This is a genomic window from Vibrio sp. 2433-A1 (assembly GCF_056726085.1).
Genome location: NZ_JBRESC010000021.1, coordinates 1 through 57,671, shown reverse-complemented (window position 1 = coordinate 57,671; position 57,671 = coordinate 1). Strand labels below are relative to the sequence as shown.

Here is a 57,671-nt window from a genome sequence, read left to right as displayed (position 1 = left end):
CGTGCTACAAATTACTACAAAAAAGATAAGACAATGACCGTCAGCCTAACATTATCCGATCGTGAAACACTTTTAAATGACACTGAGCAACTGGTGTCGACCACTGATTTAAGGGGGGTTATCACTTATTGCAACCCCGCCTTTTGTAAAATCGCTGAGTATTCAGAAAATGAATTGCTTGGACAAAACCACAATATCGTTCGTCACCCAGATATGCCTAAGGCCGCTTTTGCAGACATGTGGAGCAAGCTGAATCAAGGTCAAGCGTGGCGAGGAGTTGTTAAGAATCGTACAAAATCTGGTGGCTATTACTGGGTTGATGCGTATGTGACACCGATTTTTGAGCATAACCAAATGGTCGGCTACCAGTCCGTGCGAGTGAAACCTAAGCGTGAATTGGTTGATAGAGCAGATAAAGCGTATCAAAGATTTCTAAAAACAGAAAAATCAGGAACGACTTGGTCAATGAATGTTCCGGACTTTGCTCGTTATGTGGGCTTACTTGGCGCTCTTTCTTCCCCAATTATAGCCGTAATGTTGGGTTTGCAAGGCGCGGTTGCTATTGGCATAAGTTCATTGCCGTTACTAGTGTTAGCGTTATTCTTCCGTCAAGAATTACTTGTTACACCGAGTAAGTTGAAGAAGCTTCAAACGAAGTATGACAGTGTGAGTCGTTTGATTTTTTCTGGTAGTGATCAATTCTCGGTAGCAGATTTCCATTTGCAGCTATTATCGGCGCGAATTAGAACCGTTCTTGGTCGAATGACGGACTCTGCGGAGCCAATACACGATTTAGCGGACAACTTGAGTGCGACCTCTTACCAAGTTAGTGAAGCGTTGGACCAACAGACCAAAGACATCTTTCAGGTTCGAGAAGCGACCGAGCAAGTGGAGATAACCGCAAACGAAGTCTCTTCAAGTGCTCATGACGCGAACCAAATCGTAGACTTAACCCTAAACACATGTGTTAGTGCAAAACAGAGTCTTGATGAGACACATCACAATCTTAATAACTTGGCAACTCAAGCAGAAAAGGCGACTCAAACGACTTATCAATTGAGTGAGCAAGCACAAAATGTCAGCCAAATGATGGAAGAAATTGGCGGCATTGCAGAACAAACCAATTTGCTGGCGCTCAATGCGGCGATTGAAGCGGCTAGAGCAGGGGACCAAGGGCGAGGTTTTGCTGTCGTAGCTGATGAAGTACGTGCTCTATCAGGTAGAACATCTAAAGCAACCATACAGATCAAAGATAGTATTGAGGCGATGCTAACAACAATAGATGGATGGCAGTGCGATATTCTTGATAACCGTGAGCAGACCGACAAATGCGGAGAGTCTGCTCAAGAGAGTTCTGTTCGTTTGTCTGAAGTAGAGAGCCTAATGCAACAGATGAATGAGTTAATAAACTCAGTGGAAAGGTCAGCCAATCAACAACGTGAGTTAACTAATGATGTTAGCTCCTATATTCAATCTATCGCTTCGACTGCAGAGCAAAACCTAGCAGCTACGCATTCAGTAAAGGAGCACTCAAATGATTTGAAAGCACAAGTTGAAGAGTTCCATCATCTTGCGAAACGATTTGAAGAGAAATAATCCTTACAAACCAGAAAGCCCTGTAACCACTGGGCTTTTTCTATCACTCTTGAGCATAACTCTTATGATTTGACTGGTTGATAGAGGTACTTATGGCAGGCTTCTCCCGTCATTCCTTAAATTCACTTTTAGCGTTTTTCGCGCAGGCTCTTAATAAACACCGTAATAGTCGTAAGTTCGATACGTTAGTTTCGACCAAGACGGTTAAGTTCACGACTGAGGTTAATGTCGACACGATATGAGGTGCTTTGATTCGAACTTACCTGAGGCGACTTCTTGAACAGAATCTGATTGAAACTCTAGATCTATTAAGTAATGATGGATAAATAATAGACAGACAAATGTTCAGGAGGAGCAAGCAATGAGTTATTTGGTCGAAGGCGCATGCCAATGCGGACAAGTCAGCTATAAGTTACATCAGCCACCAAAGATGGTGCTGGCATGTCACTGCATCGAGTGTCAGAAACTATCAACAGCCCCGTTTAGTGTTACAGCAATTGTTGTGACAGAAGATATTGAAATATCAGGTGAGCTGAAAGAGTGGTCTCGACTAGCCGAAAGCGGCAACAAGAACTATGCGAAGTTTTGTCCTGATTGCGGTAACCGAGTCTACCACTACAACCCAGATGACCAGTCAACGTTAAAGCTCAAGCTAAAAGCCAGTTCGCCAAATGACCACTCTGTCTTTGAACCGACTGCTCATGTGTGGGTGAGCGAAAAGCAGGATTGGTATCAGATACCGGAAGGTGTGAAGGTATTTGAAAAGCAACCTTAAAACGACAAATCACTAAAGGCCTTTTTAAGTTCAAACTGGCATTAGTTTACCTCGCTGCTAGGAACAGGAAGCTATTTTGACAACCTTATCACGATTAAGGCGGTCAATGACGTATCCAAACTCATCGACCGCTAGATAGTAATACTGCCAGTCCCCTTTCCCTAGTGTGGAGCTCGTTCGAACACCACAAAGCAAGAGCAAGCTTTTTAGCCTTTCGTGTAATCACCTATAATGTCTAAAATCCAGTTATAGCACTCGGAGGCCGACATACCCGGCGGACATTCGATATCATTAGCGAATGTTGAAGCACTAAAGGCAGTGATAACAGCAATAAGAAAGATTTGTTTCATAATATGTACCTCATTGTTTATGAAACTAAATCTTTACATTAACCGAGATTTGTTAACATGGCTGCGAAATGTTTTTTTACAAACTAGACAAAAATGTTCAGTTAGAATAAGAAAGCAGACGAAAAATTTCACATAAATTAGCCACGCATCATTACGCATGCATAGGCTGTTGTGAAAGCTTGCTCTTGGTATTGCTTTAGACCAGTTTCCTTAAAGCTAATCGCAAGAGGATTCTTTTTCAGGCTCTCTTTGATCTGAGTTGGCGAAACCACTTCAACCTGCAAGTCGTTGATAAGTTGGATTGCTGCTTCTAGTTTAAAACCAACTGCGCCACCGGCGAATTTGCCTTTAGTTTGGCGCTGACGGATGACAACTTTTTCTACCTTGTAATCTTCAACTAGTTTGGCAAAAGAGAACTGGAACTTCTTCACTTCTTCTGTGCTATTCGCATTTCCAATTGAAATTTTTGCTACGCGGCAATCTGGTAAATGCATTACGCTGTCAGAATGATCAAGAAGACAGATAACTGCGTCGTTACCTTTTAGTTCTACACCACAAATTTTCATGTTTATACCTAGTTAGTAGTTTGGTCGCCATTATATAGACCTAACAAAAGTTAGCGACCTTTAAATTAGCGAGGGGGATCATCTGTTGAGAGGCCGGGAGGGACGTGGCCAGCGTGATTGCCGGCCTAACGATAATAAAATCTATGCTGGCATATGCATTAAAGGCACAGTTTTCCGCGTTGAGCCACACTGTCAATCATATAATCACCACGAAGGTTGCGATATACCACAGCATGCCAAACTTCATCATTTTCTAAAGTAAATTCAATGGCGTAGTTGATGCCATTCACGACCTGAGTTCTTACTTCATTCACTTGTTTCAGTCCAGAGGTGTTATTCATCTGGTACATTATAGTGTCTACTGCTTTTTGAGCTTCAGGGGTTAGCTCAGAAACGCTCCAGCCACCGGCAAGTGCTTCAGTGCGGCACATTGGGCTTACTAACATAGGCTCTTTCTCTGGCTGTATTGCATGGCTGCAGCCAGCTAGTACGGCGACAGCCGTTAGGGAAACCAAACATATTTTATTCATGATAACTCCTTCGCGAAATCGTTAACTGAGGTTATGTATTCTAAGTGAAATACAAAACAGAATATGCACCGAGTATAGCTTTTCGTTAGGTTTCAGTATAAAAATTAAGTCAGAAAAAAGCAGTTTTCAGTTCAGCATTAACCATCGCTTTCATCTCATCAATGAGCTCAAATATCAGAGTGGAGTCCTAGGGTAACTGTTGCCACTTATCAAGAGGAAAGCGGCAATTGAGCTATATTAATAGCAGTGATTTGGTCTTTGAAAAAGCTAACTGTTTGAAATTTTGTGTGTTGAGTTTTGGTGCAACGGACTTGGTATTTGAATTGCTTAGTTTAAACAGTGTCGATGGTATCTCGACATGGATAACGATAATGCTGAGAGCAGTGGATGCATAGGACAAGGAAATGAGGAAAGTTGGATTATTACTCATCATCTGTAGTGCACTTATCGGGTGTAGCTCGAAGTTTGTCTACAACAATATGGATTGGTTGTTGATCGAATACCTAGAAGATTATGTAGAGCTCGATAATGCGCAAGAAGATCTTGTAGAACGAAAAATTGAAGTCTTGAGTGAATGGCACCGCCGAGAAGAGATCCCACATTATATTGAGCACCTAGATGAACTTATGGCGATTGAACCGCAGAGTTTCACTATCGAGCAGTTACAAGCGCAGCAAGATAAGATACAACAGCACTCGTTTCGATTGGTCGCTCGAATTGCTCCTGAGATGTACGCTTTGGCCAGAGAGTTGTCGGATAGCCAAGTCGATGAATTGATGGACAACATCCGAGTAAGACACACCAAATATAAGAAAAAGTACCAGAAGCTGAGTGAAGTGGAAATCAAGGCACGCTATAAAGAACGTATTGTTGATAGTCTTGAAACTTGGATGGATGATTTAACCCAAGCCCAGTTGAAGATAGTCGATGATTGGGTCGATGAGCTCTATGTAACCACAGATGATTGGATCAACTATCAAACCAATATGCGTATCGAGATGAACTCACTGCTTGACCATCGACTTAAGGTGGCGAGTTTCCAGCCTCAATTTAATAAACTGATGTTTAACCCCGACAGTTTGTACCCGCCTCATCTAGAGGAAAAAATAGAGTACAACAAGAAAATTGGCAATCAGTACTTGGTTAGAGTCATCAACGCTATGACCGATGAGCAAACGGAATATTACCGTGCAGAATTACAAGATTGGAAAGATCTTGCTCAATCTGTTTTATAGACATCCTTACAAATGAGATCGCTGACTATTTGAACAATGACTTAAGCGGGTTAGAGTAAAGGATTGTTTTCTAACACAGTCAATAACATGGAATGGATTCTATTGTTTGGTGCGGGTGTCCTGGGAGGGATACTAAACAGCATCGCCGGAGGAGGGAGTTTTATTACCTTTCCTGCTCTTATGTTTGTTGGTGTGCCACCTGTCATTGCCAACGCGACTAATACCTTTGCCGCATGCGCTGGTTATATCAGTGGTACTTATGGCTTTCGTGACGACATTGCCAATACGGGGCATCGATTAACTCTCACAGTTGTCTTGAGTCTTATTGGTGGTGCTCTTGGCGCCTATTTGCTCCTCACCGTTTCAGAAACGCAATTCTTAACCGCTATTCCATGGCTTTTGCTTTTCGCAACCTTGCTGTTTTTGTTTGGTGAGCCGCTTAGCAGTGCCTTAAGCCGTCTATCTCAATCATCAAGTAATGGCTCAAAATTGGGTTTGGTTGCGATCTCCATTATGTTGGTTGTGGTATCAGCTTATGGCGGTTTTTTTAATGCAGGTCTTGGTGTGGTGGTATTAAGCTATCTAGTCTTGGCGGGTTACCGCGACATCAACCAAATGAATGGCCTTAAATTGCTGATTTCTTCATGCGTGTCTATTGTTGCGATTATCATCTTTGTGATTGATGGATTGATTGATTGGGAGCGAGGCGTGGCGGTGATGCTTGGAACCATATCCGGCGGCTATGTAGCAGCACGAGTGTCGCGCCAAATTGAACAGAAATACGTAAAAGGCTTTGTTGGTCTTTCGAGCATCCTAATGACGGTTTATTTCTTTATTGATACATATGCCTAGTATAAATAGTGAGCATTTGAAGGGGGTCACATGACAAGTTCTTTTGAGCTCAATTTAGGTTAATTTAGCTTCGAACTTGGCAGACTAAATACATCCAATAGAGGGCACTTAAATCCAGAAGTGAACCTTGTCAGATGTAGGAGGAATTATGGACAGAAAACTAGGCAGAGTGATGTCGAGCAGCCGAATGATTACCTTCATTGCTTTTCTTGCCGCGACGTTTGCATGGGTGTTAAATATGCCAGCGTTATTTACGGTGTCGTTAATCGCATTAGTGACCAGTGGTGTGTTGTATCTAAACGATAAGAGAAAAAGCGAAAAAAAGAGCGCCTAGCGGTGCTCTATCGATAGTTAGAAGAAACCCAATGGGTTAACGTCGTAGCTGATCAGTAAGTTTTTAGTATTCTGATAGTGGTCGAGCAGAAATACGAGATATAGAAAGCTGAAAAAGTAAAGGAGTGCGATGCACTCCTTTATTTATTGAAACCTAGCCGATTAACGCGCCTTGTTGCTGCGCTTGTTTTACCAAAGCCTGACGTTGAGCTTCCTTATCTGTTATTTTATTGTCCTTTGAAGCGTTTTGTTCCTCTACCTGTGGAACGAATACAAAGTACTTATTAATAGTCATCTTAAGAACCTCAATTTGTGTTATTTAACCATCCAGGTTAGGTTAGTCACCGATAGCCGCGACACGTATACGCGGTTCCTTGTTTAGGTTTCAAAAAATAGAGGATGCTAACTCAGTTAACATCCTCCATATACAACTTAATTATAGTAGGAGTAGCTGGGCTTAATAAATACCGTACTCCTACTTTTTAAGCGTTTTCTTACACGTCGTAAGTCGTAGACGCTGTGTCGCCGCCTGTACCAGTCCAGTTTGTGTGGAAGAATTCACCACGTGGACGGTCAGTACGCTCGTATGTGTGAGCACCGAAGTAGTCACGTTGAGCTTGCAGTAGGTTAGCTGGTAGGCGAGCAGTTGTGTAGCCATCTAGGAACGACAGTGCCGAGATAGTACAAGGCATTGGGATACCTGACTCTAGCGATTTAGCCGCTACTTTACGCCATGCAGTTAGGCTGTTTTGCAGGATGCCTTTGAAGTAGTCATCTGAACCTAGGAATGCGATGTCTGGGTTCGCTTCGTACGCGTCACGGATGTTACCTAGGAATGCGCTGCGGATGATACAACCACCACGCCACATTAGTGCAACGTTACCATAGTTTAGATCCCAGCCGTTTTCGTTTGATGCTTCGCGCATTAGCATGAAGCCTTGAGCGTAAGAGATGATCTTCGAAGCGAGTAGGGCTTGACGAAGAGCATCAACCCACTCTTGTTTGTCACCTTCAACTGGTGTAATTGTTTTGCCAAATAGCGATTCCGCTTCAACACGCTGATCTTTCAGAGCTGATAGACAACGAGAGAATACTGACTCAGAGATAAGCGTTAGTGGAATACCTAGGTCTAGTGCGTTGATACCTGTCCATTTACCCGTACCTTTTTGGCCAGCTGTGTCTAGGATCTTCTCTACTAGTGGCTCACCGTCTTCATCTTTGTAGCCAAGGATGTCAGCAGTGATTTCAACAAGGTAGCTGTCAAGTTCAGTCTTGTTCCAGTCAGCGAATACTGCTTGCATCTCGTCTGCAGACATACCAAGACCATCTTTCATGAACTGGTAAGCCTCAGTGATTAGCTGCATGTCGCCGTATTCGATGCCGTTGTGAACCATCTTCACGAAGTGGCCTGCACCGTCGTTACCAACCCAGTCACAACAAGGCTCGCCAGCGTCAGTTTTAGCAGAGATACCTTGGAAGATAGGTTTAACCGCTTCCCACGCTTCAGCAGAGCCGCCAGGCATGATTGAAGGACCAAAACGAGCACCTTCTTCACCACCAGATACACCAGTACCAATGAAGTGGATGCCTTTTTCACGTAGTGCAGCAACGCGACGGTTAGTGTCAGGGTAGTTAGTGTTACCACCGTCAATAATGATGTCGCCTTTATCTAGAAGTGGCGTTAGTGCTTCGATGAATTTATCAACAACTTCACCAGCACGAACCATTAGCATCACTTTACGTGGTGCTTCTAGCTTTTCTACTAGTTCTTCTAGTGAGTATGCACCGATGATGTTAGTACCCTTTGCTGGGCCTTCTAGGAATTCGTCTACTTTCGCAGCAGTACGGTTGTGAGCAACCACTTTGAAACCATGGTCGTTCATGTTTAGGATAAGGTTTTGACCCATTACTGCTAGGCCAATTACACCGATATCACCTTTCATTATTTCTCTCCAATTTTCCTATTTGGACGCTCGCATTAAGCGATTTTTGCTGCTGCGTCTGAATCTAAGTACCACTCCGTCTCACCAGCTTTAGACTGGATTTTCGCTGCAGGGTAAGGCAGCTCGTTTGCTGGAGTAGTATGAATTTCGTTTACGATCTCAACTTTACCTGCACCCAGTACAAGGTAGCTGATTCGTTTTGCGGCTTCTAAAACTTTAGCGGTTTTAGACACGCGAATTTGGCCTGATTCAGGATGAGTCGCCAATACGGATAGGTTCTCATCTTGATAGTCGGTTTGACCAGGGAATAGCGATGCAGTGTGGCCGTCAGCGCCGACACCTAGCAGGATCCAGTCGAATACTGGCGTGCCATTTTCGCATGGGATCACTGTTGCCATTTCTTCTGCGAAGCGTTTCGATTCAACTGCTGGTTCATCTTCACCACGAATACGGTGAATGTTCTCTGCTGGCAGGTTTACTTGGCTAAATTCTCTTAGTTTTGAGAACAAAAGGGCATTCGCTTCACCGTAGTTGCTCTCTGCATCATCAGGTGCCACGCAGCGCTCATCACCCCACCAGAAGTGTAGATTGTTCCACTGGATGCCTTCTGCGTATGGCGCTTTTGCCAGTAGCTTAAACAGCATCTTAGGTGTGCTGCCGCCAGACAGTGAAATATGCACTGGACGTTCAAGTTCGCTGAACGCTTTCATATCATTCGCTAGGCTTTCAACAACCTGCTCAGCGGTTTGGAAAATCTTATGATTGATCATAGTTCGCAGTAATCCGTATCTGTTAGGTTTTTACAAGGGAAACGCCATGCACGGTTATCACGCTGTAGCAAGTCGTCAGACTCTTTCGGTCCCCATGTGCCACAAGCGTAGCCAAATAGCGCTTGAGGGTCTTGTTTAAAATCAAGAATTGGTTGAACGTACGTCCAACATGCTTCTACCGCATCACTACGCGCAAACAGCGTCGCATCACCATTCAAAGAGTCAAGCAGCAGACGCTCGTAAGCTGTAAGCATTTGAGTCTCTTGAAGTGAGGCATAGTGGAAGTTCATTTTAACTTCTTTCGCGTGGAAACCAGCTCCTGGCTCTTTTAAGCCAAAGCTCATTTGAATGCCTTCGTCTGGCTGAATTCGAATGATCAGTTTGTTTTCTGGTGCGTTTTGACCAAATACAGGGTGCGGTGTCTGTTTAAAGTGGATAACCACTTCAGTCACACGAGTCGGTAAGCGTTTACCTGTGCGAACATAGAACGGCACACCATTCCAACGCCAGTTATTGATGTACGCTTTCAAGCCAACATACGTTTCTGTTCGAGAGTCTTCAGCAACACCTGGTTCGTCACGGTAATTAGGTAGGAATTCACCACGTACATCCGACTCTGTGTACTGACCAAGAACTAGGTTGTTACGTAGGTCATCTTCTTCAAGTGGTTTCAAACACTGCAGAACTTTTACCACTTCATCACGAATTGAGTCAGCATTAATTTGCGCTGGTGGCTCCATACCAACCATGGCGAGTACTTGAAGTAAGTGGTTTTGGAACATGTCGCGAACTGCGCCTGAACCATCGTAGTAACCGCCACGTTCTTCAACGCCAAGGAATTCAGCCCCTGTGATCTCTACGTAGTCGATAAAGTTACGGTTCCAAAGCGGTTCGAACATCGCATTTGAGAAGCGGAAAACCAGTAGGTTTTGAACCGTCTCTTTACCTAGGTAGTGGTCAATACGGTAGATTTGGTGTTCTTGGAAGTGCTCGTGAATTTCTTTGTCTAGCTTTTGTGCAGACTCTAAATCGTAACCAAATGGTTTTTCGATGATTAGGCGTTTCCAACCGTCATCTTCGTTATTCAGGCCGTGAGCGGCAAGACTTGCTGGTATTACGCTGTATAGACTCGGTGGCGTTGCGAGATAGAACAGAGTGTTACGCTGCTCGAAGCTGTATTTATCAGCAAGTTGGTCAAGACGTGCAGTCAGTTTACTGTAATCAGTGGTATCAGAGGTGTTGATGGCTTGGTAATGCAGATGATTGATAAAGGCATCTAGTGTTGCTGGCTCGGTTTTCTCCATTTCTTGGAGTGAGCGCTTTAGCTTTTCACGGTATGACTCATCACTGTATTCCGTACGACTCACACCAAGAATGGCGAAGTTTTCAGGCAGCTGTTTGTTTGAGTAAAGGTGATATAAAGCAGGGATCAACTTACGATAGGTTAAGTCGCCCGAAGCACCAAAAATTACGATGCTGCTGTTTTCTGGTATTACCATCATCTTTCCCTTAAAAACGAGGTAGTTAGCACTAATTTAGGCTGTTAGCGTATTGAGATGGTTCACCCTAACAACGAAACCTCAAATTATAAAACTGATACTGCCTATCAAATTGATAGGCAAAACCAAAAAAGCGTGCCAATTTCGAAAGCCTGAAATTTGTAAAAAACAGGTCTATTCGTTCATTTGGCAGCGTATTGTCTATGACTCTTTGACATACATCAACCTTTGAGAGGGCAATCGATTAAATAATGACTAATTTATGAGGTAAGTTATTGATAGGTAGGGAAAGCGTCTAGTTCAAAGAAACAATCTCTTTCTAGAGCTAATACTCAACATTGGATTGAGTTAGAAGTGAGATTTAAGAAATGTTTTGACCTTACGTATATGATCGTCACGATTAATCGCGCATATCTGATCTTCTGCAAGAAATAGCGTGGCATATTGTTTGTCTATCTTGTTTTCAAGGAACAATAGGTAGAGCTTAGGGTCAATGTGTCCAGACGTGGCCATCTCGGTCATTATACTGAGTGATTCTGAGAGATTTTTGGCTTTTTTATATGGGCGATCACTTGAAGTCAGTGCTTCAAACACATCAGCAATGGCCATGATACGAGCAGGAATCGAGAGATCTTCTTCATACAAGCCACGTGGGTAACCTAAACCATCGATGCGCTCATGGTGGCCTCCGGCAATTTCTGGAATGCTCTTAAGATGCTCAGGGTAGGGAAGTCGATTTAACATTGTGATGGTCTGTATAATGTGGTCGTTAATGATAAAGCGCTCTTCATCATTGAGGGTGCCTCGGCGTATCGAGAGGTTGTAGATTTCACCTCGGTTGTATTTTAGTTTACCGGGTTGTAAGACGAATTGTTCTTGCCACACATCTTTTGGGTTTACGTTCTGTGGCCATGGTACCTCATGTACCGCTTTGTCGGAGAGAACAGGCTCCATGACAGGTAATTCGACGGGTTCCCCTGCTCGTTGTTGTTCAATCCAGGATACGCCAAGTTGATCATCGAGTGTTCTTTTCCATTGATATTGGCTGATTGCCTTAATCCGATTAAGGGACTCATCATCCATAAACTCTCCGCCGATGTTACAATGTGCAACAAAGGCAAAGTCTTCATCGAGTTGTTGGTGTTTCTTTATTAACGCCTGCTTAAGCTGCTCACTATCTCCTTCACTATTAACTTGTTTTAAGTAATCAATTTCTGCTTGCGCCTTGATAAGTTCGAAGCGCATACGTACCTCGTGAATTCTGTCGTAAATTGTTTCCAGCTTGGTCGCTTTGTCGATGACGTATTCCGGCGTGGTCACTTTGCCGCAGTCATGCAACCAAGAGGCCAAATGTAGCGCTTCCCAATCAGTGTCACTCATGACAAATGTGGCAAAATATTGTTGGTCTTTGCATGCTGCTTGAGTCAATAATTTAGAAAGCTTGGGTACGCGCTGGCAATGGCTCCCTGTATAAGGTGATTTAGTGTCGATAGCAGAGGCGATTAGCTCAACGAACGCATTCAGCATTTCTTTTTGTTGGCGAACCCTATCGATGTTTTCTTTGGCAAGTTCAGCAAAGCTTAATAACTCTTTTAGAAAGGCGTGCTTGTCACTTTGCTCTTGGGTGATGGCTCGCTCATAACCAAGTAGCAATATACCGACCAGCTCTTTGTTGCGATTGATTAGCGGGAACAGATAAAAATCTGAGTTATAAAGCGTGTCGCGATAATTGGCGACGATATTATCGCTTCGGTTGAAGTGCAATACTTCACCTTTGGCGAGCTCTTTTTGAATCCAAGCGGTGGAGTGCAACAACTCATTAATATCAATTTTGAACGGAATGATGGCGTGGTTGGCGGAGGCTTCATAGTTACTTTCAACAGAGTCTTTACTGTATAGGATAATCGTCTCTGCTCGCGTGACTAAATAACTTTGATGAGTGATTGTTTTTGCCAACACAGAAAAGTCTTGGTTACTCGCAGTTTCGCGTAGTAAACCGAGTAAGTCGTGTAGAGTATGCTCCATCAACTCGATAGAGGTGGTTAAGTTTGCCACTTCTTTAATGACGCTTTTAGAGTAACGGGTTTTCTTGAAATCAAACCTCGCGATGCTGTCAGTTTGATGCATTAAGTTTTGCAGAGGATTTGCGAGCCTCTTCGCGACAATCCATACGATCAAAAAGCTCATTACCATTAGCGTAAATGCAACTTTGATCTGCTTGTCTCTCATAGAAAGTAGGTTGGCAAGCAGATCGTCTTGCGGGGTGGCTTCGGCAAGTAAGATTCGGGTGTGTTTATTTAAATTGACCGGAGTCAGCGTAATTGACCAATCAACTTGGTTTTCCTTCGTTTTTTCATAGAGTATTTGGCTAGATATTCTCCCCAGTACTTTAGCGAATAAGCTGTTCTCTATTTGAGTACGATTTTTTTGTTGATCGTCGCTGAGTGTAAGATCGCCTTGGTAGTGCGCTAGTACATTAAACTTGTTATCAAACAGGACCAATTTACTTGCTTCTGAGTAGCCGAGTTGCGCAATCTGTTCAGATAAAGAGTTTAGCGTAAAGTCAGCGCCTACCACGGATTTTCCATCGGCACTTCGGCGCGAGAAGGTGACTCCATTCGTTTGGAGAAAATAGAAGAAATAGGGCTCAGTCAAGCGAACTTCACCATCATTACTTGCGTTTTGAAACCAAGGTCGAGCTCTAGGATCAAACTGATTATCGTTGGTTTTATGGTAATCAAGAACCTTATAGCTACCATCAAGAAAATAGAAAATGTTCGCGCCAGAAGTATAGGTTTGGTTGATCATCAAGGTTGCTTTACTTGGCGCACCAAAACGCTCACGTTCGGCATTGGTTCTTAGCGGGCGAAATAAGGCTAGTTCACCTTTTTCATTTCCGTAATAGAGCGCGACGAGCCCTGGGCTACGTTTAAAAATGAGATTAAGATAGGTGAGAAAACGTACTTCTTTGTGTGGTTTCCTATTTCGTTCGACAACCTCGCTTAACGCCATAAAGTCGAGGGTGGTCAAAATGGGGCCAGTGTTGAGTTGGAATGTCGACTCTAATTGACGACTATTCTCTTCGCTGAGATCTTTTGCACTTCCGGCTAATAGTTCTTGCGCATGACGATAACTAATAGCGATGAGGACAGCGCCAACTAAAGTCGTCAGAATGAGAAATAGACTAGTAATATGGATACTGAGTGAATATTTACGTTTGCGCATGATCTTCCTTCAGTGGCTGACCTAATAATTATTAGTCGAAAATCATGAAAATGCATATGTTTAGTAGACTTATTACATATGGTTATTGTTCTGTTGGGGGAAGGGATTAATCGCGATAAGTTGTTTATAAGTCGAAACAAAATATCGTCAACAGGTGGTGATTTTTAAGTATAATCTCTTCTCCCAAGTGATTTACTAAGAATAAATACAATGAAAAAAATAATCCCAATTACCGCACTTGTAATGTCAGCACAAGTCTTCGCTAGCGACTTTGATCTCAAAGCCACTATGAAGCAGATGAAAATGGAATTTAAACAAGCAGCTCAAGCTGAAGAAATCACCGATATGCAGTCAGCGGTATCCAACCTATCTGACCTTGTCGAACAGTCAAAACGCGGTGATTACCCACCAGAAAAATATGATCTATACCAAGAAGGTTTTAATAAACTTTCTGTTGCGCTTGATTCTGTTGAAGCGAAGCTAGATGCGGGTGATCTCAATGCTGCGAAAGCAGAGCTGAAAATCGTTGATGACCTCCGTGTTGAGTACCACGACAAGCGTAATCCTAGTATTTGGAGTAAGATTTTCGGTTAAGTCGTTTATTGCCCTATAAATCGGCATGATCTAAGTTAGATTTTTTAACGAATTGGCTGAATTTGTTGCAAGATAGTTATATATTTTCGCTCAATTAATTGAGAGTGAAAATGATACGGACATCAAACTTTAAGCGAAGTATGCTGATCGCAAGTGCCCTTAGCTGGGTGCTTGTGACTTTGATGCCTGTTATTAATGCACATGGCTCCAGCGCAGGCGTTTGGGCGACCCTTTGTACTATTAATGGTTTTGAACTTGTTCAGGTTGAAGAAGGTAAGCCAGAGTTACAGAATAGTAAGCCGTGTCCGTTCAGCCATTTCTCGGTCTTTCACCAAGATTCACTTCCAACACCAACATATCTACGAAAGTCTTCGTTAGCAGTTGAAAATCCGTACACTTATTTGGCTCTAAGTGAGCGGTTCCAGATTGCTATACCTCGTGCTCCACCGTCCTATTCTTTCACTTAATCTAACAATCAAATAAAAAGGCTTTAAGCCACTTAAGTAAAGTTAATGCTCAGCAGCTAACCTTGAATTAATTCGAGTGGATGGCTTATGCGCACAAAAAGGAAGACAAAATGTTGGGTAGTCAAATTCAGACTGGGCCTAAGGGCTGTGCACGTGCGTCAAACGTTCAACTACAAAATAAGGCTAGGTACTTTCTCGTTTGGAGGTGGCACTTCTATGCGGGTTTTTTTGTTATCCCGTTTATGCTGATGTTAAGCCTGACTGGCATAGTGATGCTGTTTGATGATGAAATTGAACAGCTCAGATATCAAGAATTGATCAGCGTGGAAAAGCAAGTTAAACAACTACCGATATCTACTCAGTTAGAAGCGGTAAAAGAGGCCTATCCTAATGCGTCAATCACGCAGGTCATCGTCACGGAAGAGCCTACTCACGCGAATCGGTTTAATGTTCGTTTGGCGGATGGAAGCTCGATCTTTGCGACTGTTAATCCATATACCGCCAAAGTATTAGGGCAAATAGATCGAAGCGATAGCTGGTATCAATTGGCCAATGAGATTCATGGCACTTTGCTGATCGGTCAATGGGGGGACTATCTAATCGAAGTCTCTGCGAGTTTAGGTATCCTATTGCTGATCAGTGGTATTTATCTCTGGTTGCCTAGAGACAAGGCATCGAAAGCGGGTTTTCTAAAAATTCGCTTTGACAGTGGTAGCCGTATTTTAATGAAGGACTTACACGCTAATCTAGGCGGTACGCTTTCAGTTATCTTTTTGCTATTTTTGTTATCGGGTCTTGCTTGGGCTAGCGTGTGGGGCGCGAAAATGGTTCAGGGCTGGAATACGTTTCCGACTTATTACACTTGGGGCGACAAACCGCAATCGACACAGTTACATCAGCATCTAAATCATGGCAGTGAAGAGGAGATGCCGTGGAACTTAGAGTTAGCGCCAATGCCAGAATCCGATCCGCACCATGGGCATCAGCAACAGGAATCAAGCCAAAACAAGTACGATGCCAGTCGTTCAATTGATATTGATACCATTGTTCTTAAAGCTGAGCAGCTTGGCCTGTCGCAGTATCGCCTATTCTTACCTCAGAGCGAGACGGGAGTTTACACCATTGCTGCCAACTCAATGGCTGGTGATGTTGTTGACCCTCGCCGTGATAGAACAGTGCATATTGACCAATATACTGGGCAGACACTGATTGATGTGACATGGGATGATTACAGTATTATCGCCAAGTTAATGGCTGCTGGAGTATCGCTACACCAAGGTGATTTAAGCGCAGTTAACAAATGGCTGAACGTGTTCTTCTGTGTTGCTTTTATCACAGTAGCGATTACCGGCGCTTGTATGTGGTGGATGCGACGTCCGGCAAGGCAAAATAGGCTTGGTGTACCTGCAAGGTTTGAGCAAGAAGGCATGTGGAAAGTAGGCTTAGCCACATTAATACTGATTGGCGTGTTATTCCCCTTAGCTGGAGTGACAATTGTGGTTGCAATGCTGATCGATGCTTTATTGGTGCAGAAAAGTGACAGACTAAAGGAATACCTTTCATCATAACCATTTGTTAATCGAATAAGACGGCTGCCAGCATTGATGTAGGTAGCCGTTTTGTTTGTTTTTACTGCGATAAAACTGATTTATAGCAAATTTTCTTGTTGGAGAAGGCGTAGGATGATCTCTCATGCAAAAAGGCTAGAACCATAAAGTAACAAGAGAAAAAACTATGAACGAATTAGTAGAACGATTTTTGCGCTATGTGACTTTTGATACTCAATCAAATCCAGCCGACTCAGGCTGTCCTAGCACTGCGGGGCAAATGATGTTTGCTGAGTTTCTAAAGCAAGAATTAATTGACATGGGGCTATCCAATGTATCGCTCGATTCAAATGGCTACTTAATGGCAAGGTTACCGAGTAACGTTGATTATGACGTTCCTGCTATAGGTTTTATCGCACATATGGATACCGCTCCAGATGCTTCTGGGAAAGACGTAAAGCCACAAATTATTGATGATTACCAAGGTGGCGATATTGCGTTAGGCAAGGGGGATGAAATTCTGTCTCCGATTCAATATCCAGAGCTGCACAAGCTTCATGGTCACAACTTGATTACTACCGATGGTACCACGCTATTAGGCGCGGACAACAAGGCAGGTATTGCTGAGATTTTGTCTGCGATTTCAGAGCTGATCGCTAATCCAGACATACCTCATGGTGATATCTGTGTTGGCTTTACGCCAGATGAAGAAATCGGGCGCGGGGCGAACCTTTTTGATGTAGAGAAGTTTGGAGCTAAGTGGGCGTACACCATTGATGGTGGTCCAGTTGGCGAGTTGGAGTTTGAAAACTTTAATGCCACTAGCGCTGATGTCATTTGTCATGGTGTGAATGTTCATCCCGGTACAGCTAAAGATAAAATGATCAACTCAATGAACATTGCAGCTCAATTCCAAATGATGATGCCGGCAGATCAAACCCCAGAGACTACGGCAGGATACGAAGGTTTTTATCATCTAAAATCCGCTGAAATGTCGGTTGCTCGTAGTGAACTAGGTTACATCATTCGCGATTTTGACCGAGAGGCACAAGAGCAACGTAAGCAGTTTATGGTAGATAAAGTGACTGAGTTGAATGAAAAGCTAGAGAAGGGCAGAGTTGAATTGATTCTGACTGACAGCTATTTCAATATGAAAGAACAAGTTGAACCGTTCCCTCATGTTATTGAGTTGGCAAAACAGGCGATGATAGCATGTGATGTAGAGCCTCAAATTAAACCGATTCGTGGTGGTACTGACGGAGCAAGACTCTCATTTATGGGCTTACCATGTCCGAATATCTTCACAGGCGGATATAATTTCCATGGCATTCACGAGTTCATTTCAATTGAAGGTATGGAGCAGGCGGTAAAGGTAATTGTGACACTGGCAGAAAAAACCGCATTAAACTATCGATAAGTAATACCCAAAACGCTGATATTTAGCAAAAAATCATATACATTTATAGTTATTGATTGGACTGCTAGGTATCAGCATGAAAAGGATTTTTTTACTCGTTTCCCATCTTGGTTGCATCGCCTTGGGTTTCTCCTTAGGGGTATATGCTCTACCTATTCTTACCCAACCACCTTCCCCAAGCATGACTGAAGTGCAGGACGTTACTAATCAAGCACTTTATACCGCGACGTTTCAAAAGGATCGTCAAGACAGTGACTTTTTACACTGGGGGGAGGGTTCTGTCTCTATCAGTTCGCAGCAAGTTGCGTTCTTAGGGAAACTGGCTCCCGGTCCCGACTACAAACTCTACTTTTCCCCGACCTTCGTTGAAACCGAAGCTGGATTTAATGCTAATAAAGAGCAGATGATCCAAGTTGGCGAAGTGAAAAGCTTTGATCGTTTTACGGTTTCTTTACCAGAAGAGTTTCCACTTAAAGATTACAACACGGTTATCGTTTGGTGTGAAACTTTTGGCGAGTTCATAACGTCAGCTCGATATAAATGACCGAAATGTAGGAATTTTCTGAGATTTAATGTGGCTAAATTTATGTGGCCTGACATTTTTGAATAGTTTGCGAAATTCGGGTAGTTTCTTTCAAAACACTGACATTTGGTTAGTGCTCGAATCGATAATGCGTGACTTGCTCAACGGCTGTACATCTCGTCCAATAATAAATTTCAGTGAGAATAGCAGCGCGCTCAAATAAGGATAACATCGTTTTGTTTAACTCGTTTAGTTCAAAACTATACATATATCTTTCGTTGCTCCTCTCTTTGGTGTCTATGCAGGCTCATGCTGCAGATATTAAGGTGTCGGTTTCTCCTACCACGGCGACTTATCAAAACGGTCAGAGCATTGATTACACTGTCACTGTAAAGAACACAACGGTGAAAACACTTCGAGACGTCTCGATTAAAGGTCCGCTTTGGGATGTGCAAGCAGACGGTGAAGCTGGAAAAGTAAAAGCATTTAGCTCACTAACCATTTTACCTTCAAGCAGTTGGGGATCTAATTCGGGCAACTTTGCCACAAATGATACAAACCTTGATGTAAGTGATGCGGTACTTTTGCCATTTGGTAGCATTGATTTTCTAATTCAGGCAACCGTGAGTAATGATGTCGTTGGTATCATTGAACTGGGCGATACGGTAGTCGAAGCAGATATTGACGGTGATGGGAGTGCAGAGACTTTTACTCCTTCTAGCAAGAGTATTTTCAATCCTGTCCCATATCAGTATGAAATGAATCTTTCAGTCGACAAGTCTGAGTATCAAGTGGGAGATTCGCTGACCTATACGTTAGAAGTGGTCAATACTGGTAGTTACTTAGTACAAAACCTTTCGATCGAGCAGTTATTTGCGTCACTCAGTGTTGAGGATATGAGCGGTGGTACTTCTTCACCATTTTCTAGCGTTGAGATTAGTGGCAAAAAGTCTGGAAGCCTAAGTGATTTGGGCTCGTTTGCAGCTAGCGGAGATCTGAACGTTACTGGTGCTTCTATCGATGCTGGAGGTAAGCTTACCTATACGATTACAACCACAGTAAACAACAATGTAGTAGGGGATATCATCACCTCGGCGCAAAGTCGTACTAAAGATGGTGTTGTTGATAGTAATGAACGGACCACTCCTCCTGCCCAGCCTCAAGTATCCATTGAGCACACCATTAATAAAACAAGTGCATATTTGGTTAATGGTGAACGTGTATTCGCTGTTAAGGTAAGTAATACAGGTTTAGGTATCGCGTACAACTATCACGTTAAACAAAACATCGCCGAACTTATCTCTAACTTAGGCTTAGGTAACAACCAGAAGGCAGAACACGATTCGACAGATGTTAGTGGTAACCCATTTGGTAATTGGAACATCGATGTAACGGATGCTGGGGCCAATAGCCAATCGCGTTACAAAGATAGTGGTACTCAAGCCAATGTCTCTTTTGATGACACAGTTTCTTTATTCCCCGGTGAATCTATTACGTATGAAGTAAAAGCGACGATCTCACCCGTTGCTATTGGTGTGGTCCAAGGTGCAAATGCAGGTGTGTATGATTCAACCGATGCGCTGATTCAAGATGCCCAGATCGCGGAATCTTTCACTGCCGAGAGAACGCTCAATGTAAACGATCCAGAAATCAAAATTGTGAAAACAACGAAGGAGTCTGAGTACATTCCGGGTAATAGCGTTGAGTATGAAATTAAAGTGTCTAACTCATCATCAAAGTATTTCGCCAATAATTTGCAAGTGGTTGATGATCTTACCTGTATCCAAACTGAGCAGGCAGCTGGAGCAGGCCAAGGCTTAGCGTTTAAACGTTGGAAGCTTGAACCTAGTAGTCCTGAAGATGATCTAGGTACTGATCCCGGTCAATACAACTATGGTAGCTGGACTACCTCTCCAGTGACAGTGTCACCTGACATTGCTCCAGGCAAAGAAGTGACTTATAAATTAACGGCTGAGGTAAATGACGCTAGTGTTGGTTTGATTATTGATAATAATCCAGCATGTTCCGACAATGTTACCGAAGAGGGCTCAGGTGTTCAGATGCCTGAAGATAACTTGCGAGCAAGTAAAGATGTAGATAGTCGTTATTACTCTTCGGGTGACGTTTTAACTTATACCATTCGCGTTGACAATGATGGTGAAGGTTTCGCTAACCAAGTACAGGTTATTGACGACCTAGCTTCAGTTCAGACAGTTAATATCTATGGGGACGTGATCGGTGCATTCGACAGTTGGGAAATCACTGCGGACGGATACCACGCAGATGGTTCGGCAGCGACAGCAACGGATACGGGTATTACTGGAACGCTCTCTAGTCCTAATATCCTTGATGTTAAGGCAACGATTGAGCCTCACTCGTACGTAATTTATACCATAGCTGCGAAAACCAACCCATTAGCCAATGGTCATATTCAAAATAGTGTGACAGTCGATAGTTCTGTTTATGCCGATAGAGGTTCCGATCCGCGTGATTTTAATATCGATCTGATCAAAGAAGTAAAAACAAATAATGATTCGGGCTTTCACTCTGAGCAGACGAGTTACTCTAAGATGGAAAACGAAGTTACCTACCGTATCCGTCTACGTAACGAAAAAGGCAATGGTTATGCGACGAATGTAAAAGTGAAAGATACAATATCAGCGATAGAAGCAGGGATCTTAGAGCCAGACAACGCATCGAAAAAAGTATTTTCTTCTTGGACTATCAGCGCGGAAATAATTTCCGATAATCCGCTATTAAACGGCAACAGTACCTATACCGATGTAGGTAAGTTTGAAGATAACAAGGATCTAGACACTGTTGCACAAATTGCTCCGAATGTTGAAGTCGTCTATACAATTGTTGCGCAAATTGACCGCAGTAATAGTGATGAAATCATCTACAAGAGGTTTTCAAATGCCGCAATTATTGAGACGCCTGATTCAGATTCGCAATCAGGCATGCAAGACGCGGCCTCAGTGTATCCGAAAGCGCCTAATGTTGTTGTGGTGAAAACGACTCACGAAAACGAGTTTGTTCCGGGTCAATGGGTTGAATTTGACGTTACTGTGTATAACCGTGGTGCAGGTTATGCCAATGAAGTTCGAGTTAAGGATGACATTCAAAGAATGAATGTTTTTTCTGAATGGACGATTTCCTCGGGGACAGATAAAAACAACTCACCATATAAAACAGGTAGTTACCCAGACTCTAAATCGAACTTCCCGGATGACGGTAATATCAATACTAAAATCGATATTGACCCTCAAACTAAGCAAGGGATGGGTTTTGTTACCTATAATATTCGCGGTTTAGTAAAGAGTGATTATGCCAAAGATGAAATTTCAAATACCGTTGAAATTCATGATCCTGTTAATAATCTTGACCAATCTGCTAGTGCAGAAATTGGTGGGAGCGGCGGCGATAAGCTTAATGTTTCTATTGTAAAAACTGCCGATACTACACGTTTCGTCCCAGGTGAAGATGTCACCTACTTTATTTATGTGCAAAATAACAGTGAGAACACCGCCGAAAATTTGAAGCTGGTTGACCCGCTCAGCGAGATTAAGTCGGTACTGGCTAACGAGAAGAACAATCGCATCTTGGATTTCGAAGACCAATCTCCGTTTGAGTATTGGGAGTTCGACTATGGTGATGGTAGCGGTTGGCAAGGCCAGACAACGGATGACCTCATTTATCCATTAGGTGATGTTAATACTTCGTTTTCACTTGCAGCAGGAGAAACTCGACTTTTCAAGATTAAAGCACGGGTGAAAGACAACCTTGTAGGCTCTCGTTCAGCAGCTGGTTTTATCGAACCGATCATAGCTAACGACGCCTACATTTTCCGTGATTATAAGCAGGTCGATGAACAGTCTCACGTCTCTCATCATGAAATGGAACGCGCTGAAAGTGGCGGTAGTATGACACGAGAGTTGTTGGTCAATGGTAAGAAAAGTGAATTCTACGCACCGGGTGATACGCTTACTTATAAAGTTAAAGTTAGCTCAAATATTGGTTACTACAACAACCACCGCGTAACTGAAAATATTCAAGGTGTGAATGTCCTATTACTTGATGGTTCAAGTGCCAACCCATTTAACGACATCTTCTCTGTCGCGGTGGAGAAAGAAGACAGTGATGGGGGCGATGGTACAACTGATGGTACTTTAGATGGTGTTGTAAAAGATAATGAAAATATCACTACGACTATAGACGTAGCGGGTGGTGATCATGTGTTGTACACCGTTGAAGGGGTCGTGCGTGAAGATGCGGTTGGAGATATCACGATCGGCGGCATTACTATTGAGCCTTATGATTATCACTTAGTGTTCGCAAAAACGGTAGACCAGAAAAACTATCAACCAGGGCAAGAGTTAACGTATCACCTGCGTATTACCAATGATGGTAAAGGAGGTGCCTACAATATTCCTATCGAAGATAAACTGTCGGTGATTAAAACTGAATTACTGGATGGTAGTCAAGGAACTGCGTTCCCGAGTGGCTGGGCTATAGAGTCTAAGGTACTAAGCGGAAGCGCTCATGCAGAAGTCGACCTAGATGGTACGATCAAAGATAACCAAGATATTCAAACACATATTTCAGTGCCTGCAGGTGAGACGGTAGATTACACTGTCACAGCGGTAGTCAATAACGAGGCTGTAGGTAACATAGTCAACTTGTTCAAAGTCGATGGTGATACCGTAAGTGCAGAGTCGAAAGCCGACACAGAAAAATATAGCTTCTCTAAACAGGTAGTCCAATACCTTGATAAAGATGGAATTACTGAACTTACCGGGGGCTACACGCCGGGCGGGTATATTGTTTACGAGATTCTATTAGAGAATAAAAATAACGTTCACCTAAAAGACATAAAAATTACCGATGACATTAAAGGTATCTCAACCGATTACTTTGACGGTACAACGGGTCAAGCGTTTGATTCGTGGAAAATAAAGTCAGAAGTAGATTCAAGTGGCTTATCTGATTCTGGTACGTTTAGCGACAACAATAATATCGATACTGAGTTTAGTATTGCTGGTAATAACTTTGTTGAAAGTGGGACTTTTGTTAAATATACCATTACCGCAAAAATCTCTGAAAAAGCAGTTGGTTCAATCCAAAACAGTGCCAAGGTCGATAAAAAGCATAATCTAACGTCGGAACGTTCAGATATGCTACCAGCAGAGCTTAAAAAACTTCACAAAGCCTATACGGATAACAGCTTTTCAACGGTGAAGTCAGCCTTCAATCATTTACCTGATAGTCAGAAAGTCGTTTATAAACTGCGTTTAGAAAACCAAGGTAAAGGTACAGAGTACAACTCATCGTTATTGGAACAGTTTACTACATTAAAAACGAAGATCGCTCAAGATGCAGCAGGTGAAAGTGATGATCAACGTGGCGTGGTCTATGAACCGGCGAGTTGGACTATCACCGCAACAAAATCTAGCGAAGTAACAACTATTATCGGTGGCTACACAGGTGGTTCTAATATTGATATCGATATTCCTACCTTATCGATTGCAGCCGGAGGTTGGGTTGAATTTACCATAGAAGGCCAGATCCGTGATGATGCGATGACCGCAATTACAATTACACCTAAATATAACGGTTCGGGTTTTGGTAAGTCTCAAATTAAGCCAGACCACTCCAACTTAGATGTCAGTAAAGAGATTATATCTATCGGTGGTCGACCTTACTCTAAAGGTGATACTTACAAGCCAGGTGAAGAGGTTGTGTATCGATTCACGGTTGAAAATACGGAACCAGTTTGGCGCGACAATACGGTACTAAAAGACGTTCTTTCAAATGTCACGGTTGAAGTTATTGGCGGCAGTGAAGAGCAAGCGTTTACAGTGACTGATATTTCGCATGACATCACGGCTGGCATTGATAGTGACATTGATACTTACCTACCGAGTTATGATCGAACTGGAGATCTCGACCTGACTGCGGATATCGCGCCGGGTGAGAAAATCACCTTTACGATTAAAGGCACAATCCGTTCGGATGCGCTAGGTGAAATCAGTGCTAACTCTGCAACAGGTGGTGACCATACGGTAGATACGGATGTGATACCGCCTATTGCGCCTAACTTAGTATTCGAAAAGTTGGTAACCAATACTACTGCAGATGGCGGTAGCTGTTCGTTCCCATCGAATACAGGTGCAGGTTGTGAATACAACCCAAGCGGACAAGTTAACTATACTATTTCTGTCGAAAATACTGGTGAAGGTATTGCCAACGATATTGCGATCATAGACAAACTCAACTCGATTGTTACCTCCACTGGAGCAAAAGCGTTTGGTAGTTTATCAACAACTGTACTTGAGCAACCAAGTACAGATCGTTTCTCTATCTCGGGTGATTACTCTGGTAGTAAGCCTCTCGATGCGAGGTTTGATTTAATGCCAGGCGACAAAGTGGTCTTTGGTTTGTCAGGCACTGTTGATGGCGATGCAACCGGTACGATTACCAACGTTGCTACAGTTGATGGTAAAGATTCTAATGCCGTTGTTTTAGGACAAGGTGATGCAGAGATTCTTGCCGCTAAGAGTACTGATACGCCGACTTATGTTCCGGGTGGCGAAGTACGCTATACCATGTTTATTATCAACAAGGCAGATACCAATGCGGATGTCAAAGTAGAAGATGCGATCTCGAAGTTCTTAGTCGAAACAGCAGACGGCACTTTGCAAACCGCATTGAAGTCTTGGAATACAACTGCAACGTTTGTGAGCAATATAAGTGCTGTTCACAATGACGCGAGCGCAATCCAAACGACAGGTGATATTGACGCGATTGCTAAGTTGGGTGCAGCTACACCGACAGAACCTACGATTCTAAAAATTGATGTAGTTGGTAATGTTCGAGATGATGCTGTGGGCAAGTTTGGTAACATTCTGTACGTCGACAGTAAAGAAATCAATCTGAAGCAACAATATATATATCCTGAGCCGGGCAGCGTATCGGTGAGCAAAGAGGCATCTATTTCACCCGCTGTTTATGCGCCGGGCGATAAGATAGGCTTTGATATTACGATCGAAAATACTGGTGTTGGTTACTTACAAAACTTAACCGTTGAAGACTTAGTTAAGGAAATTGGCAGTGACGTAGTAGGAAGCCCTCGACCAGGTAGAGTGTTTGATTCTTGGGATAGTGCTAGCAGCTCTATAACGATCGTCGATTCTGGTGCAAGTGCTTCATACACTATCTCGCAAACAGCCTTCAGTGATGCCGACGGCTTTAAAGGTGAATACCAGTTAGCGCCAGGGTCGAAGATTCAACTGCATCTGGAAGGCATTGTTAAAAACAATGTAATCGGCGAAATCACCAACAAGGTAAGTGTTGCTGCCAACGGCGTTAATCAAGTGACTGATAGTGCAACTTATTTACCGATTGATGCTGAAGTGACAGTGTCAAAAGAAGTAGATAAAAACGTTTACCAAGCTGAGGACGAGCTGGTTTATACCATTGTACTAACCAATACTCAGCGTGTCTGGGCAACAGATGTTCATGTGACTGACTTTGTTAACCGTATTAGTGCTGAAACAATTTACGGTAATGAGATATCTGTCTTTAAGCCCGGCACAATTGATATCAGTGCAACGTCGGCTAAGGGCACAACAGTGCTTCCTGCACTTTCAGGTGAGTACATCAATAACATGGTTGATATTGCGCCTGAAGATGTGGTGACAGTCACCATTAAAGGCACATTAAAGCCTGAGATTATCGGCGAAGTGAAGAACATCGTGGATGTCGAATATGACGGTAAATCATTGTCTGATGAAGCGATAAGTAAACCACTAGTGCCTGCAATTTCGGTGGCAAAGACGCCGATTGAAGAGTACTACACACCAGGCTCAATCAACGGTTTTGTCATTACCATTGAAAACAAAGATGCGGCCTTTGCCAACGATATTGAGTTGGAAGATCTCATTTCAAAGATCATGGTCGAAACGGTTGATGGTGTTGATAAGCCGGCCTTTAGTCGTTGGGAGTATTCATTTAAAGCCAATGATCCTATGACGACGGTTGATTCTAGTGGCAGTTATGCATGGAATAGTGATATCAAGAATACGATCGATTTAGCACCGAATGACACCATCACTTTCACTATTCGTGGCGAAATTGATAGTCGCGCGATTGGTGACATTAATAATATTGCTAACGTGAAATACGATGGTAATGACAGTTCAGTAAACGCAGTGATTAAGCCGAAGCCAGCCGATATTACAGTGACGAAAACAGCGGATAGAGAGTTTTATCAAGCTGGAGAGCCCGCTCAATTTGTGGTTACTGTCAGCAACCAAGGTGATGGCTTTGCTGACGATGTGACTATTAAAGATATCATGAATGATGTTTTGGTTACTTTGGTTGATGGTAGCACTGGAACTGCGTTTGAAAGCTGGAAGATTAAGACTCAGCTCAGTGATATCGACTCTAGCCTGACGGTGACACCAAGTGGCAACAATCCAGATATCGATACTCTTGCGGATATTGCGCCAAATAGTACGGTGACGTTCACCATTGATGGCATAGTTAACCGTTATGCGACAAGCGACATCTTAAATAACGCCACGGTTGATTTCGGGACTGAACCGCAAAAGAGTGCTGATGCGTTAATCAAACATCGACCGATTTCTTTGAAACTAGAAAAGTTTGTTGGTGAAACAGGCTCAGACACTGAAATGACCTATGAGCCTGGGAAACCAGCAACGTTTAGAGTCATCCTAACCAACCAGAACGCGGCGTTTGTCGGTGGGATTCAACTGAAAGATCTGTTGGGTTCACTGGAAGTGGATACGGTCAATGGCGTTCGTGAGCCTGCACTGGAGTCTTGGTCGATCAAGGTTAATAAAGGCAATGAGTTAACGACTATCTCGCCAGACCCAAGTGGTCGCAACCGAGAGGTTGATTCTACGGTAAACCTTGCACCTAATGACGTGTTAGAACTTGTTATTACAGGTCAGGTGAACAACTTCGCTAACGGCCAAATCGATAACAAAGCGAGTATGTTGGCTAACACTGGGCGAGTAGATCGCTTTACAGCAGTGGCAAGTCTATTGCCTGAGCCTGACAATGTCATTATCACTGAAGAAGCGGATAACCCTATCTACACAGCGGGTGAGCCTGCAACGTTCCGAGTTAAACTGTTCAACGACAGTAAAGGCTTTGCCAATGATGTGGTATTGAGAAGCGCTATCTCGCGCATGAAAGTGCAGACTAAGCCTGATTTGTCGACTGGTGACAGAGAAGCGGTAAGTGCGTTTACCGATTGGAAAATCGAAGCGAAGAGCAGTGACCCTCGTTCGAACATCAACGCAGGTACTCTGTCAGATAACAATGATATTACCATCGGCGGCGATATTGCTCCGGGCGATACGGTAGAGATTGTGATTACTGGTACAACTGACCCACGTGCTATGGGGGAGATCGTCCATACTTCGTTTAAGATTGATGAATCAAATTCCGGACCAGCGCCAGCGCCATCAACCAGAGATGCACGAAATGCGAATATCGAAGCGGTACGTGCAATGATCACACCGAGAGCCGTAAGTTTTGCCATCGATAAAACCACTACCAAGGGTGAGAATGCGCAATATACCAATGAGGATTCCGAGCTTACTTACGTATTGAAAGTTAGTAACCAGGGCTCATCGACCATTACAGGAACTAAGATGGTCGATGAAATCAGTAAGCTTGCAGGCACTAGCGGTAACCCTCTGTTCACATCGTGGAAAATGAGCATTGTTGAATGGCCAACTGGGCAAAATAAAGGTGAGTTTACGGATAAGGACCTGTTACTACCTGACAGTGGACCTTCGTTAGACTTACTGCCTTACATGGGCAATGGTTATGAAATCACCATTACTGGCCAGTTAAATAAAGGCTTGGATGACAATATAACTAATACCTTTACTGTGACGGATCCAGCAACAGGGATCAGTGCTTCTGATGATGTAACCATCCATGTGAAGAAATTTGCGGATAATGAAGGTGAGTTAGAAGTTACCAAGCAAGCACAACAAACCGACGCTCAAGTTGGTGACGTGGTCGAGTACGAAGTGACTATCTTCAATAACAATGAATCAGAGTTTAAAGATGTCAAACTTGTCGACCGTTATCCGTCAGGCTTTGCGTACGTTCCCGGTTCTACTGAGCTAGTAAACAGTGGTCCGGATGGTGAGTTTGATACTGGCGATGATGTGATAAAGCTTGATGACCCTGCGGTAACAAACAGCTTAACCTTTAATGTTGGGGACATGTTAGCGCATAGCAACGGTGAGAAAACCATTACTGAGAAAGTGCGCATTCGTTACCTGTTAAGGGTTTCCGTCGGAGCAACATTTGGTAAATATGTAAACTCAGCGGTGGCAATGTCTCCTCCAGAAGGTCAAACATCGGGAGCATTGGAAGAAAAATCCAACACGGCGACAGCGACCGTTGAAGTATTGCCGGACAAAGTTTTCGATACCGCATCAATCATAGGTAAGGTATTTGAAGATCATAACCAAGATGGATTCCAGGCAGATGCAACTGCGTTTGATGTGATTGTTACGGCCAACATCTCAGACAATGATTACATCAGTGGTACCACTGTGGTGATTCAAGATGGTAGAGAAATTCGTCTTTCTGATACCGAACATCTTGCATCGGAAGAAGAGGCTGATACATATCAACACAACTATTCCCACGATAGTCGTTCGAATAGTAAACAGAAGCAGTATGATTCTGCGTTAGTGAAAGGGTATGAGATAGATGAGCTATTTGGCCTGTCTCAAAACCGAACGCTACCAAAGAGTAACAAGGTGCTGTTCCAGTTTGAAACGCGCAGCGACAAAGGATTCATCTTTAGCGTGGTAACTGATTCTGGTAGCCGAATCATGTTTGATAGAAGCGGTGAAATTACCAGCCATTATGTCGATGATAAAGAAGAAGGGCTGTCGGCTGAGAACCTAAATGTTACGCGCAACCTATATAGAGATGGTGACCATTATCTATGGGAGATTGTGATAGAAAACAAAGGTATCTATGAAGATGGCATTCCTGGCGTTCGCCTACTGACTGTTGAAGGTATTGTTATCGAAACGGACCAATATGGGCGTTATCACGTGCCTGATCAGTGGGTTCTCGATAAGAAAGGTAAGAACTTCTTAGTGAAAGTCGATACCGACTCGTTACCGACGGGAATGAAGGTCATTAGTGAAAACCCACGTGTTCAACGAATTTCACCTAACAAACTAACGAAATTCAACTTTAGTGTTGCGACAGAGGAAGAGTAATTCATGCTAAATCAGACAAATACAAAGAGTGAATCAGTATGAATGCACTAAAGTTGAGTCGTATTGCTATCTGCGTCGCTGCGGCTATTCCTGCAGTCGTTGCTGCAAAAGATACCAGTAAACTAGAAAAGCTTGATACGGATACCACAGGTATTGAAGCCGAGTTACATCAGCAAGAAGATAGTTCGCGAATTTATCTTAAAGAAGGGGCGATTTGGGCGAGCCGTGATATCACTCGTTTTGAACCGGTTCTGGATGTGAGTGTTGGTGATGAGCTAGAAGTAGACCAAGGGAAGCTTGCCGGTAGCGTTAACTTCACCATTAGTTCGAACTACAGCTACTACATGAATCGCTACCAGATCGAAATTTACCGTGGGCGCGATCGCTCATTGTCACAGCCTTTAAAAGTTCTTACTGGTACAGAAGTCGCCAATGATATCGATATTGAATGGGACGGTACGACGGATGTTGACTACCAGTTTAATGTTGGTGAGCAGCTTCAGTTCCGCTTTAAAGCGTGGGATAAAGACGGCAACATGGATGTCACTACTATCGGTGTCATGAATCTGGTGACAAAAGATTCTGAAATTGAGCTTGATCGTAACGATAGCGAAGACGACCTCTCGCGCAGCTTTGGCCGAGCTAAATTGATGCGCCATAACATCCCAACTAACTCTGGTTTGGCGAAATTTATTGGCACAGGGTTAAAAGGCGTCGATAAAGTTGTTATTGGTGAGGATGAATTTGATATTGAAGATGGCGAGCTGTATGCAGAACAGTTCTTGCCAGCGGACGCGTATATCTTTCCAACCAAAGTGGTGTTTGATAACGGTGATGAGCGCCGCTATCAGCTTTATGTACGTATTCCGGATACCTATTACGCTCAAGCCGGTTTGGCAGATATGTATATTGGTAAGAACCGAGTTACCGGTGACAGCGGTGCACTTGGTGTTAACGATCAATACCAAGACGACGTCTACAACCAAGGGCGCATTGCTTATTTCAGCCAAGGTAAGTTCGGTGACAAGCTGCGCTTGACGACACACTTTGATAGTAAAGATGGTCAAATCAAAGACATCTTTAAACATCCTTTCGCTGCTGACGATTCTGATGTGTTCGATATTCTAGAAGATGATGACGAACTCTATTACGGTGACTATGGCGATGGTGCGAATATCCATAAAGTGGTCAACACCAAAGGTAAAGTCTACTTCGATCTTGAATATGATAAGTCTCATGCTCTTTGGGGTAACTACAACACCGGAATTACTGGCACGGATAACAACGATTACAACCGAAGCTTGTATGGTTTTAAGGGCGATTATCGTACCCGTTCTACTACCAAGTTTGGCGATGACCGATTAAACGTTGTTGGCTTTGCAGCCTCTGCTGATTCATCATTTGCTCACGATGAGTTCCTTGGCACAGGCGGATCCCTTTACTTCCTACGTCACGGTGAAGTGGTGCCAGGGAGTGATAAAGTCTATGTCAAAGTGGTTAACAAGGACTCCGGTATTTCTGAAAAAGAGCTGCCGCTTCAATCAGGCCGTGACTATGAGATTGACCCTTACCAAGGTCGAATTATCTTAACACGTCCACTCAACAACATTATCTCTGACAGTTTCGGCTCAGTGATTGATGATACGCCAACCGACGGTTACGAAAATTACTTAGCGGTTGACTATGAATTTGTTCCTCAGGGTTCTGATGTTAAAGACTCTATGACATACGGTGGTCGTATTAAAGGTTGGGCGAACGATTATATTGGTATTGGTGCCAACTACGTATCGGAAGAAAAAGACGGCCAAGACTACGAAGCCTATGGAACAGACCTGACTTTAAGAGCAACGGAAGGTACTTACATTAAGGCGGAATTTGCTCAAAGTGAAGGGCGTCAGACGGATTCGAACTTCGTTTCCTTCGATGGCGGTTTAACCTTTACCCCGATCGGTACCGACTTAGATGAGCGCAAGGGTAACTCGATCCAAGTTAAAGGTGTCGCCAGCCTTTATGATATTGCACCAAACATTTTCGGTGTTGTCGGTAACGACATTAAAGCTTGGTATAAAGAGAAAGACGCCGGCTACAGCTACGCAAGCCAAAGTGATGACCTAGAACAACTCTCATATGGTTCAGAGCTTCGCCTTCAAGCAACAGACAGATTGAGCTTTGCTACGCGTTATACCTCGATAGAGGAGACAGAAATTGATGGCTCCAAGCAAACGGATACACAGCAGGCGGAATTAGAAGCGCAGTTCAAAGTGACTGACCATATCAAAGTGTCGGCTGCCGGTAAGCAGGTGGATGAACTTAACCGAGAAAATGAAAAAGGCAAGGGGACACTGGCGGGTATGCGAGCCGACTATATCTGGGATAGTGACAATAGTGTCTACGTGAAAGGACAAACGACGGTCGATAAAACTAACCAGTATGATGATAACGACAGTGTGTCTGTTGGTGCAGAATTTAGAGTATTAGAAGATCTTTCACTTGGTGCTGAATACACCACAGGTGATCGTGGTGATGCAACGGAAGCGACAGCGAGTTATGACATTACCGATAGCTACACGACTTACGTCACCTACACTGACGACAACTATGAAGGTGAAAACAACGTTATTATCGGCCAACGTGCTGACCTAACGTCTAATGTCGACTTTTACCAAGAAAACCAGTTTGTTGACGAGAACAACGGCAAGGGTCGTATTGATTCATTTGGTTTTGGGTACGACATGACAGATGACATCGACTTCGGTATTGGTTATCAGCAAGGTGAGATTGAGAAAAAGAACGAACTCGATCCAACGGTTTTAGAAGTGACAGAGCGTAAAGCCGCGACCTTCACCGCCAATATCGATATCGATGATGTGAGTTTAAAACACAAACTGGAATATCGCGTCGATAAAGGTAACGAAAATGTCGATCCAAACCGTCGTCGAGTTGACCAGTTTGTCACAACTAACCGCTATACTCAGAACCTGACTGAAGAGTACACGCTGTTTGGTAAGTACAATTACTCGAAGTCTATTAGTAAAGACACCGATGAAACGTTAGCGCGTTTTGTTGAGGCAACAGGTGGGTTAGCGTATCGCCCTATTTATAACGATCGCTTGAACTTGTTGAGCCGTTACACCTACATTGCAGATAAAGATAACTTAGATCGTAATGTCGACTACTCTGACGAAGAGTCACATATCGTTGAAGTGGAAGGGATCTACTCTGTTAATGCCAAAGTCGATGTCGGCGCGAAGTACGGCCATAAAGACAAAAAAGAGACCTTTGAGCGTGCTTCGGGAAACAATGAAGTCGTTGAAAGCAACATTAACCTATACGGTTTGAGCGCTTCATACCACGTGATCAAAGAGTGGGATGTGACGGGTGAGTACCACTGGAAAACCGACACGCTAAATGATGAACTGGAACATGGTGCGTTGATCTCAGTAAATAAGCATTTATCTGATAACTTCAAAGTGGGTATTGGTTATAACTTCTCTGGCTTTGACAGTAACTTAGCCAATGATGATGATTATGATGCCAATGGTGTCTTCATCAACCTTATCGGTAAGATCTAAGGAACAACATGAAAAATACAGTGAGAGCGGTAACCGCTCTGGCGGCAACTATGGTCATCGCAGCATGTTCTACTGATACCTACGTCAGCCAGGAAAATATCGACAAGTTTGGAGATCCGCTGATCGAGAAGTTTTTAATTCGAGAGTGTATCGTCCCTGAAAGGGATATTCGTATTGCGATGGCCTCTCACTTTGACTTTGATAAGTCAGATCTCAAAGAGCAAGATAAGCAGAGCATTGATCGCCTTATTAGCAGTATTCGTAAGTTGCATGGTCAGATTGCGATTGTTGGTCACACCGATTATCAAGGTAGTGATGATTACAACGTTAAGCTGTCGTTACGCCGGGCTGAAGCCGTAAAGGCTTATATGGAGTCACAGCTTGTTGCGAGTCGATACGACTGGGAAGTAAAATACTACGGTGAGTCTAAGCCTTTGGTTGAAGGGCAATCAAAGCAAGCCAATGCGGAAAACCGTCGAGCGTATGTGGTGTTTGAACAAACGCAAACTCAACAAGAAAATGAGTTTTGTGCGCCACCAGAGCCTAAACGTAAAGTCTTTGTCGCGATGACCTCACACTTTGATTTTGACAAGGCAGAGCTCAAGCAAGTGGATGAAGCGAGTTTAGATGAGTTTGCAAGCCAGTTAACTGGGCTCAATGGTCGCATATTGATTGCAGGTCATACAGACTACCAAGGATCAATCAGTTACAATGAAAAACTTGCTGAGCAAAGAGCTGAATCCGTATTGCAATATTTGCAAACCAAACTAGACCCTAATCAATTTGTGTGGGAAGTTAAGTCGTTCGGGGAGCTAAACCCAGTAACGCAAGAGCAAAATTTGGACGCCAATGCGCTTAACCGCCGAGCATTTATTGTCTTTAAGGAAGGCGATTTGCCAGATCTCAGCAGCGAGAGTAACGAGTAGAACCAATGGGGGCGATTAACGCCCCTTTTTAATAGCAGGAGTCGTACGTGGAGAAAGTACAAGCAGGCATCGATTTTCTTCTATCCCATAAACTGGTCTTTACCGCACTGATTATCGTCCTTATCGCGATAATTCGTCGTGTGATTTTATCCATGATTCGCGGTGACGTAGCTTTTGTCTCTGAAGATCAGCGTAGTTGGATGTCTCGGACCAAAAACGGCACCTTCATAATTACGGTGCTACTGCTGTTCATTCTTTGGCAATCAGAGATTAATGAGTTTGCGCTGTCAGTGACCGCGATTGCCGTTGCAATTGTTGTAGCTTCGAAAGAGATCATTCTCTGTTTCACGGGGTCAATTCAACGTGCTAGCTCTCGTTCGTTTCGCATAGGTGATTGGATTGAGGTGGGCAAAATCTGTGGTGAGGTGATTGAGCACAATATGATGGCCACCGTGATCCAAGAGATTGATTTGTACCATGGTCAATATCACTACACAGGTAAGACGGCCACATTGCCTAATAGCATGTTCTTCACTTACCCAGTGAAAAACCTCAATTTCATGAAGCGCTATGTTTACCATGACTTCGCTATCATCGTGCCCAAGTTCGTCAATTTGTACCCTTTGATACCACTCATGCTGGAAAAAATTGATGAACACACTAACTACTTCAATGAAGTGGCGAAGCGTTACAATGCGATGATTGAAAAGCACGCAGGTGTCGATTTACCTGGTGCTGAACCTCACATCCATATCACAAGCGGTGGTACGGGTGAGCAGGTAGTACACTTTATGCTGTTCTGTCCTACGGATAAGGCGACCCACCTAGAGCAAGAAATTCGTGCTGACTTTATGGCACTTTATGAGGAACGCTTTCCGTGTGAAGAGAAATCAAACTAAGGGATAAGTATGATTAACAAAGTCGGTGAAACGGATATCAATCTAAAACACAAAGCGACCTGCCATTGCGGAGCGGTAGAGTTAGAGTTGACGCTTCCTAATGGTATTGAAAAACCTCGTCGATGTGACTGCTCAATCTGTCGTCGCAAAGGGGCTATTGTTGCCTCGGTAAAGCTTGATGGCATCCGAATAGTAAAAGGAAAAGAGGTGTTAAAGCTCTATCAATTTAACACCAATACCGCTAAACATTTCTTTTGTTCTCATTGTGGTATTTATACCCACCATCAGCGACGTTCGTACCCAGATGAATATGGCTACAATGTTGGCTGCTTAGAAGGGGTGAACCCCTTTGACCTTGGTGAAATTGTCACAAATGATGGGGTTAACCATCCTGCAGACCGCTGAGTTAAGCTAGAGAAAGAATCAATAGGTCAGGATATTCTGAACGATAGTGATTGATTGTTGAGACGAAAAATAATCTGATTCGAAGTCTTCATGTAAATGGAGTATGTTTCGCGCAATTGCCGATATGAACTCAATCACTCAAGATTGAGCACAGCATAAGGAAAGCAACAACTCATTAAGGAACAGCTGGAAGTTCGGCAACAGTAGCGTGCAGGCAGGCGCGCTGGTTATCGATATAATAACGGCTTAATAATTCCTTAATGTACAACAAATCGATTTATAACCTATTCACTAAGGTTTCTGAAAACGCATACCTAAATGGGCTATGCAATGTTTTCGTTATGCTCCTTCCTGTATCACTATTGTCAGCTTTTACCATGTTGATTGGTAACGGCTTAGCTTGGTTTGGATACGAGTCACTTGCAGAATATTTAATCTTTATCAGTACGCTAGTGTGGAAGTTATTTCCATTGTTGCTGCTGGTCTATTACGCCTTATTCTTATCTACGTTACACAAAGTTTCGCGCACCATTATTGTCACACCATCAATATTGGTATACGTCATTTTGAGTAATGAGTGGGGATTACTGCATGCTGGCTCCGTATTACCAGCCAACTATCCATTAGCGATTATAACCCCATTGCTGGTCGCGCTATCTGTCCGTTATATGACAAGACGGAGAGTGTTTGTAAACAGTGACTTACCGAATATCGTCGATCAGTCAATCAACCTTATTTTTGCGACAGTACTACTGGTCTTTGTTTACACCGTCATTGGTCACGTATTAGGTGCATGGTTCCAATCCTGCACCGATGCGAGCGCGTTGCTGCCAAAATTAGGCGTTTATTCGCTGTTTGATGCACTGTGGTACGAACTTATCCGTAACCTGTTGTGGAGCATAGGCATCAATGGCCACATTATATTCTCGCCATATAAAGCGGAGCTGTACGAACTAACCAGTAGCAGCTTTACACTATACAAAGAGTGGGGGATTGACTTACCGATATTAACGAGCAATTTCTATGATATCTATGCAGGGATTGGCGGAGCGGGTAATACACTAAGCTTAGTGTTATGCATGCTCTTTTTTACTCGTAATAAGGGTTACCGAAACTTAGCGATCGCGACCTTAATATTGAGCATATTTAATATTAACGAGCCGATTCTGTTTGGATTACCGGTGATATTTAACCCTGTATTGATCATTCCATTTTTGCTGACTCCGCTGGTGGCGATCTGTATCGCTTACGTTGCCACGCTGCTAGGGTTAGTGCCTCCGATCTCGGAGTTTATTAGTTGGATGACACCCACATTTATTAGTGGATATTTGGCAACAGGTGAGCATCTTAGTGGTTCCGTGTTACAACTTGTCATTGTTATTGTTGGTATCGCGATTTACTTACCATTCTTTAAGCAAATGGACAAAGTGATTGGTAGTCATGCGATTTTCTCTAAAGGTTCTTCAGATGAGTTCTTTAACTATGAAGCAATAGGGGGTGGCCGCAATGTCGCCTTACTGCCTCATATGAGCAGTAACCTTATCGCTCAACGTCAAATTAGCAAACTGCAGCAGAGTGGGGATTTCGTCTTATTCTATCAACCTCTAGTTGATATCGAGAGTGGTAAGGTGAGCTCACTGGAGGTTCTCATCAGGCATAAAGCTAAGGATGGAACGATTACACCACCGAGCTTCTTATCGAGTTTTTCTAAACTTGGTCTGACGTCCGAACTCGATTTGTGGGTGATTCAGAAAGCGTTAGATGAAGTCTCTCCATTGGCGGAGGATAGCTCGTTCAAGGTTTCGATCAATGTATCGACGGAGACATTCTTAATCCCGAGCTTTGCTAAGACGGTAATTTCTTTGATTGAACAAAGTGCGGTAGCTTTTCATCAAGTGGAGCTAGAAATTACCGAAGACCTACTGATACAAGATGAGCAAGCAACATGGGGTGTATTCCAGCAGTTGAAAGAACGCGGCATTGGTATTGCTCTAGATGATTTTGGCGCTGGGTATTCATCGATCGGCTACTTAGGTAAATACGACTACGATAAAGTCAAAATTGATCGTTCTTTAGTTGTCAATTTGAAGCATCGCAATGGGCGAGAAATGTTCCGCTTAACCAGTGAAATTGTCAGACTGACAGGAGCACAAATTGTTGTTGAAGGGGTAGAGGAGCGAGAAGAATTAGAGTTTATTGCTGATCAGGGCATTAAGCTTATTCAAGGCTACTACTTTTATAAGCCGATGCCATTTAACGAAGTCATTGATCTGATCGCAGGTCATTAGGTTGTAGCTTAATCAGGAACCCCGGCTTAATTGCCGGGGTTTTAGTATCTATTAACGTTGCGGGTAGTACTTGCTTTTCATTTTTAGCGCAACATTGACAAGGGCGATCAATACAGGCACTTCAATTAAAGGTCCGATAACACCTGCAAAGGCTTGATCTGAGTTAAGACCAAAGACCGCAATGCTCACAGCAATCGCAAGCTCAAAATTATTGCCCGTCGCGGTAAACGCAATAGAAGCGTTTTTGTCGTATTCGATGCCCATTTTTTTGCCGATAAAGAAGCTGACAAAGAACATCACAACAAAATAGATAGCTAGTGGAATCGCGACTCGTAAAACATCCATAGGCAGTTCAAAGATCATTTCGCCTTTTAAGCTGAACATCAGTACGATAGTCGCAAGTAGGGCGATAAGTGTGATAGGTGAAACTTTAGGGATAAATACTTCGTTGTACCATTGTTCGCCTTTTAGTGCTGTTAGCCATTTACGGCTAAGGAAGCCAGCCAAGAAAGGAATACCAAGATAGATTAAGACACTTTCTGCAATATCGAGCATAGAAATATTAATGTCGAATCCTTGGTAGCCGAGTACTGGTGGAAGAACAGTAATAAATAACCACGCCATAAAGCTGTACGTCACAATTTGGAAGGCACTATTTAGCGCGACCAATGCAGCACCATACTCCTTGTTACCGCCACCAAGATCATTCCATACCAGCACCATCGCGATACAACGAGCAAGACCAATCAAAATGATACCAACCATGTAGCCTGGTTTATCACCAAGGAAGATCAGTGCAAGAACAAACATTAAAATAGGACCCACAATCCAGTTCATCACAAGCGAGAGGGTGATGGCTTTCTTATCTTTGCGGACCTTACCTAACAGGCCGTAATTAACCTTAGCTAAAGGCGGGTACATCATCAGGATTAAGCCAATAGCCAAAGGAATATTGGTGCTACCGACAGACATGGAATCATTCCACTCAGCGACTTGAGGAAATAAAACCCCAATGCCAATACCAATTGCCATAGCGACAAAGATCCACACGGTTAGGTAGCGGTCTAAGAAGCTCATTTTGGTTGAAGCGGAGATGGTTTTTTCATTATTGGTTGCGACTTGATGGTTCATGGCAACACTCTCTTTCGTTTATCGTCGAATGACGATTGTTTAATTTTAAAATAAGGGAAGTAAAAACTTCCCGGTCGGAATTAGCTAAATACAGAGTGAAACAGTTTAGAGAACTGCTCAATCTCAGGCATATTAACGCGATAACATACTTTTGGTGGCATTGGTTCAGCAGTAATAAACCCGGCTTGTTTCAGTATTCTTAAATGCTCTGAAACGGTGGATTGCGCTAGGCCTAGTTGAGACACTAGATCACTATTCAAACAACCGCCCATTTTTTCCAAATTAAGTAGAATTTTAATAATTCTGACTCTGGCTGGGTGAGAAATTGCTTTTGCTTGAGCCGCGAGATGAAGCTCTTGAGCACGTTCTTGTTCAGAAGACTCAAACGCTTTGCTGGTGGTGGTATTACACTGAGATTTAATCATTCCCAATCCAATAAGGTTAATCGTCGAATCACGATAAATGATACGCCGATTGTATCAAATCTGCAACCAGAGCACGGAAATGTAAATAAGGCCATGAAATTTATAAAATAAATCATTCATTTGTCGTATATTCTCAACTGACCAATAACAATAAAGTATGGCTATGAAAAAGATATTTCTATTAATTTTATTTGTGCTTGTCGGATGCACACAATCAAAGCAGGAAGTGCCGATTGAGGTAGATTCTAGTTGGACTTCAGGTGTATTAGATAACGGGGTTCGTTATCACATTTACCCAACAGATGACGAGTCGGTTGCTTTACGTATGTACGTGCACATCGGTTCGGCCCATGAAAGTGAAAGCCAAAAGGGCTATGCTCACTTCTTGGAACACATGGCCTTTAATGGTTCACGTAACTTTAACTCGAATGACATTGTCGATTTGTTCGAGCACTCTGGGTTAACCTTTGGTGCGGATATCAACGCCTATACCTCTTATTATGAAACGGTATATCAACTCGATTTACCTGACTCAGAGCAGCTCAGTAATGGCGTTAAATGGATGCGTGATATCGCGGATGGGCTAGATTTATCACCTGAGGAAATAGAAAAAGAGAAAGGGGTGATTCAAGGAGAGTTTCGTCGAACACGACTTGAAAACAAATCACTATCTGAAAAGTACTATGACCAACTGATAAAAGGTACGCAGTTAGAACATCTTGATCCACTAGGTACCAAAGAGTCGGTGAATACTGCGACTTCTGAGTCTATTAGAGCATTTTATGAGACTTGGTATCACCCTCAATTAACTGAGGTAGTGATCACTGGTGATATCACGCCTACTCAAGCTGAGAAACTGATTAAAGGTGAGTTTTCGACTTGGGAAGGTGGGCAACTACCTGATGGCACCGATATTAAGAAAGTTACGCTGACTTTGAATGATCTAACTGAGGTTATCGGAGAATATGACGCGCCTAGTATCTCTCTTCTCGTTGATAGAGCTCCAGCGGCGATAGAGACTCGTAGTGGCCTAACTAAGCTTTGGATGGATGATATTATTCAACAGTTGATTTGGACGCGTCTAGATACCAACTTGGCTCAGGCTGCCCAGCCAGTTCAGAGCTTATACTCCTCTTCTTATTACATTAACTATCGACGCTATGCGCTTATGTCAGTGAGCTTTTCTGACGCTGACAGAGCGGCGACGCAGAAACTGTTTGTCGAGACACTTGCTTCGTTACGAGATCATGGCGTTTCTGAGCTTGAACTTGAAGCTGCCATGGCGTATTACCTTCAGCAGGTCAAAACTGTGGATGAGCAGTGGGACCAGCGCAGCGCGACGGATATTGCAGAGTCGAAAGTAAACGCAATTTCCTTTGGTGAACCGATTCAATCTAAGCAAGATTATCAGCTGAGCTTAGAGCAGTTCATCAAATACGTGACGTTTAAAAGAGTTAATCAGCAGCTTGCGCAGTTCTTGTCGCAAGAGTACAGCTTAGTGTTAGGTGCGAGCTCAGCAAGTCAGGTTGAAGCACTTGCTCTGACCATGCCGAGTGTACGTACGCAACTGAAGCAACAAGGCGTTAAACCCTTAATGTTAGCAGCGACAGAAGATGAGCTTACTCGTCCGGATGGTAATGGGGCGATCGTTAGTGAAAAAACATTAGAATCGGGCTTTACCGTCTGGCAATTGTCGAATGGTGTCGAAGTTTGGTTTGAAGCTGATCCTGACGCTGGGGAATATGCGCGCTTAGTGTATGGTAGCCAGGGTGGTAAAGCAGTACTGGACCCAAGCTTATATCCGGCTTCAGAGCTGGCGGTAGCGACCATTACTAGAAGTGGCATCGGAGGCTTCGATGGTTCAGGCTTAGATTCGTACTTGCGACGCAACAGTATCGAAATCTATCCATTTATTGGGTTCACGCACCATGGCTTGGAAATAGGTGCGCCTAAAGATAAACTGGCAGAAACGCTTAATGTGATGTTCAATATTGCGACGAATGCCAACGTTTCGAAAAGACAACTTGAGACGGTAGCGCGCGAAAATATTGAAGGCATTAATCGTTACCTTGATACACCGGTAGGGAAGTGGACACGCGAAATAAACCGCAACAGTTACTTGCCACAGAGTTACCACTACATGGTATCGGCACCTGAAATCTCGATGGTTAATGAGGCGCAGATCAAAGAGGTTTACAAGCAGCTCTTTTCGGTAAATCGTTCGAACAAGCTGGTCATTGTTGCTGACCTACTACCTGCGCAAATCAGAGAAATGCTACGTTTCTATGTTGCATCGATCCCACTAGAAAATGGTTCAAAACCTGCATTCTCTGCGGACTACAATCCGAAACCTAAGTCACGTATCGATATGCCAATTCACAATGAACCGAATAGTTACTATTTGGTTCGTGTGACAAATCCAAGCGTTGCAAACAATGACGTCGAATCTGTGTTTATCGACGATATGATTCAGCGTCTGCTTTCTAAGCGTTTAACAGAGTATATTCGAGAAGATTTAGGTCTTGATTATGCGCCAGATAACTATGTTACCGCTCAAGATAGTGAGCCGAGTACGGACTGGTTTATTGAAGCTCAGGTCGCCCCAAGTGATATCAGTAAAGTCGACGCTGCGGTCGATAAAGTAATTGAAGAACTGCTGTTAGGCGTTAACCAAGAAGACGTTGACTTGGTGGCAAAACAACTCGTGGTCGCCCTACAACCCTTAGCGGATGATACCGTAGAAAGAACATGGTTCTATACGCGCTATTTGATTCATGGCTATGGTGTTGACGCATTGACTGATGTAGAGGCTATGGCTCAATCCATTACAAAAGAGGCGTTTAATCAGCGCATTCAACAAGTTTTTGGTGAGCAATCGCTGAAAACGAAATATACACTGACTCCGAAAGAATAGCTGAGTGACTTACCGATAAAAGCAGCGTCTTTAAGCGCTGCTTTTTTAGTTTTGGAAGCAATTGTTTTGGATAAAATGATGGATCTGGTTAGGTACCAAAGCACTATAAATCAGGCTTGTGTGGCTGCTTTTAATTTCGATATGATCAGTCATTCCCTCAAGCTTAGTCTCTTCAACCGTGACGGTCCCATCTGACATCATTCGATTATCCATCAGTAGTAAAGAGCGTACTCCTAATGGCAAAGTACCCGCAATACTGCCGAGTTTTTGCGGTAATGCCCATACACTCTCATGCTGTTTCAGGCCAAAGTCGGGGGAGTTTCCGAGTATAGCGCTCATGCCCAACTCTTGAATCTTGGTGACGATTGACGCGCCTTTGAGCGGTGAACCAATAGTAACGACGTGTGAGACTTTCGATGTGGGAAGTTGGCGGTGTTCTAAATAACGTTTGATGATCAAACCACCCAAACTGTGACCAACGAGAACATTGGGCATCGAGTCTGATAAGGTTTTGTCGAGCAGAGAGAAAAGACGTTGCTCATTAATCGCGACGCTATTGTACGAAAGGATCTTGGTACGATAGCCGTATTTACGGAGTTTGTGGCCAAGAGGCTGCATGACCATACCGTGCATATACAAACCATGCAGAATAATCACTTTCATTAACACCTCCTAACTATCTTTTTAATTCAGACGCTTAAGTAGGAGTCGATTATACACATTGTTGCCATAGAGCAGTCAATGTTCATGACTAACTTGTGAAAAGGAAAGGATCTATGCACGGGTGATCATGTCGTTTATTACCTCCAGAGATGAATTAGATTGCCGCGCGAGTGTTAGACAAATATTTTACCGTGTGAATAAGGAACAACATCGCCGGATACAATAACTTGATCAGGTTCGACGTGACAATATAGAGTGCCGCCTCGTTTTGATGCCTGATAGGCCAATAAATTAGGTTTGTTCAATCTTTCCGCCCAGAAAGGGGCAAGTCCAGCATGAATAGAGCCAGTGACTGGGTCTTCATCACCACCGTTCGCTGGCCAGAAGTAACGTGAAATGAAGTCGTATTTTTCACTTGCCGCTGTCACTACCACATCGTAAGGCGCAAGCTGTTTTAGATATTCACTTTTCGTTTCTAAGTTGATGATGTGTTGTTCGTTGTCATAAATGGCAAAGTAAGCTTGCTCGCTTCGAAGCACTTCTTTTGGTTGAATAGAGAGTCCTTCGAGCAGCATTGATGGCGCTTCTACTGGTACAGGCTCACGCAGTGGGAAGCACATTAATATGCGACCTGATAAGTCTTTTTCTACCGTTAATGGACCCAGTGTTCTGGTTTCAAATTGAATCACTTCGCCCGCATCAAAATGCTGAAAAAGGACATAGGCAGAAGCGAGTGTCGCATGGCCACAAAAATCAACTTCACAAAGGGGAGAGAACCAGCGGATCTCAAATCGGTCGATACCAATTGGTTTGATAAATGCGGTCTCAGACAAGTTATTTTCGGCAGCGATATTCAGCATCACATCGTCACTTAACCAATCGTTTAGTGGGATTACCGCCGCTGAGTTTCCGCTAAATCGCTGCTGAGTAAATGCGTCACAGACGAACATTTCAAATTCCATAGTCACTCCTTCTTAGGTATTGAACCAGATGGGTAGATTATTAGCTTTTGTTACATCTAATGGAGGAAAATGCTCTAGGGTTGCGACAAAGCTCTAACAGAAGCACCCCTAGGTAACATTTAATTGTACTCAAAGTTTGAAGTGAGATTATAGCGGGCTACTAACCTCATCAACCAAATACAGGATGGATTGATAGGGGATGCCGCTATGATGCGATAGGCCGATTTCACAGGTTCGACTGTTACTAAAACCGCGTTGGCAATCTTCGGGTACTTGTTGCTTCAAAGGGTGAACCGCAGCGGCATTGAGTTCTGGTGTAGTGAAGCCTTTGTCACCTGCCCAACCACAGCAAGTAATATGTTCAGGCACCACCACATCAGAGACACACCGTTTCGCGAGATTCAGCATCTCATTAGATAGCCCCATACGTTGGGAGCTACAGGTGATATGTAGCATCACGGTTTCTTGCTTTGGTGAAATAGAAAGGTTGTCGATAAGGTACTTGGAAACAAAACCTGTTGGCTCAAGAATCTCTAATGGGCGGGTAAAGTTCTCAATACTTCGTTTTGCACAAGGGCTTGTGTCCATAAGGATCGGATATTCACCTTCGTAACTGGCTTTCCAGAGAGCGGATTCAAGCTGCTTAGACTTTTCACTCGCAATGTCACTCATACCTTTACTATCGTATGGCATGCCACAGCATTGCTCATCAAGAGAGTCAGGGATGATAACTTCAAAACCAGCCTTCTTGATAAGTGACAATGTCACCTCGGTTAGGCTTCTTTGATCATTTGCATCGACTTGTTGGCCCATGGTACGTGACGCACATGACGGTAGATAAACGACTTTCTTATCGGAGCGAACTAGTCGTTCCATCGCTTTATTCAATTCATGAGAGTTTGCTTGAGGAGTTTCTGGAAGCCAAATTGGTGTTTTGCCTTTGCTCATCTTGCGAATACCATTTGTAACCTTAGCAACACCGTTTTCTCCAATCACTTTGACGGCGAGTTTATTGGCTTTGAGTGAGGCGCGAGTTAAGGCTGTCGTGGTGCTGAAGTGATTCGCTGTCCATTTGGCTATCGGGGTAAACTTCTGGTATTTCTCAGTGCGTAGCTGTTTAACAAGTTCGCCAGTATTGATACCAACTGGGCAGCGATCAGCGCATAATCCAGTCGCTGCACAGGTATCTAACCCTTGGTACTCAAATATTTGTGCTAACTCAGTGGCTTCGGTTTGTTCTCCGGACGCGCGTCGTCTTTGCAACTCGCGATAAAGCACGATACGCTGACGCGGTGAAAGGGTTAATGTGCGAGAAGGGCACACGGGTTCGCAAAAGCCACATTCAATACAGCGGTCAACTAAGGAATCTGCCGCGGGCATAGGCTTTAAATTTTCAAGATGCGAGTGAGGGTTATCGTTAATAATGACGCCAGGATTTAGCAGCCCTTGTGGATCAAATAAAGCTTTGATCTTTTGCATCAACTGATAGCCATCTTTGCCCCATTCCAATTCAACATAAGGGGCCATGTTTCGTCCGGTACCATGTTCAGCTTTCAGTGAACCTTGATATTTCACCGCAACGAGTTCGGCCACATCATCCATAAAGCCGCCATAGCGGTCGATTTCACTTTGAGATTCGAAGCCTTGGGTGAAGACAAAGTGAAGATTGCCTTCTAATGCATGGCCAAAAATGATCGCTTCAGAGTATTGGTATTTATCAAACAGTGCTTGTAAATCACGAAGGCCATTGGCAAGGTTTTCAACGGGGAAAGCGACGTCCTCGATAATGACAGTGGTACCCACTTCTCGAACTGCGCCGACAGCTGGGAACATACCTTTTCGGATGCCCCAAAGTGTAGCGACTGTCTTAGGATCTAATGTAAAAGGAACCGATTCAATAATGGAATAGTCTTCAAGTGCGGCCATTATTGTGTGGCATTGAGTATCAATAGTCACTTTTTCGCTTGCGTGAGTCTCGACCAATAACGCCGTCGCTTCCAGATCTAACTGTTGAATAAAGCTCGGCATGCCAGGCTTATCGGCCACTGAGCGCAATGCTCGGCCATCCATTAACTCAACTGCGGCAACCGGAGTCTTTGACAAGGTAGTGACGGCTTGGCTGGCTTGTTCAAGATCGGCGAAAACCAACAGGGTAGAGGCTTTGAAGTTGTGTTCAATAACTGTGTTGTAGGTCACCTCAGCAATGAAGCCGAGTGTACCTTCTGAGCCGATCATTAAGTGTTCTAGGACTTCGATCGGGTCACTAAAGTCGACCAATGCGTTAAGGGCGTAACCCGTGGTGTTTTTTAAGCGATATTTATGACGGATTCGCTCACTTAGCGCTTCATTGTTTTGAGTTTCGTTGATGAGCGTATTTAAGCCCTCAATGATATCAGGACGAGTGGTTTTAAACGCGGCAATACTTTCCTTGCTTGCAGTATCAAGCAAGGTTCCATCGCTAAAGACGACTTTAATACTATCAATAGTTCGGTAAGAGTTTTGAGCGGTGCCACAACACATGCCACTGGCGTTATTGGCAGCAATTCCGCCAATCTTACAGGTGTTAATGGACGCAGGATCTGGACCTATCTTACGTTGAAATGGCGAAAGGTATTTATTGGCATCGGCTCCGATCACTCCAGGTTGAAGAAGAATCTTGTCGCCATCATCGATGATTTCATGACCGCGCCAGTCATCGGTCAAAGTAAACAGAACAGAGTCAGACACCGCTTGCCCTGATAAACTTGTACCCGCAGCTCTAAAAGTAAAATGGATGTTCATCTCACGACAACATTGAATAGCGTAAATGACTTCTTCAAGACTTTTAAGTCGCAGCACTATTTGCGGAACCAGTCGATAAAAGCTAGCGTCAGTGCCGTAAGCTAAGCGTTTAGCATGTTCAGTGATGATTCTTTGTTGTTCGATTTCAACGGCGAGCAGAGCTTCAAGCTGTTGATAGCGGTTATCGTTGAGACGATTCGACATGTAAGCTTCCTTGTGTTTGCCACTGGTGTTGTCTTTTTTATGTATCCAGTAGATAAAAAAGTGTCACAGTTTCAATGTGTTTGCTGTGACACCTTCTGAATTTACTTAATTTTGACCAGTGATTCTCTGTTCAAGTCTTTGATACTTTTAGCGCCGGTCAATGTCATTGCGACGCGCATCTCTTTCTCATACAGATCGAGCAGGTTTTCGACGCCAGATTGACCTTGAGCAGCCAGAGCGTAAATGAAAGAGCGGCCAAGTAGAGTACAATCAGCGCCGAGTGCAAGCATACGCACCACATCTAGACCGGTTCTAATCCCTGAATCGACGAAGATCTTTAAGTCACCTTTTACTGCGTCAGCAATAGAAGGGAGCGCTTTGGTGGTAGAAAGTACCCCGTCTAGTTGACGACCGCCGTGGTTAGACACAACGATGCCGTCAGCACCAAACGAGACCGCATCTTTAGCATCTTGTTCATCTAAGATCCCTTTAATGACCATTGGGCCGTCCCAAAAGTCGCGAATCCATTCAAGATCTTTCCAGCAGATAGAAGGGTCGAAGTTGTCACCTAACCAGCCGATGTAATCTTCAAGCTTGGTCGGCTCACCGCGGTAAGTGGAAATGTTGCCAAGGTCATGAGGTTTACCCAATAGCCCGACATCTACTGCCCAGCTTGGGTGGCGCATCGCCTGAAACACGCGACGGGCAGCAGCGTTTGGCCCGCTCATGCCTGAATGCATGTCGCGATAGCGCGCACCCGGTACCGGCATATCGACTGTGAAGACCAGCGTAGTCACTCCGGCGGCTTTTGCTCTCTCTAAGACGTTTTTCATGAAGCCGCGATCTTTCAGCACATAGAGTTGGAACCACATCGGTCGTTCAATCGCAGGTGCAACCTCTTCAATTGGGCAGACAGAAACTGTAGACATGGTAAATGGAATGCCCTTATTTTCTGCGGCTTTAGCGGCTTGGACTTCTCCGCGACGTGCATACATGCCAGTAAGACCGACAGGCGCTAAAGCGATTGGCATTGAGAGTTTCTCGCCGAACACCTCAGTTTCTAAGCTGAGATCTTCCATGTTGTTTAGCACACGTTGTTTAAGCGCAATATCTGCAAGATCCTCAGTGTTCTTTCGCAGTGTGTGTTCACCGTATGAGCCGCCATCGATGTAGTGAAAAAGAAACGGTGGTAGCTTTGCTTTTGCCGCTGCTCGGTAATCTGTAGAGGCAGAGATAATCATATGTCAGTCCTATCAATCGTTAACTGTCACCACTCTATGGAGGCTTTCAGGGTATTGCGCGATAAAGAAGAAGCGTTACTACTCATATGTTGCAATTGCTTTCGCAGTTACTTGTCTATTGTCAGGGGACAAGTAGTAACGCCTCAAATCGAAGTCTTACTTCATTAATGCATCGGTAATTTGTAGGCCGTAAATGGCGAATAAGCCAATCGCACCTGTTACTAATAAGTAGTACATGGTTGGGATAATGGTTTTTCTTAGCGTCGCGCCTTCACGACCTAAAAGACCTACCGTTGCTGATGCTGCCACGACGTTGTGGATAGCAATCATATTGCCGGCAGCGGCGCCAACGGCTTGCAGAGCAACGATGACAGCGCTTGAAATCGTTAACGTTTGAGCCACTTCAAACTGGAACTGGCTAAACATCATGTTGGATACGGTGTTTGAACCCGCAATGAAAGCGCCCAGTGCACCTACTGTGGCACTTAATGCTGGGAACGCATCACCGACGAGGCCAGCTGCAAAATTAGCCGTGGTCACAGGCATACTTGCTAGGTCGGCACCGTTAATACCTGAGTTGATAAAGATACGTACCATAGGAATGGTGAACACCAATACAAAGCCTGCGCCAATCAGCGTCTTACTTGATTCACCAAATGCTTTTGCTAGAGGCGTAACACTACGTGACTGAAGTAATACAGCGATAAGTGCGACGAAGACCAAGATACCACCCGGCAGGTATAAGGGCTGAATAGCGGTACTTACACCAGCTTCACCAAGGATGTTACCAAAAGATAGGCTCACGCTACGTAGAGCGGCCTTAAATTCAGCGTTGACACGACTAGCAACCAAAACCACAGCAAGTAAGACATAAGGGAACCAAGCCAATACCATACTCATTGGTTTAGCTTTGTTATCATCCAGTTCAATTTTAAGCGAACCTAACCACTCGGCTGGCCACTTGCTTTCGTCTTCGAAGTCCCATGTTGATTTTGGTACTAGGAAACCACGTTTAGCCGCAGATACGACGATCGCTAGGCCAACCAAACCACCAATCAATGATGGGAACTCAGGGCCGAGTAACACGCCCGTTAGTGCGTAAGGGATGGTAAACGCAAGGCCGGCAAAGAGGGCAAATGGCAAGATATCTAGCCCTTCAGTCCAGCTCTTATTCTTGCCAAAAAAACGAGTTAGCATCATCGCCATTAGGACAGGGATTAATGTACCTACACAGGCATGGATTAGTGCGACACTAGATGTGATCTGTTGTAAGTAGGCATCCCAGCTTGAACCGTTAGCAATGAGCATCTCGCCAATATTGTGAGTATCGAGACCTTTATTGACGCCAACAATAATAGGCGTACCCACAGCGCCAAATGATACAGGCGTTGATTGGATCATCATGCCCATTAGAACGGCGGCAAGCGCAGGGAAACCAATCGCGACAAGTAGCGGAGCGGCAATCGCTGCAGGCGTACCAAACCCAGAGGCCCCTTCGATAAATGAACCAAAACACCACGCAATGATGATCGCTTGAACACGACGGTCAGGGGAAATATTGGTGAAGCCATTTCTAATCGTAGAGATCGCTCCGGTGTGTTTGAGCGTGTTGAGCAGGAAAATAGCCCCGAACACAATCCAAAGGACTGAAACGGTGATACCTAAACCTTGAAAAATAGAGGCGATGACACGAGTCGTCGACATATCCCAAGCGAATAGGGCGATAACAACGGTCAATCCAAAAGCGACAGGCATGGCTTTTTTGGCTGGCCAGTTGAGACCGACAAGGAGTATGGCTGCCACCACAATTGGTGAGAAAGCCACGAGGGCAAGTATTGTTTCACTCATTAGTATGTCCTTTACATTCTGTAGGCTGAACTCTGGAGAGTTTCTTAGAATTTATATTTGTGATGTATTTGTTAATTGGAGGTGAATTTACCTCTTTATTTTTTGTGGATATAGGGAAATAATGAAAATAATTAGTTCCAAAAGTGACATAATCAATGCGTGCAGATGATCTAATACTATTTTCTCAAGTGGTTGAAATGGGCAGCTTTAGTAAGGTGGCTGAAGCAAATAGCCTTACAAATTCGGTAGTTAGCAAAAGAATTGCCAGACTCGAAGAAGAAATAGGAGTTCAGCTATTATATCGAACAACGCGTAAATTGACGCTGACCGAAGCAGGTAAGGCGCTCACCCAAGGTGCCAAAACTGTGAAGCAAGCCACTCAGGAGGCTATGGATGCAGTTTCAGGCTTTGGCGAAAACGTTATCGGCCATATCAAAATGTCCGTCCCTTCCATTTCTGGTGATTTGATCCTTGCTGATGCAGTCGCAGAGTTTTGTAATCTTCATCCCGGTTTATCGGTCGATATGTCGCTCGATAACCGCTTTGTTGATTTAGTAGAGGGCGGATACGATCTTGTTATTCGTACTGGTTATCTAGAAGACTCTAGCTTGATTGCTCGGCACATACTCGATTCACAGTGGGTGGTGTGTGCGTCGCCTGCCTATATTGCGCGAAACAGCAAACCTAACGAGCCTCAAGATCTCATCTTACACAATTGTCTTCAATATGCTTATCAGACAACGGGGGCAAGTGAGTGGGAATTCAAAGCGGAGCAGGGCAACTATATCGTTAAAGTATCGGGCTCGTTTTCGACCGATAATGCAACCGCATTGAGAAAGGCTGCGTTGGGTGGGCACGGTGTTGCTTACGTTCCGCGTTGTTTGGTCTATCACGATATTCGCAATGGGCAGCTAGTTGATTTGTTCCCAGAACAAGTTGGTAAGCGATTGGGAATCTACGCGGTTTATCCATTTACTCGACAGCCGCCAAACAAAGTAAAGCTATTGATTGAGCATATTCGCACGCGCTACTTAGCTATCTCTCACTATTTTTGATTGTCCTTACGATGAAAAAATACCGATGCATCCGTGCATCGGCATTAAGTCGGCGGCCAAACCGATCTTATTAAGTCTAGGTCAGGTTGACTTAAGCTGCTTCGATTTCTTCATCTAAATCAAAGGAAGCCGCAATCAGCTTCTTGGTATAGTCGCTTTGTGGGTTATGGAAGATCTCATCGGCGGTGCCTTGTTCCATCACTTCGCCTTTCTGCATAACCAATACTCGGTCAGACAACGCTTTTACTACGCTCAGGTCATGACTGATAAACAAGAAACCGATGTTATGTTTCTTTTGGATATCTTTGAGTAGGTCGATAACTGTCAACTGAACGGAACGATCGAGTGCCGATGTTGGCTCATCAAGTAAGATGAACGAAGGCTCAAGAATCAGTGCGCGGGCGATGGCAATACGTTGTCGCTGTCCTCCAGAGAATTCGTGTGGATAACGGTTAATAGAATGCGGGTCGAGCTTGACTTCTTCGAGCGCTTTACGAGCACGAGCCATGCGTTGTTGGCGAGTTAGCTGTGTCTGGTGGACCGTCAGTGCTTCGGTAATAATGTCACCGACTGTCATGCGTGGAGATAGCGAACCATACGGGTCTTGGAACACCATTTGAACATTTTTCTTGAGCTCAAAACGCTGCTTATCATTGAGGTTAGCGAGATCTTGGCCTCTGAACTGAATGCGACCTGTTGAAGGAAGTAAGCCGATAAGTGCACGTCCAAGGGTTGATTTACCTGAGCCAGACTCACCAACAATACCCAAGGTTTCACCTTGTTTTAGCTCTAAAGAAATGCCTTTAACTGCTTCAAAATATTGGTTTTTGTTAGGTAGGAAGTGAGACTTTATCAGGAACTTCACTCTAATATCATCAGCTTGAAGCAGAGCAGGCGCATGCTCAGGAATAGGGTCTTTGCTCCCTTTCGGATTCGAGTTGATCAGCATTTGGGTGTATTCATGTTGAGGATTAGCAAACAACATGTCGCACTCTCCTTGCTCGACAACATCCCCTTTACACATCACAATGACTCGATCGGCAAGATGTTTGACTACTCCTAAGTCGTGTGTGATGAACAGGATAGACATGCCCATTTTGGCCTGAATTTCTTTAATCAGATTAAGCACTTCCGCTTGTACAGTCACGTCCAAAGCCGTTGTTGGCTCATCGGCGATCAATATGTCAGGTTCATTGATTAGAGCCATCGCGATCATAATACGTTGCAGCTGACCGCCAGAAAATTCGTGTGGGTATTTGGTGTAGGCTTGTTGCGGGTTTGGCAAATGAACCAAATCAAACAGCTCAAGTACTTTAGCTTTTGCTTGTGAGCGAGTCACGCTTCGGTGGCACATAATTGCTTCAGCTACTTGAATACCGACACGCATAAACGGGTTTAATGACGTCATTGGCTCTTGAAAAATCATTCCGATACGGTCGCCGCGAATCGATTGCATCTCTTTTTCAGATAGGTCGAGTAATGATTTGTTTTCAAATTCAATATGAGATTGAGAGTGGATCAGAGCATTGTTAGGTAATAGTTGCATCAACGCATTGGTTGAAACGGACTTGCCACTGCCTGACTCTCCAACGATTGCTAGGGTTTCGCCCTGAAATAGATCGAAACTGACATTCTTGACTGCGTCGACAATACCATCGTTGGTGGTAAAGCTCACCGAAAGGTTTTTAACCGACAAAATGGTCGTCTGTGACATGATATTTCCTTATTAATTTATTATATGCGACTGTTCCATGACAGCGTTGTATTGCTTTAGCGTTGTAAAATAGTGGTGGGCCTTTTGTACACCTTCAAACTCAAGCATCCATTGTGCGCTGCGCTGAGCACTGCAAAACGCGCCCATGTGGGTCAATAAATCTTCACACTGTTTGTGGATAATGTGCTGCGTAGCATTGACTAAATCAAAAGTTTCGATGGAGATAAATTGAAGCTGAGCATAGCTTTGATTGAGCAGATCGAACGCTTGTTGATGTTGTCCCATCTTATTTAAGATCTCGGATTGAGATACCGCCGCATCGCGTAGTCCCGTTACAAGGCAGCTAAATTGGCACGGCTTGGTGTTCTCGTCCGTTACCGCGTGTTGTAGGTGAGCAGGAAGATGGTTGAGTACTTGGTCATACAGGTAATGAGCTTCAGGCCAATGACCTTGCTCTAATAGTTGTTCTGCTTTTAGATAGTGTGTCCAGCACTGTTGCAAATCCATATCCATATACTCTACTAACGAATCATCGCTATATTTAAATGCAATTCATTAACTAATGCAAATGGTTATCATTTTAATGTTGAAATTTGCACGTGAATGGATAAAAAGTAATCACTTAAACTCGAATTGGCTGTAAGTCACTAAAATATAAATAAATCTGGCCTAAACTAGTTCTTATAGAGTATTCAATACAAGGATAGAGTGATGACAATTCAAAGACTTGAAGCCAGTCAGCTATACCTAACAGCTGAACTAGAAAAACTAGAAAGCAAGTCGACAAAAGAGTTACCGCCTATCGACGAAATTGTCGGGCAAGAGCGAGCACAAAAAGCTGTCGAGTTTGCTATGTCGATCAAAGAGAAAGGCTACAATATCTACGCGATTGGCCAAAATGGCCTCGGTAAACGGACGATGATCCTCCGATACCTAAACCGTCATCAACACGATGCCACTGAACTGTTTGATTGGTGCTATGTGGCGAATTTTGAAGATATTCGTACGCCAAGAGTGCTAAAGCTGCCGTGTGGTGTCGGCAGTAAACTTAAGCAAGATATCGAAAAGCTGATGTCAAAATTGGTTAACGCAATGCCACTTGCGTTCGATAACGAGCTCTATTTTAGCCGTGCTGATAAGTTAAAAAATCAATTAGCAGCTAAACAAGAAGCCGAGCTTGCAGTAATCACCAAAGAGGCGAAATCCAAAGGGATCAGCTTAACAATTACTACTCAAGGTGATTATCAATTTGTCGCGATGAATGGTGAAGAACTGCATAGCGAAGAAACATTTGATGAGCTGAGTAAAAAAGAACAAGAGTACTTTGGTAGCGCGATTGATAACCTCGAAGTTCAGCTTCGAACTATGGTTCGACAGTTGACGGAATGGGAGGAGACCTACAGCGAGAAGATCAAAAAGCTCAATGATGACGTGACGTTAGATGTGATTACGCATTTCATTAAGCAGCTGAAAAAGGACTACTCTGGTTATCCAGCGATCAAGGCCTACCTTACAGAGCTGCAGGCGGATATTGTCGAAAATGCCGATATATTCTTGGAGCAAAGCGCTGAGCAAGGTGAGGCTGCAACTGCATCACTTGATAAGAAGTTGCCACGTCGCTACAAGGTTAACGTTTTAGTAAGCCGCAAAAATGAAGATTTCCCAATTGTGGTTGAAGAAAACCCGAATTACCACACGCTCTTTGGTTATATTGAAACAGCGACCTTTAAAGGCACTGTATTTACCGACTTCTCGCTGATTCGTCCGGGTAGCCTACACAAAGCCAATGGCGGTGTACTACTGATGGATGCGCAGAAGGTACTCGAACAACCTTATGTATGGGATGGGCTTAAGCGTGCATTAAGAGCAAGACAATTAAGCTTTACCTCGCTAGAAAAAGAAGTCACGCTTACGGGGGCAGTCTCTCTCGACCCTGAAGCGATACCGCTGGATGTAAAAATCATCCTATTTGGTGACTATCGTACTTACCAACTACTGCAGCACTACGATCCAGAGTTCAGCGAACTGTTCAGAGTGACAGCGGATTTTGAAGATGAAATGAAGCGTGATGCTGAATCAGAGCTGCAATACGCTAAGTTCATCTCAAGTGTCGTAAATGACAACAACATGCTGCACTGTGATCGTAAAGCGATTGCGCGAATCATTGAACATAGCTCTCGCTTAGCCGGCGATCAAAATAAGATCTCATTGCACTCGGCTCATATTGCCAATTTACTGCGTGAATCAAACTACGTTGCACGACAAGCCAATTCGAATATGATCCGTGCAAGTCATGTTGAAGAAGCATTATCCAACCAAGAGATGCGTGTCAGTCGCTTGAAAGACAGTGTTATGGAGGGCTTTGTTAACGGTACAACCCTGATTCATACTGATGGCGAAGCGATTGGTCAGGTTAATGCACTGTCTGTATTGAGTACCAGTGAGTATATGTTTGGTGCGCCAAACCGAATTACTGCGACGACTTGTTATGGGGACGGTGAGGTTATCGATATTGAGCGTAGTGTGGATCTTGGTGGCAGCATTCACTCCAAAGGGGTGATGATCTTAAGTGCTTATCTATCATCAGTGTTTGGTAAAACAGCCAAGGTTCCGCTCAGTACGACCATTACCTTTGAGCAATCTTACGGCGGAGTGGATGGCGACAGTGCGAGTATGGCCGAATTCTGTGCCGTAGTGTCTGCCTTTTCAAAACAGCCGAACCGCCAAGACATTGCGATTACGGGTTCAATGAACCAGTTCGGTGAATCGCAGCCAATCGGTGGGGTGAACGAGAAGATTGAAGGCTTCTTTGATGTCTGTAAGATCAAGGGACGTAATGACAATCAAGGGGTCATTATCCCACGTTCTAACATGCATAACCTTATGTTGCGCCCTGATATCGTTAAAGCGGTCGAAAAAGGCGAGTTCAATATATGGGCGATTGACCACGTTACTGAAGCAATTGAATTGTTTACTGGTAAGCCTGCAGGTACGCCGAGTGAAGAAGGCAGTTATCCAATCGATACCATTTACGGTGTCGCCCAAGCTAAACTTAATGCGTTAAGAAAATAATGAAAAACGAAAAGAGCCCTTTGATAGGGGCTCTTTTTGTTGAGTGGGTTTAAAACTCGATGATTTCGTTACCGGAAGCTTGGTTATTGGCGAACGCCTCAATATTTGTCAGAGTGGTTTCTGCAATGTTGCCTAAGGCTTCATTGGTCAAGAACGCTTGGTGGCCAGTAAATAGAACGTTATGACAAGCTGATAGGCGACGGAAAACATCATCAACAATGACATCATTCGATTTATCTTGGAAGAACAGCTCTTTTTCGTGCTCATAAACATCAAGTCCTAGAGCGCCTATACGGCCTTTCTTGAGTGCTTCAACCGCAGCGGCAGAGTCTAATAATCCGCCTCTACTGGTGTTAACGATCATCACGCCATTTTTCATCTGGTTGAAAGCGGCCTCATCGAGTAGGTGGTAGTTTTCCTTAAACATTGGGCAATGCAGAGTAATAATGTCACTTTGCTGGAATAGCTCTTCTTTGGAGCAATACTTTGCGCCCATTTCTATTGCTAGAGGGTTCTCATATGGGTCATGGCAAAGAATGTTCATCCCTAACCCTTTTAGGATGCGCATGGTCGCAATACCAATTTTACCCGTACCGATAACACCAACGGTTTTGCCGTAGAAGTTAAAACCCACCAACCCTTCAAGGTTAAAGTTCGCATCTCTAGTGCGTTGGTAGGCTTTGTGGAATCGACGGTTGAGGCTCATCATTAGGCCAACCGTATGTTCAGCCACAGACTCTGGTGAATAAGCTGGGACGCGTACTACTTGGATACCCAGATTTTTAGCTGCGTCCAAGTCAACACGATCAAATCCTGCGCAACGCATAGTAATGAGTTTTACACCTTGCTCACACAGAGCTTCTAGTACTTCTTTTGAAAGGTCATCATTTACAAATGCGCAGACGACAAGACAACCATGGGCCATTTTCGCTGTTTTTTTGTTTAGCTGAAACTCGTTAAAATGGAGATTAAAACCATGAGTTTGGTTAATTTTTGCAAAAGAAACTGGCTTTGTTGCGTAATTCGGACAGAAAAACAAACCGCCCGAAATTGTGCAATTCTTAAACAACAAACTGAGTTTCAGGCATACCAAGCCCTGTAAGCTTGTTCAGCGCTTTAATCATGGCGTAGGTTTCGCCAACCTGAGCATTGTAGTTTCGCAGGCTTAACCTCCCACCTAGCAACTGCTTCACTCGATACATGGCTGTTTCTGATAGTGAACGTTTGTGATAACCATACCGCTTTTTCCACTTCTTGTTGGAGCCGTAGAGCTTTTGGCAACCCACTGCTAAATTGCGAGGATGTCCTTGTTCCCAGAAGGCTGCCCCTTCTCTTGGTGGGATAAGCGGAATAGCTCGCTTAATCCGTATGGCATCATGGCAGTTCCTTGTGTCGTAAGCACCATCTCCAGATATCTCGATGATTTGTCGACGTGTTTGCTTGAGCAAATTAGGAAGGACTTCTGAATCAGTGACATTAGATAAACTCAGTTCTGCTGCTACTATCTCGTGAGTACTGGTGTCGACTGCTAAATGCAGCTTTCTCCAGACTCTACGCTTCCCGTCAGTACCGTGCTTCTTGACCTTCCATTCACCTTCGCCATAAACCTTGAGACCAGTGGCATCAATGGCCAGATGCTGTATCGCACCTCTGGTTTTAGTTTTAAATGAAACCTCAACCTGCTGGGCTCGACGGCTTATACAGGTGTAATGCGGACAAACAAGCGGTATGTTAGCCAGCTTAAATACTGAGTCTAGAAAACCTTGCAGCGCTCTCAATGGCATAGAGAAAACGCGTTTTACCATCAGTGCGGTAGTAATGGCTAGGTCGCTGAATCGACGAGGCCTGCCGCGCTTACTCTGTTTGCTTTGCTTCCACTCGCGTATGGCTTCCTCATCAATCCAGAAAGTGAGTGAACCACGGTTGATTAGGGCTTTGTTGTACTGTTTCCAGTTAGTTGTTTTGTAACGAGGTTTCGGCATAAGGCTACGATGATTAACTGATGTAGCCGATCAGATCGTAACTTCCTGATTTAGTTCCATCGAATTACGCAACAAAGCC

At 43.8% G+C, this 57,671-nt stretch carries 38 protein-coding genes; 19 read left to right on the top strand and 19 right to left on the bottom strand.

What is annotated here, in order from left to right; genetic code table 11:
• The first annotated feature begins 33 nt into the window (after nt 1-33).
• Nucleotides 34-1,596 carry a methyl-accepting chemotaxis protein gene (locus ACU01J_RS17915; RefSeq protein ID WP_481086934.1) on the top strand — a complete coding sequence of 521 codons (1,563 nt, stop codon included), beginning with the start codon at nt 34-36 and terminating at the stop codon, nt 1,594-1,596.
• A 361-nt stretch (nt 1,597-1,957) separates the two neighbouring features.
• Nucleotides 1,958-2,371 (top strand): GFA family protein, encoded by a 414-nt coding sequence (locus tag ACU01J_RS17910; protein ID WP_481086933.1) that lies wholly within the window; start codon nt 1,958-1,960, stop codon nt 2,369-2,371.
• A gap of 206 nt (nt 2,372-2,577) precedes the next feature.
• Here ACU01J_RS17910 and ACU01J_RS17905 read toward each other — a convergent pair whose 3' ends face one another.
• The 3 genes from ACU01J_RS17905 to ACU01J_RS17895 all read right to left on the bottom strand — a co-directional run bounded on the left by ACU01J_RS17905 (nt 2,578) and on the right by ACU01J_RS17895 (nt 3,817).
• A complete protein-coding gene (locus tag ACU01J_RS17905) occupies nt 2,578-2,721 on the bottom strand; it encodes a hypothetical protein (RefSeq protein ID WP_481086932.1) in 144 nt (47 codons plus the stop codon).
• Between the two features lie 137 nt (nt 2,722-2,858).
• Nucleotides 2,859-3,287 (bottom strand): DUF3010 family protein, encoded by a 429-nt coding sequence (locus ACU01J_RS17900; protein ID WP_481086931.1) that lies wholly within the window; start codon nt 3,285-3,287, stop codon nt 2,859-2,861.
• A 158-nt stretch (nt 3,288-3,445) separates the two neighbouring features.
• Nucleotides 3,446-3,817: a cystatin domain-containing protein gene (locus ACU01J_RS17895; protein WP_481086930.1), complete on the bottom strand. Its 372-nt coding sequence runs from the start codon at nt 3,815-3,817 to the stop codon at nt 3,446-3,448.
• 404 nt (nt 3,818-4,221) lie between these two features.
• Here ACU01J_RS17895 and ACU01J_RS17890 point away from each other — a divergent pair, with 404 nt between their 5' ends.
• From ACU01J_RS17890 to ACU01J_RS17880, 3 genes are all read left to right on the top strand, one after another.
• Nucleotides 4,222-5,052, top strand: a complete 831-nt coding sequence (locus tag ACU01J_RS17890) for a DUF6279 family lipoprotein (RefSeq protein WP_481086929.1) — start codon at nt 4,222-4,224, stop codon at nt 5,050-5,052.
• 87 nt (nt 5,053-5,139) lie between these two features.
• Nucleotides 5,140-5,904: a sulfite exporter TauE/SafE family protein gene (locus tag ACU01J_RS17885; RefSeq protein ID WP_481086928.1), complete on the top strand. Its 765-nt coding sequence runs from the start codon at nt 5,140-5,142 to the stop codon at nt 5,902-5,904.
• A 148-nt stretch (nt 5,905-6,052) separates the two neighbouring features.
• Nucleotides 6,053-6,238, top strand: coding sequence for a hypothetical protein (locus ACU01J_RS17880; RefSeq protein WP_481086927.1), 186 nt, complete (start codon nt 6,053-6,055; stop codon nt 6,236-6,238).
• Between the two features lie 153 nt (nt 6,239-6,391).
• On the opposite strand, the gene ACU01J_RS17875 is transcribed toward ACU01J_RS17880, so the two are convergent.
• The 5 genes from ACU01J_RS17875 to ACU01J_RS17855 all read right to left on the bottom strand — a co-directional run bounded on the left by ACU01J_RS17875 (nt 6,392) and on the right by ACU01J_RS17855 (nt 13,674).
• The gene (locus tag ACU01J_RS17875; protein ID WP_481086926.1) at nt 6,392-6,532 is read right to left on the bottom strand and encodes a hypothetical protein; all 141 of its coding nucleotides are present in this window, start codon (nt 6,530-6,532) and stop codon (nt 6,392-6,394) included.
• A 199-nt stretch (nt 6,533-6,731) separates the two neighbouring features.
• Nucleotides 6,732-8,180, bottom strand: coding sequence for a decarboxylating NADP(+)-dependent phosphogluconate dehydrogenase (gnd, locus tag ACU01J_RS17870; protein WP_394126058.1), 1,449 nt, complete (start codon nt 8,178-8,180; stop codon nt 6,732-6,734).
• Nucleotides 8,181-8,215: 35 nt separating this feature from the next.
• On the bottom strand, nt 8,216-8,950 hold the full coding sequence (pgl, locus tag ACU01J_RS17865; RefSeq protein ID WP_481086925.1) for a 6-phosphogluconolactonase: 735 nt from the start codon (nt 8,948-8,950) through the stop codon (nt 8,216-8,218).
• The gene (zwf, locus tag ACU01J_RS17860) at nt 8,947-10,449 is read right to left on the bottom strand and encodes a glucose-6-phosphate dehydrogenase (protein ID WP_481086924.1); all 1,503 of its coding nucleotides are present in this window, start codon (nt 10,447-10,449) and stop codon (nt 8,947-8,949) included. Before zwf ends, pgl begins: the two co-directional genes overlap by 4 nt.
• Before the next feature lie 348 nt (nt 10,450-10,797).
• Nucleotides 10,798-13,674, bottom strand: a complete 2,877-nt coding sequence (locus ACU01J_RS17855) for an HD domain-containing phosphohydrolase (RefSeq protein WP_481086923.1) — start codon at nt 13,672-13,674, stop codon at nt 10,798-10,800.
• Nucleotides 13,675-13,884: 210 nt separating this feature from the next.
• On the opposite strand from ACU01J_RS17855, the gene ACU01J_RS17850 reads away from it, so the two are divergent.
• From ACU01J_RS17850 to ACU01J_RS17800, 11 genes are all read left to right on the top strand, one after another.
• Nucleotides 13,885-14,268, top strand: coding sequence for a cytochrome b562 (locus ACU01J_RS17850; RefSeq protein ID WP_481086922.1), 384 nt, complete (start codon nt 13,885-13,887; stop codon nt 14,266-14,268).
• A 110-nt stretch (nt 14,269-14,378) separates the two neighbouring features.
• A complete protein-coding gene (locus tag ACU01J_RS17845; RefSeq protein ID WP_481086921.1) occupies nt 14,379-14,735 on the top strand; it encodes a hypothetical protein in 357 nt (118 codons plus the stop codon).
• 110 nt (nt 14,736-14,845) lie between these two features.
• Entirely contained in the window at nt 14,846-16,303 is a 1,458-nt protein-coding gene (locus tag ACU01J_RS17840) for a PepSY-associated TM helix domain-containing protein (protein WP_481086920.1), read from the top strand.
• A gap of 166 nt (nt 16,304-16,469) precedes the next feature.
• Complete coding sequence (gene pepT, locus ACU01J_RS17835; RefSeq protein ID WP_481086919.1) at nt 16,470-17,699, top strand: peptidase T; 1,230 nt, start codon at nt 16,470-16,472, stop codon at nt 17,697-17,699.
• 76 nt (nt 17,700-17,775) lie between these two features.
• A complete protein-coding gene (locus tag ACU01J_RS17830) occupies nt 17,776-18,243 on the top strand; it encodes a DM13 domain-containing protein (RefSeq protein ID WP_481086918.1) in 468 nt (155 codons plus the stop codon).
• 278 nt (nt 18,244-18,521) lie between these two features.
• Nucleotides 18,522-29,510 (top strand): DUF11 domain-containing protein, encoded by a 10,989-nt coding sequence (locus ACU01J_RS17825; RefSeq protein WP_481086917.1) that lies wholly within the window; start codon nt 18,522-18,524, stop codon nt 29,508-29,510.
• A gap of 38 nt (nt 29,511-29,548) precedes the next feature.
• Nucleotides 29,549-33,082: a hypothetical protein gene (locus tag ACU01J_RS17820; protein WP_481086916.1), complete on the top strand. Its 3,534-nt coding sequence runs from the start codon at nt 29,549-29,551 to the stop codon at nt 33,080-33,082.
• 8 nt (nt 33,083-33,090) lie between these two features.
• Nucleotides 33,091-34,008, top strand: coding sequence for an OmpA family protein (locus ACU01J_RS17815; RefSeq protein ID WP_481086915.1), 918 nt, complete (start codon nt 33,091-33,093; stop codon nt 34,006-34,008).
• Nucleotides 34,009-34,055: 47 nt separating this feature from the next.
• Nucleotides 34,056-34,907, top strand: a complete 852-nt coding sequence (locus ACU01J_RS17810) for a mechanosensitive ion channel family protein (RefSeq protein ID WP_481086914.1) — start codon at nt 34,056-34,058, stop codon at nt 34,905-34,907.
• Between the two features lie 9 nt (nt 34,908-34,916).
• Nucleotides 34,917-35,312, top strand: a complete 396-nt coding sequence (locus ACU01J_RS17805) for a GFA family protein (RefSeq protein ID WP_481086913.1) — start codon at nt 34,917-34,919, stop codon at nt 35,310-35,312.
• Between the two features lie 260 nt (nt 35,313-35,572).
• Nucleotides 35,573-37,600 carry an EAL domain-containing protein gene (locus ACU01J_RS17800; RefSeq protein ID WP_481086912.1) on the top strand — a complete coding sequence of 676 codons (2,028 nt, stop codon included), beginning with the start codon at nt 35,573-35,575 and terminating at the stop codon, nt 37,598-37,600.
• A 51-nt stretch (nt 37,601-37,651) separates the two neighbouring features.
• On the opposite strand, the gene arsB is transcribed toward ACU01J_RS17800, so the two are convergent.
• Both arsB and ACU01J_RS17790 read right to left on the bottom strand, forming a co-directional pair.
• Nucleotides 37,652-38,731: an ACR3 family arsenite efflux transporter gene (gene arsB / locus ACU01J_RS17795; RefSeq protein ID WP_481086911.1), complete on the bottom strand. Its 1,080-nt coding sequence runs from the start codon at nt 38,729-38,731 to the stop codon at nt 37,652-37,654.
• A gap of 80 nt (nt 38,732-38,811) precedes the next feature.
• Entirely contained in the window at nt 38,812-39,153 is a 342-nt protein-coding gene (locus ACU01J_RS17790; RefSeq protein WP_481086943.1) for an ArsR/SmtB family transcription factor, read from the bottom strand.
• 166 nt (nt 39,154-39,319) lie between these two features.
• Between ACU01J_RS17790 and ACU01J_RS17785 the strand changes: the two genes are divergently transcribed.
• A complete protein-coding gene (locus ACU01J_RS17785; RefSeq protein ID WP_481086910.1) occupies nt 39,320-42,070 on the top strand; it encodes a M16 family metallopeptidase in 2,751 nt (916 codons plus the stop codon).
• A gap of 45 nt (nt 42,071-42,115) precedes the next feature.
• Here the strand turns inward: ACU01J_RS17785 and ACU01J_RS17780 are convergent, their stop codons facing one another.
• From ACU01J_RS17780 to ACU01J_RS17760, 5 genes are all read right to left on the bottom strand, one after another.
• The gene (locus tag ACU01J_RS17780) at nt 42,116-42,733 is read right to left on the bottom strand and encodes an esterase/lipase family protein (RefSeq protein WP_481086909.1); all 618 of its coding nucleotides are present in this window, start codon (nt 42,731-42,733) and stop codon (nt 42,116-42,118) included.
• Between the two features lie 173 nt (nt 42,734-42,906).
• Nucleotides 42,907-43,695, bottom strand: coding sequence for a PhzF family phenazine biosynthesis protein (locus ACU01J_RS17775; protein WP_481086908.1), 789 nt, complete (start codon nt 43,693-43,695; stop codon nt 42,907-42,909).
• Between the two features lie 147 nt (nt 43,696-43,842).
• Nucleotides 43,843-46,680, bottom strand: a complete 2,838-nt coding sequence (locus tag ACU01J_RS17770; RefSeq protein ID WP_481086907.1) for an FAD-binding and (Fe-S)-binding domain-containing protein — start codon at nt 46,678-46,680, stop codon at nt 43,843-43,845.
• A gap of 101 nt (nt 46,681-46,781) precedes the next feature.
• Entirely contained in the window at nt 46,782-47,921 is a 1,140-nt protein-coding gene (lldD, locus tag ACU01J_RS17765; protein WP_481086906.1) for an FMN-dependent L-lactate dehydrogenase LldD, read from the bottom strand.
• A 156-nt stretch (nt 47,922-48,077) separates the two neighbouring features.
• On the bottom strand, nt 48,078-49,769 hold the full coding sequence (locus ACU01J_RS17760; RefSeq protein ID WP_481086905.1) for an L-lactate permease: 1,692 nt from the start codon (nt 49,767-49,769) through the stop codon (nt 48,078-48,080).
• A 155-nt stretch (nt 49,770-49,924) separates the two neighbouring features.
• Here ACU01J_RS17760 and ACU01J_RS17755 point away from each other — a divergent pair, with 155 nt between their 5' ends.
• Nucleotides 49,925-50,824 (top strand): LysR family transcriptional regulator, encoded by a 900-nt coding sequence (locus ACU01J_RS17755; protein WP_481086904.1) that lies wholly within the window; start codon nt 49,925-49,927, stop codon nt 50,822-50,824.
• 91 nt (nt 50,825-50,915) lie between these two features.
• On the opposite strand, the gene ACU01J_RS17750 is transcribed toward ACU01J_RS17755, so the two are convergent.
• Entirely contained in the window at nt 50,916-52,538 is a 1,623-nt protein-coding gene (locus ACU01J_RS17750) for an ABC transporter ATP-binding protein (protein ID WP_481086903.1), read from the bottom strand.
• A 12-nt stretch (nt 52,539-52,550) separates the two neighbouring features.
• A complete protein-coding gene (locus ACU01J_RS17745; protein WP_481086942.1) occupies nt 52,551-53,045 on the bottom strand; it encodes a hypothetical protein in 495 nt (164 codons plus the stop codon).
• A 204-nt stretch (nt 53,046-53,249) separates the two neighbouring features.
• Here ACU01J_RS17745 and ACU01J_RS17740 point away from each other — a divergent pair, with 204 nt between their 5' ends.
• Nucleotides 53,250-55,610, top strand: a complete 2,361-nt coding sequence (locus tag ACU01J_RS17740) for an AAA family ATPase (RefSeq protein WP_481086902.1) — start codon at nt 53,250-53,252, stop codon at nt 55,608-55,610.
• A gap of 49 nt (nt 55,611-55,659) precedes the next feature.
• Here ACU01J_RS17740 and ACU01J_RS17735 read toward each other — a convergent pair whose 3' ends face one another.
• Together ACU01J_RS17735 and ACU01J_RS17730 are read right to left on the bottom strand one after the other, a co-directional pair.
• Nucleotides 55,660-56,601, bottom strand: coding sequence for a 2-hydroxyacid dehydrogenase (locus ACU01J_RS17735; protein ID WP_481086941.1), 942 nt, complete (start codon nt 56,599-56,601; stop codon nt 55,660-55,662).
• A gap of 70 nt (nt 56,602-56,671) precedes the next feature.
• Nucleotides 56,672-57,592 (bottom strand): IS5 family transposase, encoded by a 921-nt coding sequence (locus ACU01J_RS17730; protein WP_481085133.1) that lies wholly within the window; start codon nt 57,590-57,592, stop codon nt 56,672-56,674.
• Nucleotides 57,593-57,671 lie beyond the last annotated feature (79 nt).

Excerpts from the sequence above, each read along its gene's own strand:
- ACU01J_RS17915 (WP_481086934.1), top strand. The coding sequence starts at position 34 with ATGACCGTCAGCCTAACATTATCCGATCGTGAAACACTTTTAAATGAC.
- ACU01J_RS17910 (WP_481086933.1), top strand. The coding sequence starts at position 1,958 with ATGAGTTATTTGGTCGAAGGCGCATGCCAATGCGGACAAGTCAGCTAT.
- ACU01J_RS17905 (WP_481086932.1), bottom strand. The coding sequence starts at position 2,721 with ATGAAACAAATCTTTCTTATTGCTGTTATCACTGCCTTTAGTGCTTCA.
- ACU01J_RS17900 (WP_481086931.1), bottom strand. The coding sequence starts at position 3,287 with ATGAAAATTTGTGGTGTAGAACTAAAAGGTAACGACGCAGTTATCTGT.
- ACU01J_RS17895 (WP_481086930.1), bottom strand. The coding sequence starts at position 3,817 with ATGAATAAAATATGTTTGGTTTCCCTAACGGCTGTCGCCGTACTAGCT.
- ACU01J_RS17890 (WP_481086929.1), top strand. The coding sequence starts at position 4,222 with ATGAGGAAAGTTGGATTATTACTCATCATCTGTAGTGCACTTATCGGG.
- ACU01J_RS17885 (WP_481086928.1), top strand. The coding sequence starts at position 5,140 with ATGGAATGGATTCTATTGTTTGGTGCGGGTGTCCTGGGAGGGATACTA.
- ACU01J_RS17880 (WP_481086927.1), top strand. The coding sequence starts at position 6,053 with ATGGACAGAAAACTAGGCAGAGTGATGTCGAGCAGCCGAATGATTACC.
- ACU01J_RS17875 (WP_481086926.1), bottom strand. The coding sequence starts at position 6,532 with ATGACTATTAATAAGTACTTTGTATTCGTTCCACAGGTAGAGGAACAA.
- gnd (WP_394126058.1), bottom strand. The coding sequence starts at position 8,180 with ATGAAAGGTGATATCGGTGTAATTGGCCTAGCAGTAATGGGTCAAAAC.
- pgl (WP_481086925.1), bottom strand. The coding sequence starts at position 8,950 with ATGATCAATCATAAGATTTTCCAAACCGCTGAGCAGGTTGTTGAAAGC.
- zwf (WP_481086924.1), bottom strand. The coding sequence starts at position 10,449 with ATGGTAATACCAGAAAACAGCAGCATCGTAATTTTTGGTGCTTCGGGC.
- ACU01J_RS17855 (WP_481086923.1), bottom strand. The coding sequence starts at position 13,674 with ATGCGCAAACGTAAATATTCACTCAGTATCCATATTACTAGTCTATTT.
- ACU01J_RS17850 (WP_481086922.1), top strand. The coding sequence starts at position 13,885 with ATGAAAAAAATAATCCCAATTACCGCACTTGTAATGTCAGCACAAGTC.
- ACU01J_RS17845 (WP_481086921.1), top strand. The coding sequence starts at position 14,379 with ATGATACGGACATCAAACTTTAAGCGAAGTATGCTGATCGCAAGTGCC.
- ACU01J_RS17840 (WP_481086920.1), top strand. The coding sequence starts at position 14,846 with ATGTTGGGTAGTCAAATTCAGACTGGGCCTAAGGGCTGTGCACGTGCG.
- pepT (WP_481086919.1), top strand. The coding sequence starts at position 16,470 with ATGAACGAATTAGTAGAACGATTTTTGCGCTATGTGACTTTTGATACT.
- ACU01J_RS17830 (WP_481086918.1), top strand. The coding sequence starts at position 17,776 with ATGAAAAGGATTTTTTTACTCGTTTCCCATCTTGGTTGCATCGCCTTG.
- ACU01J_RS17825 (WP_481086917.1), top strand. The coding sequence starts at position 18,522 with ATGCAGGCTCATGCTGCAGATATTAAGGTGTCGGTTTCTCCTACCACG.
- ACU01J_RS17820 (WP_481086916.1), top strand. The coding sequence starts at position 29,549 with ATGAATGCACTAAAGTTGAGTCGTATTGCTATCTGCGTCGCTGCGGCT.
- ACU01J_RS17815 (WP_481086915.1), top strand. The coding sequence starts at position 33,091 with ATGAAAAATACAGTGAGAGCGGTAACCGCTCTGGCGGCAACTATGGTC.
- ACU01J_RS17805 (WP_481086913.1), top strand. The coding sequence starts at position 34,917 with ATGATTAACAAAGTCGGTGAAACGGATATCAATCTAAAACACAAAGCG.
- ACU01J_RS17800 (WP_481086912.1), top strand. The coding sequence starts at position 35,573 with ATGTACAACAAATCGATTTATAACCTATTCACTAAGGTTTCTGAAAAC.
- arsB (WP_481086911.1), bottom strand. The coding sequence starts at position 38,731 with ATGAACCATCAAGTCGCAACCAATAATGAAAAAACCATCTCCGCTTCA.
- ACU01J_RS17785 (WP_481086910.1), top strand. The coding sequence starts at position 39,320 with ATGAAAAAGATATTTCTATTAATTTTATTTGTGCTTGTCGGATGCACA.
- ACU01J_RS17780 (WP_481086909.1), bottom strand. The coding sequence starts at position 42,733 with ATGAAAGTGATTATTCTGCATGGTTTGTATATGCACGGTATGGTCATG.
- ACU01J_RS17775 (WP_481086908.1), bottom strand. The coding sequence starts at position 43,695 with ATGGAATTTGAAATGTTCGTCTGTGACGCATTTACTCAGCAGCGATTT.
- ACU01J_RS17770 (WP_481086907.1), bottom strand. The coding sequence starts at position 46,680 with ATGTCGAATCGTCTCAACGATAACCGCTATCAACAGCTTGAAGCTCTG.
- lldD (WP_481086906.1), bottom strand. The coding sequence starts at position 47,921 with ATGATTATCTCTGCCTCTACAGATTACCGAGCAGCGGCAAAAGCAAAG.
- ACU01J_RS17760 (WP_481086905.1), bottom strand. The coding sequence starts at position 49,769 with ATGAGTGAAACAATACTTGCCCTCGTGGCTTTCTCACCAATTGTGGTG.
- ACU01J_RS17755 (WP_481086904.1), top strand. The coding sequence starts at position 49,925 with ATGCGTGCAGATGATCTAATACTATTTTCTCAAGTGGTTGAAATGGGC.
- ACU01J_RS17750 (WP_481086903.1), bottom strand. The coding sequence starts at position 52,538 with ATGTCACAGACGACCATTTTGTCGGTTAAAAACCTTTCGGTGAGCTTT.
- ACU01J_RS17745 (WP_481086942.1), bottom strand. The coding sequence starts at position 53,045 with ATGGATTTGCAACAGTGCTGGACACACTATCTAAAAGCAGAACAACTA.
- ACU01J_RS17740 (WP_481086902.1), top strand. The coding sequence starts at position 53,250 with ATGACAATTCAAAGACTTGAAGCCAGTCAGCTATACCTAACAGCTGAA.
- ACU01J_RS17730 (WP_481085133.1), bottom strand. The coding sequence starts at position 57,592 with ATGCCGAAACCTCGTTACAAAACAACTAACTGGAAACAGTACAACAAA.